Raw genomic sequence first — 56,913 nt, 5'->3', positions numbered from 1 at the left:
GCCCCGCCCACCACCATGACCAGGGAGCTTCCGATCAGCACCGTGACCCCGCCTCCGCGCCTCTACCGCGCCCCCGAGCATCGGATGGCCGCCGGTGTCGCCGCCGGCATCGCCGACCATCTCGGCATCTCGGTGCTGCGCGTGCGGGTCGCGTTCATGGTGCTGCTCGGGCTGAGTGGGCTCGGGCTGCTGCTCTACGCGGCCTTCTGGGCGGTGGTGCCGCTGCGCCCCGGTGACACCGCCGTGCCACCCCGGCGCGACGTGGCCCAGCTCCTCCCGTTCGTCGGGATCGGGCTGGGTGTCCTGCTCATCCAGGTGATGGTCTTCGACTCGGTCGGCGCGGCGGGCACCGCCGGCTGGCTGGTGGCGATCATCGCCGTCGGCGCCGGGGTCATCTGGCACCAGTCCGCGCCCGAGCGGCGGCGGCGCTGGGGCGACACGATGCCGGTCCCGTGGCTCGGGGCGGTAGTGGAGGAGAGCGACAGGCGGGCCTTCGTCCTCCGGTTCATCGGCGGCGGGGTGCTTGTCGCGGTCGGCATCATCGGCGTCGCGGCGGTCTACTCGCCGGCACAGAACTTCGACGCGGTGATCAACGGGGTGATCTTCGCGCTGGTCGGCTTGGCCGGGGTCGGCGTGGTCGCCGCGCCGGTGCTCTGGCGGACGTACAGTCAGCTCCGCTCGGAGCGCGAGGGGCGCATCCGCGAGCAGGAGCGGGCCGAACTGGCCGCGATGGTGCACGACCAGGTGCTGCACACCCTCGCTCTGATCCAGCGCAACGCCAGCGACGTCAAGACGGTGCAGCGGTTGGCCCGGGGGCAGGAGCGTTCGCTGCGAAACTGGCTCTACAAGCCCACCGCGTCACCGAGTGAGCGCTTCGCCGCCGCTCTGGAGCAGGCCGCCGCCGAGGTCGAGGACACCTTCGCGATCACGGTGGAGACCGTCGTGGTGGGTGACCGGGAGACCGACGAGAAGGTCGGGGCGCTTGTCGCCGCCGCGCGGGAGGCGCTGGTGAACGCGGCCCGGCACGCGGGCGTGCAGACCGTGTCGCTCTACGCCGAGGTGGAGCCCGATCAGGTCAGCGTCTTCGTCCGGGACCGGGGGAAGGGCTTCGATCCGGATACGGTGGAGGACCACCGGCACGGCGTACGCGGTTCGATCATCGGACGGATGAAGCGGCACGGCGGACGGGCCGAGATCCGGTCCGGCCCGGGGGAGGGGACCGAGGTCCGGCTGATCCTGCCGATCTCCCGGGACTCGTCCGCAGCGGAGAGGAACAAATGACCATGGCCGAGCAGCCGATGGAGCACCTCGACCCGGCGACCAGCCGCCCCGAACGCCTGCGGGTGTTCCTCGTCGACGACCACGCCATGTTCCGGGCCGGGGTGCGTGCCGAGCTGGGCGCCCACGTCGAGGTGGTGGGTGAGGCGAGCACGGTGGCCGAGGCGGTCACCCGGATCGCCGCCACCGGTCCGGACGTGGTGCTGCTCGACGTCCACATGCCTGATGGCGGTGGTCGCGCCGTGCTGGAGGCGATGCGCCGCACCCACCCGCAGGTCAAGTTCCTGGCGCTGAGCGTCTCCGACGCGGCGGAGGACGTGATCGGGTTGATCCGGGCCGGCGCGCGGGGTTATGTCACCAAGACCATCTCACCGGACGAGCTGGCCGCGGCGGTCCGTCGGGTCGCCGACGGTGACGCGGTGTTCAGCCCCCGGCTCGCCGGGTTCGTGCTGGACGCCTTCGCGGCCCGACCGGACGCCCCGGTTGCCGACCCGGAGCTGGACCAGCTCACCAACCGGGAGCGGGAGGTGCTGCGTCTCCTGGCCCGGGGATACGCGTACAAGGAGATCGCCAAGGAGCTGTTCATCTCCATCAAGACGGTGGAGACACACGTGTCGAACGTGCTGCGCAAACTCCAGATGTCCAACCGCTACGAGTTGTCCCGCTGGGCGGCGGACCGCCGGCTCGTGTGATCTATTCCTCCGCCCCGGCATTTCGGGCACATGCCACGGATGCCGCCGGGCGGGGCTGACAAACGATCATCCGTCGCCCCATACTGCCCCGGTCCCGTTTCCGCGCGTGGGTGTTGGCATCCCGCGGAAGCGGCGGCTCACGCGTGCCCGCGGTCGCGGGTCACCCCTGGGGGAGAGGTACACACTCTTGATGTTGGGACAACGAGGACGACACTGGGCGCGGGTCGCACTGGCGGCCGTCGCCGGCGGTGCGTTGGCGCTCGGCGTGGCGGGCGCCGCGGCCGCTGCTCCGGCTACCGGTGTGGCCAAGGTGGTCGAGGGCAGCCAGGTCACCCTGAAGCTCGACGGCAAGACGCGCACCACGTCCGCGCTCGCGCTGAAGATCGACGGCAAGCTGGTGCCGGCGTTCTGCATCGACTACCACACGAACGTGAAGCTCGACGGCAAGTACGACGAGGGCACCTGGGACAAGTCCGAGGTGCAGAACCTCGGGAAGGTGCAGTGGGTGCTCACCCACGGCTACCCGAACGCCGACTCCGCCGCGCTTCTCGCCGCCGCGCATGTCACGCCGCCAGCAAAGATCGGTAAGAAGCAGCTGGACACGCTGCTCTACTTCGGCACCCAGACCGCCGTCTGGCACTTCAGCGACGGCATCGAGCTGGGCGCCTGGGAAAAGGGCCTGCAACCCCGCGATCAGTACGCGGTGATCCAGGGCGTTCGTGACTACCTGGTCGCGAACGCCACCGACCAGCCCGAGCCGCGTGCCGAGCTGGCCGTCGACCCGGCCAGCGCCACCGCGACGGTCGGCGGCAAGGCCGGTCCGTTCACGGTGAAGGGCCCGGCGGGCGCCATCACCGTCGCGGTCACCGGCGGCACCGCCGTCGACGCCGAGGGCAAGCCTGTCACCACGACCACCAACGGCGGGCAGTTCTGGCTGGCCGCCGAGGCCGCCGGCACGGTCAACGTGACCCTGACGGCGCAGGACTCGGTCTCCTTCGGCCGGGTGTTCCTGTTCACCGGCGCCAAGGCGGCGCAGAAGCTGATCCTCGGTGGCAGCACCGGCGCCACCGTCACCGCCCGGGCGGGGGCCACCTTCACGGCCACCCCCGCGACGCCGCCGGCCACCTCGTCGCCGACCCCGAGCGCGTCGTCGGCCACTCCGTCGGCCTCGGCGCAGCCGGCCAGCCCGGCGCCGTCCACCTCGCCGGTCAGCAACGGTGGAGCCCTGCCGCTTACCGGTTCGCCGATCGCGATGGCGGCGACCGCCGGACTGCTGCTGCTCGCCGCGGGTGCGGTCGCCGTGCTTCTGGTGCGTCGCCGCAAGGTCCGCTTCACCGCCTGATCCATCCCCGCCACACCGCCGGCCCCGGCCCCGCCTCGTGCGGCGCCGGGGCCGGCGTCGTCGCGCCGGCCGGCGTCGACAGGCGCCGAGTCGACCCTTTGCTGGTCAGAGAACCGACTACGGCACCCTCGTCCACCCAGCCGGCGATGGTGCCCGTGCAGACGACGCCGACCTCGTCCGGACGGGCAAAGAAAATCGAGCCCGAGATGGACCTCGTTGCGTGTGCTCGTCAAGCGGAATAGCTCACAGAAGCCGAGCCTGAGCGCTGCGGGGAGCGTGCCAGCAGGCGGTGTCCTTCCAGGTCGGGGACGTTGATCACGACCGTTTTATGATCATTTTTCAAGTATCGGCAACGTGGCGGGCAACTAACGGCTTGATAACGGCACCTTCACGAAAGAGGCCAGTGGGTGTCACAGTGGCAGCACCTCACCCTTGGTGTGTGGCACTCCGCACGGCCCGACGACCACGACCTTCGCTGTTTCCCGGCGGGTTCGTGGCTGCGCCGCCTGCGTAGGGTCGTGCATCGTCGGGTGAGGGAGCCCGGCGGATCGGAACATCAGGGGTGTCCCCAAACTTCCCTGTGGTCCCGGCGACCCCCGCCCCGGGGTGGTCGGGCGGTGTCACCCCCCAAACGTGCGTGAAACCCACGACGGAACCAGGTTTAGAAAGAGGAGGCCCCTCGGAATGAGAGTCTCGAAGCGGGCGACGAGCGCTATCGCGCTCAGCGCGGCTGCCGCGCTTGTCGCGAGCGGTTGCTCGAGCGGTGACGGCGACGGCGACGCCGCCGCCAGCAAGGATGGCGCGATCGTCATCCACGGCGTCCAGCCGGAGAACCCGCTGGTTCCGTCGAACACCACGGAGACCGGCGGTGGCAAGATCATCGACTGGCTGTGGACCGGCCTGGTCGAGTACCCCAACGACGGTGGGGCCCCGCGCAACGCGCTGGCCGAGTCCATCGACACCAAGGACTCCAAGGTCTTCACGATCAAGATCAAGAAGGGTACCAAGTTCCACGACGGTACCGAGGTGAAGGCGAAGAACTTCGTCGACGCCTGGAACTGGGCCGCGTACTCGCCGAACGGCGCGCAGAACGGCTCCTTCTTCTCGGACATCGCGGGCTTCGACAAGACCTACACCGAGGACCCGGACGGCGCCGACGGCCCGCAGAAGGCCCCGGCCCCGACGGCCAAGGAGCTGTCCGGCCTGAAGGTCATCGACGAGCAGACCTTCGAGGTCACCCTCGCCGCCCCGACCGCGGTCTTCCCGACCAAGCTCGGCTACAGCGCGTTCATGCCGCTGCCGGACGCGTTCTTCACCATGAAGCCCGAGGAGTTCGGCAAGAAGCCGATCGGTAACGGCCCGGTGAAGTTCGTCTCGTGGCAGGACAACGTCCTCATCAAGCTGACTCGTTTCGACGACTACAGCCTGCGCGACAAGATGAAGATCAAGGACGTCGACGTCAAGCTGTACCAGGACGAGACGGCGGCCTACGCCGACCTGCTCGCCAACAACCTGGACTTCATGGAGGTCGTCCCCACCTCGGCGCTCGCCGGCGACAAGTGGAAGACCGACCTCGGTGAGCGTGGCCTGAACACCGTCACGCCGTCGACCGCTCTGATCGCGTTCCCGATCTACGACAAGCGCTTCCAGAACCCGAAGCTGCGTCGTGCGGTCTCGCTGTCGATCAACCGGCAGGAGATCTCGGACAAGATCTTCTTCGGCACCCGTAAGCCGGCCGACAGCTGGGCGAACCCGCTGACCCCGGGCGCCAAGCCGGGTAACTGCACCGCCTGCAAGTTCGACCCGACCACGGCCAGGCAGCTGCTGACCGAGGCCGGCGGCTTCACCGGTGAGATGGTCTTCTACTACAACTCGGACTCCAGCCACAAGGACTGGATGGACGCGGTTGCGCAGCAGGTCAAGACCAACCTCGGTATCGACGCTCGCGCCGAGGGCATCCCGACCTTCGCGGTGTTCCGTCAGAACATCAACGCCCACAAGATGACCGGCCCGTACCGTGCCGCCTGGCAGCAGGACTACCCGGACGTGGAGAACTGGGTCAACCCGCTCTACGTCAAGGGTGGCTCGTCCAACGACGGCCTGTACACCAACCCCGAGGTCGACACCCTGGCCAAGCAGGCCAGCTCCGCGCCGAGCCTCGAGGCTTCGCACGAGGCCTTCGCCAAGGCCATCGAGAAGGTCGACCAGGACGTCCCGAGCATCCCGATCTACTTCTACGGCCAGCAGTCCGGCCACTCGGAGAAGATCAAGAAGCTCGAGCTGAACAACGTCGGCGAACTCGACATCACCTCGGTCGAGCTCTGATCCGAACGGTCTGACCCCGGGTCGGGCTCGCCACATCCGGTGAGCCCGACCCGGGGCCGTTCCGCGAGTGGGTGCTACAACACTCCACTCGCCACGTTGTCACCACCGTGTCGGCCGTCCGACGCGCCCCCTGTCTGGAGGACCACCCCATGGGCCGTTATCTGTTGAGACGGCTGCTCCAACTCGTGCCGGTCTTCATCGGCTCGACCTTCCTGATCTACTGGCTCGTCTGGTCCGTCCCCGGCGATCCGTTCGCCGGCAAGTGTGGCGAGCGCCGCTGCCCCGATCAGTACGTCGCGTACATGACCGAGAAGTACCACCTGGACCAGAACGTCTTCGTGCAGTACGGCAACTACATGAAGAACCTGCTCCAGGGCGACTTCGGCCAGACGTTCTCGCAGCGCGACATCGGCGACATCATCGCCACGGCGTACCCGAACACCCTGAAGCTGGCTCTGGTCGCGCTCGCCATCGAGGCCGTGATCGGCCTCGGCGCCGGCATCCTGACCGGTCTGCGCCGCAACGGCTTCCTGGACAACCTCGTCCTCGTCTCGACCCTCTTCCTGCTCGCGCTGCCGGTGTTCGTCGTCGGCTTCGTGCTGCAGTGGCTGCTGGGTGTGCAGTGGGGCATCGTCAAGCCGACCGTCTCCTCCGAGATGCGGTTCTCCGAGCTGATCGTGCCGGGCTTCGTGCTCGGTAGCGCGTCGGTGGCGTACATCGCCCGGGTGGCCCGAACGAGCATCGCGGAGAACCGCCGTGCCGACTACGTGCGCACCGCCATCGCCAAGGGCCTGCCGATGCGCCGGGTCGTGGGTGTGCACCTGCTGCGCAACTCGCTCATTCCGGTCGTCACCCTGCTCGGCACCGACCTCGGCGCCCTGATGGGCGGCGCGATCGTCACCGAGGGCATCTTCGGCATCAACGGGATCGGCCGCGAGGTCTACCGCGCGATCGTCACCAAGGAGAGCGCTACCGTGGTTGGCATCGTGGTGGTGTTGGTGGTCGTCTATCTGTTGATGAACCTGCTGGTCGACCTGCTCTACGCCGCCCTGGACCCGAGGATCCGTTATGAGTGACCCGAGTACCGCATCGATCGTCAGCACCCCTGCCGCGCAGCCGACCGACACCCCCGCCACCCCCGGGCCGCAGGGCAACGAGAAGCCTCGTGGTCTGCTCGGTGACGCCTGGCGGGACCTGCGCCGCAAGCCGCTGTTCTGGATCTCGGCGACGATCATCGTCATCTTCCTGTTGATGGCGGCCTTCCCGTCGCTGTTCGCCCCGGGCGACCCGGTCAACGGAGCGCTCTCGCGCAGCCTCAACAAGGCGTCCGGCGACGCGTGGTTCGGGTACGACCTGCAGGGCCGGGACGTCTACGCCCGGGTCATCTACGGCGCCCGTGCCTCCATCGTGGTCGCCGTGCTCTCCGTGGTCGGCACCCTGCTGGTCGGCGGCTTCATGGGCATCATCTCCGGCTACCTGGGTGGCTGGGTCGACACGATTCTCAGCCGGGTCGCGGATGTGTTCTTCGGAGTGCCGTTCGTGCTCGGCGCGATCGTCATCCTGACCACGTTCAACGGTTCGGGCAGCAGCAACAGCAAGGCCGAGATCATGGGCCTGGTGATCATCTCGCTGATCGTGCTGAGCTGGCCGGTCGTGATGCGGTTGATGCGCTCCTCGGTGCTCTCCACCAAGGAGGCCGACTACATCGTTGCGGCGCGCGCGTTGGGTGCCGGCAGCGGCCGGATCATCCTCAAGCACCTGCTGCCGAACTGCCTGGCCCCACTGCTGGTCTACGGCACGATCATGGTCGGCTCGTTCATCGGCGCCGAGGCAACCCTGTCGTTCCTGGGTGTCGGCCTGAAGTCGCCGGTGGTGTCCTGGGGCATCATGATCAGCGAGGGCAAGGATTTCATCCGGGTCGCGCCGGGGCTCGTGTTCTTCCCGGCCGCATTCCTCGTCGCCGCGGTGCTGAGCTTCGTGATGCTCGGTGAAGCGGTCCGCGAGGCCCTCGATCCGAAACTCCGCTAGGGGAGATCCAGTGTCCGACATTCTCGTGTCTGAGCAGTCCGCGCCGGGATCCGGCGGGTCCGGGCGCCCCTCCGGCCGGCTGCTCGAGGTCGACGACCTGCGGGTGGAGTTCCGTACCCGGGACGGCGTCGCAAAGGTCATCAACGGGGTCACGTATCACGTCGACGCGGGGGAGACCCTCGCCGTGCTCGGCGAATCCGGCTCCGGTAAGAGCGTCACGGCGCAGACGATCATGGGCATCCTCGACACGCCCCCCGGCTTCGTCACCGGTGGGCAGGTCCGCTTCCACGGTAAGGACATGCTCCGCATGTCCGCCGAGGAGCGCCGCCGCATCCGCGGTGAGGGCATCGCGATGATCTTCCAGGACGCGCTGTCCGCCCTGAACCCGGTCTTCACCGTCGGGTTCCAGATCGCCGAGCAGTTCCGGGTTCGGCGGGGTCTGGGTCGCGCGGAGGCCAAGAAGCGCGCGATCGAGATGCTCGACCAGGTCAAGATCCCGAACGCCAAGGGCCGGTACAACAACTATCCGCACCAGTTCTCCGGCGGTATGCGGCAGCGCGCGATGATCGCGATGTCGCTGGCGCTCGACCCCGAGGTGCTGATCGCGGACGAGCCGACCACCGCGCTCGACGTGACCGTGCAGGCCCAGATCATGGACCTGCTCGCGGAACTCCAGCGTGAGCGGCAGATGGGCATGATCCTGATCACCCACGACCTCGGTGTGGTTGCCGACGTCGCGGACCGGATCGCCGTCATGTACGCGGGCCGGATCGTCGAGGAAGCCGACGTGTACGACCTGTACGCCAAGCCGGCGCACCCGTACACGCTGGGTCTGATCGACTCGATCCCGCGTCTTGACGAGAAGGGGCAGCAGCTCCGGACGATCAAGGGCCTCCCGCCGAACCTGATGAACATTCCGCCGGGCTGCCCGTTCAACCCGCGCTGCCCCATGGCTCAGCCGGTGTGCCGGGAGAAGGTGCCCCCGCTGCTTCAGGTGGGCCCCGCCCGGGCCAGCGCCTGCCACTTCGCCGAGGAGCTGGTGAACCGTGTCTGAGAACATCCTCGAGGTCAGTGACCTGGTCAAGCACTACCCCGTCACCCAGGGTGTGGTGTTCAAGAAGACCGTCGGTCAGGTCAAGGCCGTCGACGGGGTCTCGTTCGGTCTGCGGTCCGGAGAGACGCTCGGCGTCGTCGGCGAGTCCGGCTGCGGCAAGTCGACCCTCGCCCGGGTTCTGATGAACCTGGAGAAGCCGACCGCCGGCAGCGTGGTCTACAAGGGCCAGGACATCTCCAAGCTCTCCGGTGGAGCGCTGCGTCGACTGCGTCGGCAGATCCAGCTGGTCATGCAGGACCCGTACACCTCGCTCAACCCGCGGATGACTGTCGGTGACCTCATCGGGGAGCCGTTCGAGATCCACCCGGAGGTGGCGCCCCGGGGCAGTCGTCGGGCCAAGGTCCGCGAGCTGCTCGACCTGGTCGGGCTCAACCCTGAGCACATCAACAGGTACCCGCACCAGTTCTCCGGCGGTCAGCGTCAGCGCATCGGCATCGCCCGCGCGCTCGCGCTGCGGCCCGAGGTGATCGTCTGCGACGAGCCGGTCTCGGCCCTGGACGTCTCCATCCAGGCGCAGGTCATGAACCTGCTGGAGAAGCTGCAGACCGAGCTGGGGCTCTCGTACATCTTCATCGCCCACGACCTGTCGGTGGTCCGCCACCTCTCAGACCGGGTGGCGGTGATGTACCTCGGCAAGATCGTCGAGATCGGCACCGAGGACGAGATCTACGAGCGGCCGACCCACCCGTACACCCAGGCGCTGCTCTCGGCGGTGCCGGTGCCGGACCCGACCCAGCGGAACAACAAGACGATCATCCGGCTCACGGGTGACGTGCCGTCGCCGATCAGCCCGCCCTCGGGCTGCCGGTTCCGGACCCGCTGCTGGAAGGCGCAGGAAGTCTGCGCCGAGCAGGTCCCGCTGTTGGAGATCCGGCGCGACTCGGACCACCCGAGCGCCTGCCACTTCGCGGAGCGGCGCGAGATCGTCGCCACCCACGAGGCGTGAGTCACCGGAACCGCCTGCCGACGTCACCACGACGACGGCAGGCGGTTTCGTCTGTCCGGGGTGCCTGAGCCGGCCGCCACGCTCCCGCGCCGCTTCGGCCCGGCCCGAGACACCGGCGGCCCACCGACGGGGCCTCAGAGCGGCCCGCGGCCCGCGCGCAGCAGCAGCAGCGCCAGTTGGGTGCCGTCGGCGCCCAGGGCAACCCGGAAGCGCTCCAGGATGTCCCGTTCCCGCGAGAGCACCAGGCGGGTTCCGCCGGATGCCATCCGCGTCGCCCCGACCTCCTGCGACAACGCGGCCCGCTCCTGCCAGAGCGCGATCAACGCGTGGTCGATCTCGTCGATCCGTTCCCTGATCTGCACGATCCGCGCGGCGGCGGTCGGCTCCACGGTGCCGGTCCGTGCCTCGGCCGGGTCGTCGCTTCGCGCCGAAGGGACCTCCGGTGTGCCACCGCTCACCGAGGGCTGGCCCGCCTCCGGGCCGGCCGGACCGCCGTTCTGCTCCACCACGTCTGTCATCATCGGGTACCTCTCGCGCTGTGGTGCCCGGTGCCCGGAACCCGGGACGAAAAAGCCCCGGGCTCCAGGAGCCCGGGGCTTTTCGTAGGTCTGTCGATCAGGCGCGACCTACGGCTGCCGGACTCCCGGTGCCGTAGTAAAAGTAGTAGCGCGCAGCGATCACGCCGTCGAGTATGCCCACGCCGGTGGCCGACGCGCAAGGATTCACGCCCAAAAGGGCGGCCCGGCCCCGTACCCGCAGGCGCCGGCGAGACGGCCCGCCCTGGCGTACGGCGCGCTCGGGAAGTGTCCGGCCGGCGGCATAGACTTGTCGCGCGATGCATCCTCTCTTCGACATTCCCGCGTCCCCGCCCGCGCCGGAGTCCGCGCCGGCCCGTCCGCACCGGCCCGGGTCGGCCTCCGCCCGCCTCGATCCGCAGCAGCTCCTGGCCGGCCTGAACGGGCCGCAGCGCGACGCCGTCAGCCACGCCGGTTCCCCGTTGCTGATCGTTGCCGGTGCGGGGTCCGGCAAGACGCGGGTGCTCACCCACCGGATCGCCTACCTGCTGGCCGCACGGGACGTGCATCCCGGTGAGATCATCGCCATCACCTTCACCAACAAGGCGGCCGGCGAGATGAAGGAGCGGGTCGCCGCGCTGGTCGGGCCACGGGCCCGACTGATGTGGGTGTCGACGTTCCACTCTGCGTGCGTCCGCATCCTGCGGGCCGAGCACGAGCACGCCGGCCTCAAGTCGACGTTCTCGATCTACGACGCGGACGACTCCCGGCGACTGATGCAGCTGGTCACCCGCGAGCTGGATCTCGACCCGAAGCGCTACCCGGCGCGTGGCCTGGCCGCCCAGGTCTCCAACCTCAAGAACGAGTTGGTCGACCCGGAGCAGTTCGCCGCGCGGGCCAGCGGGCCCAATGAGCGGGCGCTCTCCGAGGCGTACACGCTCTACCAGCGCCGGCTGCGCGAGGCCCACGCACTGGACTTCGACGACCTGATCATGACGACGGTGCACCTGCTCCAGTCCCACCCGCACGTCGCGGAGAGCTACCGGCGGCGGTTCCGGCACGTGCTGGTGGACGAATATCAGGACACCAACCACGCCCAGTACGTCCTGATCAAGGAGCTGGTCTCCGGCACCGACGGGCTGGAGCCGGCCGAGCTGTGCGTGGTCGGAGACGCCGACCAGTCGATCTACGCGTTCCGGGGCGCGACGATCCGCAACATCCTGGAGTTCGAGCGGGACTTCACCGACGCGCGGACGATCCTGCTGGAGCAGAACTACCGCTCCACCCAGACCATCCTCAACGCCGCCAACGCGGTGATCGACCGGAACACCTCCCGCAAGCCGAAACGGCTGTGGAGCGAGGCCGGCGACGGCGAGCGGATCGTCGGCTACGTGGCCGACACCGAGCACGCCGAGGCGGACTGGGTGGGCCGGGAGATCGACCGGCTGGTCGACGCCGACGAGACCCGCCCCGGCGACGTCGCGGTCTTCTACCGCACCAACGCCCAGTCCCGTGTCTTCGAGGAGGTGTTCATCCGCGCCGGCCTGCCGTACAAGGTGGTCGGCGGGGTGCGCTTCTACGAGCGCAAGGAGGTCCGCGACGCTCTGGCGTACCTGCGCTCGGTGGTCAACGACGACGACACGGTGAGCCTGCGGCGGGTGCTGAACACCCCCCGCCGGGGCATCGGCGACCGCGCGGAGGCGTGCGTCGAGGCGCTGTCCAGCCGCGATCGGATCTCCTTCGGCGCGGCGCTGCGCCGGGCCCGGGAGGCGCCCGGCATCTCCACGCGGGCGGCCAACGGCATCGGCGACTTCGTGGCGCTGCTCGACGGCGCGCGGGAGCTGGCCGAGACCGGCACCCCGGAGGAGGTGCTGGAGGCATTGCTGACCCGCTCGGGCTACCTCACCGAGCTGGAGGAGAGCCTGGATCCGCAGGACGCGGGCCGGGTGGACAACCTCCAGGAGCTGGTCAGTGTCGCCCGGGAGTACACCGAGCGGATCGAGGCGACCGGCGCGGACGGCGAGCGGGCCACCGTGGCGGGTTTCCTGGAGCAGGTCGCGCTTGTGGCAGACGCCGACCAGATCCCCTCCGACGACCCCGACCACCAGGGTGTCGTCACGCTCATGACGTTGCACACCGCCAAGGGCCTGGAGTTCCCGGTGGTCTTCCTGACCGGGCTGGAGGACGGCGTCTTCCCGCACCTGCGCTCGCTGGGCGACACTCGTGAGCTGGAGGAGGAGCGCCGACTGGCGTACGTCGGCATCACCCGCGCCCGGCAGCGGCTCTACCTCTCCCGGGCGGTCACCCGCTCGGCATGGGGACAGCCCTCCTACAACCCGCCGTCGCGATTCCTGGAGGAGCTGCCACCGGAGCTGGTGCGCTGGGAGCGCACCGAGGGGTCGTACACCTCGTGGGCCGGCGGGGGCGGCGGCGTCGGCGGGCGCGCGGACCGCGTGCCCGGCGGGCGCGGCACCTTCACCGGGGGTACGCCGAAGGCGGCGCAACTGGCCCAGCGGCTCGGCGTGGACGCCAGTCGCCTCACCACGGCCAGCGAGTTGCCGCAGGGGCCGAAGGTGGCCGCCGGCGACCGGGTCAACCATCAGCGCTACGGGCTGGGGCGCGTGCTCGCCGTGGAGGGGCACGGGCCGGGTGCTCGCGCGCAGATCGACTTCGGCGACCAGACCATGTGGCTGGTGCTGCGCCACGCCCCGGTCGACAAGCTCTGACACCCGAGGCGGCACCGCAAGATCGCGCTAGAACATGGAAAGAGTGGCCTCCGCGCCGGCGGAGGCCACTCTTTCAGGATCGTGTGCCGGCCGCCAGGCTCAGCAGCCCAGGTCGACGCCGTGCGCGCGCATGAACGGCGCCGGGTCGATCTGGTTCCACATGCCCTGGTGCACCTCGAAGTGCAGGTGCGGGCCCGTGGCATCGCCGGTGGCGCCCTCGTAACCGATCACCTGGCCGGCCTTGACCGCCTGCCCGACGCTGACCGCGATGCGGCTCTGGTGGGCGTAGTGGGTCAGGTAGCCGTTGCCGTGGTCGATGAAGACCGAGTTGCCGTACCCGTCGGCGGCGTCACCGGCCTGGGTGACGGTGCCTGCGGCCGCGGCGCGGATGGGGGTGCCCGAGGGCAGCGCCAGGTCGATCCCGGCGTGCAGGGTGCCCCACCGCTCTCCGAAGCAGGAGGTGACCGAGGCGCCCGGCAGCGGGTCGACCCAGGCGGCAGTCGGCCTGGTGGTCTTCTTCGGCTTGGGCTTCGGCTTCGCGGTGGCCGTCTTCGTCGGCGTCGGGCTCGCGCTGGCCGTTGACGGGCTCACGGTCGGGCTGGCGGACGGGGAGGCCGGCGCGCTGGACTCGCGGGCCGAGCGGTCGGCCCGACTGGCGGCATCGGCCCGGGACTGGGCGTCGAGCGAGACGGCGGTGGGTGCCGGCCGGTCGGGCCCGGAGGTGGCGACGGTGACTCCGCCCAGACCGAGGGCGACCAGCGCGGCCGCGCCGAGCACGATGAGGCGGTTCCGTCGGCGGCCACGTCGCGGCTGCTCGACGGTGGTGTCGGGGGTGTTCTCGTTCTGGACGGGGCTGTCTTCCTGCACGGCGGACCTTCACAGTCGAGGGGCACTTGACCTCGAAATACTGGTGTCGGGCCGAGCCGGACGACCGCCCGGGACCGGGCGTCGGGATCGTGGGTGGCAGACCGGCTGACCGGGTATGCGCCGGTCTGAAGCGGTCCGTCCGGAAAAGTGATCATGCGCCGTCGTGCCGTCGGTCACAGTCCGTCCTGTGATCCAGCAGACATGCGTCGGACCGGGGCAACGAAAAACCGCCCAGATCGATAGATCCGGGCGGTCAACGAGCAGTACGCAGCGTCAGGAACCCGCTACGTCGTTGTAGATTGCCTCGATTTGCGTCTTGATGTCCACTCCGCGGTCCTGCAAATACGGCACGGGGTCGATCGGCGCGCCCTTGACATGCAGCTCAAGGTGCAGGTGGGTGCCGTAGGCGTGGCCGGTCTGGCCCACCAGGCCCAGCTGGTCGCCCGCCTTGACCTGCTGGCCCTCCTTGACGCTGAGCGCGGAGGAGTGGCCGTAGATGGCCTCGCTGCCGTCGCTGTGCTGGACGATGACCGCGTAGCCGTAGCCGCCGAACCAGCCGGCCTTGGTGACCAGCCCGTCGTGGACCGCCACGTACGGCGTGCCCTCGGGGACGACCAGGTCAACGCCGGTGTGCAGCTTGCCCCACCGCAACCCGTACGGGGAGTTGAAGTCGTAGCCCTGCAGCGGCAGCATCCAGACCTCGGACTCGGCCGCTTTCTTGGTGCGGCTGTCCCGGGAGGCGCGATCGGCGTTGTCCGCACGGGCCGCGACGTCCTGACTGGTGATCGACGCCTGCTTGAGCTCGTCGAGCACCGTCGGGCTGACGTCCTTGGCGTCCGGCAGGGCCGACGCACCCAGCGCGACGATGCCCGCGCCGACGAAGGCGGTGGTGACGACGGCCGCGTAACGACTACGCGGTGGGGTGGGTACGCGGCGGCGACCGCGATATCGATCGGGCTCAGACGACAGGCGCTGGCGCACGCACACCCTCCGTTGTCGGGGTTCCGAGGCGGCCGGTGGACGTCCGTGAAGCTCTGGTGAACGTCTGCCAACCGCGTCGTCACCCGTCCATGGACCTGATGACAACCGTGGACACGTTAGCCAACCACCAGGCGAGTCACAAGCCAGAGCGCCGAATTGGCGTGTCGATCTGTCCGTTTGCGTCCAAGATTGTCATGCATCGCGCCGTCAAACGGTGCCCCCGTAACCACCCGTTCGTCGCCGAGCGTGACCGATCCGGCGGAGTCGTCCGGCTTGACGCCGGGGCCCGGGTGAGGAGGTGCCGCAGGCGACGCCCCGACGTCGGCGGAATGTCGGACGTGTTTCCGGCCCGGATTTCCCGGTGCCGGTCGGGCGGGTTACCGTTCGTTCAGGTGAAGGCCGTGGAGCCGGTGAAAGGTGTGCGCTGATGAGCTCTCGTATTCGGGTCGTCGTCGCGAAGCCCGGTCTGGACGGCCACGACCGTGGCGCGAAGGTCGTCGCACGTGCCCTGCGCGACGCGGGGATGGAGGTCGTCTACACCGGCCTGCACCAGACGCCCGAGCAGATCGTGGAGACGGCCATCCAGGAGGACGCCGACGCCGTCGGTCTCTCCGTACTCTCCGGCGCGCACATGACGCTCTTCCGTCGCGTGCTCGAGCTGCTGGGTGAGCGGGACGCCCGCGACATCGTCGTGTTCGGTGGCGGCATCATCCCCAACGGCGACATCCCCGAGCTGGAGAAGCTGGGCGTCGCGAAGATCTTCACGCCGGGCGCCACCACGCAGGCGATCGTCGAGTGGGTTCGGCAGAACGTGGCGCAGCCGGTCGCCTGAGGCGTCGGCCGGTCGCCCGAGGCGCCGGTCGGCCGCTCTGACCCGATTTTGGGCACGGGGGAGGGGCCGGACGCACCCCTCACACGTCCGGCCCCTCTATGCACGATGCCCCGCCGCCACCCCTCGACCGACAGGGCATCGGCCGTATCCCGTCTTTGCGCTGCTCAGCGCGCCGACACCTGACTCAACGACGCCCCGACGGGCGGGTTACGGACCCCCGGCAACATCGCCCGGACGATTGATGCCGACCGCGACGCGGCCGAAATCAGCCGCAGTCGGCACCCGGTTGTGCATTACCGCACACCGTGCACCCGCTCGGTTGCCGGCGGTGCCCACCTCGCTAGGCTGCCGCCAATGGCCTGTTTCAACTGATGACAGGCGTCAAACTGTTTTCTGAACGCTGGTGGCGGCGCGACGGCGCGCCGCGGAGACGGGACGGGACGCGCAATCGTGGACCTGTACGAGTACCAGGGGCGGGACCTGTTCGAGCGGCACGGCTTGCCCGTGCTGGCCGGCGGCGTCGCCACTACCCCGGAAGAGGCCCGTGCGATCGCCGAACGCCTCGGCGGTCGCGTGGTCGTCAAGGCGCAGGTGAAGGTCGGCGGCCGAGGTAAGGCCGGCGGCGTGAAGCTGGCCGAGGGCGCCGAGGAGACGGTGGCCCGTGCCACCGACATCCTCGGCATGGACATCAAGGGCCACACCGTCCACAAGGTCATGATCACCGTGACCGCCGACGTGGCCGAGGAGTACTACTTCTCGTACCTGCTCGACCGAGCGAACCGCACCTTCCTCTGCATCGCCAGCGTGGCCGGCGGTATGGACATCGAGCAGGTCGCCGCCGACACCCCGGACCGGGTGGTGAAGGCGCCGATCGACGCCAACACCGGCGTCGACGAGGCCAAGGCGCGGGAGATCGTCACCGCCGCCGGTTTCCCGGCCGAGGTCGCCGACCAGGTCGTCGAGGTGGCCGTCGGCCTGTGGCAGGCGTTCGTCGCCGAGGACGCCACCCTGGTCGAGGTCAACCCCCTCGCGAAGAACGGTGACGGGCGGCTGCTGCTGCTCGACGCCAAGATCACCCTGGACGAGAACGCCGCGTTCCGGCACCCGGACCACGAGGCCCTGGTCGACCAGGCCGCCGTGGACCCGCTGGAGCAGGCCGCGAAGGCCAAGGACCTCAACTACGTCAAGCTCGACGGCGAGGTCGGCATCATCGGCAACGGCGCGGGTCTGGTCATGTCGACCCTCGACGTCGTCGCGTACGCCGGTGAGCGGCACGGCAACGTCAAGCCGGCCAACTTCCTCGACATCGGCGGCGGCGCGAGCGCCGCGGTGATGGCGAACGGGCTGGAGATCGTGCTCTCCGACCCGGCAGTGAAGAGCGTCTTCGTCAACGTCTTCGGCGGCATCACCGCCTGCGACGAGGTCGCCAACGGCATCATCCAGGCGCTCGCCCTGCTGGAGCAGCGCGGCGAGAAGGTCACCAAGCCTCTCGTCGTCCGGCTCGACGGCAACAACGCCGAAGCCGGCCGGGCGATCCTGGACGGCGCGAACAACCCGCTCGTACAGCGGGTGGACACCATGGACGGCGCGGCCGAGCGGGCCGCCGAGCTGGCAGCTGCGGGGGTCTGATCATGGCTATCTGGCTGACCAAGGACTCGAAGGTCATCGTTCAGGGGATGACCGGCTCCGAGGGCTCCAAGCACACCCGGCGGATGCTCGCCGCCGGCACCAACGTCGTCGGCGGCGTCAACCCGCGCAAGGCGGGCCAGAAGGTCGACTTCGACGGCACCGAGCTGCCGGTCTTCGCGTCCGTGGCGGACGCCATGGCCGAGACCGGGGCTGACGTCTCGGTCATCTTCGTACCCCCGCAGTTCACCAAGGCCGCCGTGGTCGAGGCGATCGACGCCGCGATTCCGCTGGCCGTGGTGATCACCGAGGGCGTGCCGGTGCACGACACCGCCGCGTTCTGGGCGTACAACCTCGCGCAGGGCGAGCGGACCCGGATCATCGGGCCGAACTGCCCCGGCATCGCCTCGCCGGGCGCCTCCAACGCCGGCATCATCCCGGCCGACATCACCGGCGCCGGCCGGATCGGCCTGGTCAGCAAGAGCGGCACGCTGACCTACCAGATGATGTACGAGCTGCGCGACATCGGCTTCTCTACCTGCGTCGGCATCGGCGGCGACCCGATCATCGGGACCACGCACATCGACGCCCTCAAGGCGTTCGAGGCCGACCCGGAGACCGACGCCATCGTGATGATCGGTGAGATCGGTGGCGACGCCGAGGAGCGGGCCGCCGAGTTCATCAAGGGCAACGTCACCAAGCCGGTGGTCGGCTACATCGCCGGCTTCACCGCGCCTCCCGGCAAGACCATGGGTCACGCCGGGGCGATCATCTCCGGCTCGGCCGGCACCGCCGAGGCGAAGCAGGCGGCGCTCGAAGCCGTCGGCGTCAAGGTCGGCAAGACGCCGACCGAGACCGCGAAGCTGATGCGGGAGATCATGTCCGGCAGCTGAGCCGGCACGACAACAGCGAAGGGGTCGACCAGAACTGGTCGGCCCCTTCGTCGTACCGCCGGGTCAGTCGTTGTTCCAGAACGGGTAGTTGCCGGTGAGACGCAGGATCGAGCCGCCGATGATGTTGATCACGCCGAACACGATGGCGAGGTACCCGAGGACCGGCGACTGGCCGTTGCGCCGCGCGTCGCGCAGCGACAGGTAGCCGAAGATGATGCCCAGGATGCCGCAACAGATCAGGCCGAGGACGATGCCCAGCACGCCCCAGAGCGTGGTGCGGTCGCGTCCCCTGGCCGGCGGGGGTGGCGGGTATGCGGACGTCACGGCTACCTCCGGGCGGTCGTGGGCGGGCGGGCCGACCCGGGCCGCGATCGGCGGATGAGCCCCGGTTGCCGGCGACGGCCACCCTCTCTGGCCCGACGCTAGACCCGACGAGGCCACCCCGACCCCGGTTCGCCCAACTCGCCGCCGTCGGAGGCGGGTTAACGGACTGCCACCGCCCGCGCGACGTGCCAGAGTAGAGCGGATGTCCCCCGTCACCCCTGACCCACCCCGCCGTGCCGGCGGCGTACGCGCCGACGACCGGCCGGTCGACCGCGCCGCGCCGCGTCGGCGGGTGCCCGCGCCGCGCGCCGGTGGGTCGCCGCGTGGGCGCGCACCACTGCCCGTCGCCGCCGGGGTGGCAGCCGTCGGGGCGGCCCTCACGTCGTACCTGCCGGTAGCCATCGTCCTCGGCCTGGTTCAGCTCGGCGCGGATTCCACCACGCTGGAAGGCACTCTGCGCACCGCGCTGGCCGGTTGGCTGGTGGGGCACGGCGTGCCGCTGCACACCGAGGCGGGCCCGTTCGGGCTCGCCCCGCTGGCGCTCACCGTCCTCGCGATCTGGCGACTGACCCGGGCCGGCGTGCACGCGAGCCGCGCGATCGGCGCCCGCGACACCCGCTCACCGCGCCGCGCGCTGCTCGCCGCCGGAGCGGTCGGCCTGGCGTACGCGCTGCTCGGCGCGCTCGCCGCGGTGCTGATCGGTGCGGGCGGGCCGCAGGTGTCCCCGGTGCGGACGGCGGCCACGTTCGCGGTGGTCGGCACGCTCGGCGCACTGGTCGGCGCGATCCGGGTCACCGCCGTGACCCGGCTGCTCGTCACCCGGATACCCGGCCCGCTGCGCGACGGCGTACGCACCGGGCTGGTGGCCGCGCTCCTCCTGCTCGGGGCGGGCGCCGGAGCGGCCGGCCTGGCCGTGGCCACCGGTGGCGGTGACGCGGCGGACATGATCGGCGCGTACCGGACCGGGGTGGCCGGGCAGGCCGGGATCACCCTGGTCAGCACGGCGTACGCGCCGAACGCCGCGGTGTGGTCGACAAGCTACCTGCTCGGGCCGGGCTTCGCGGTCGGCGTCGACACGGCCGTGCGTACCAGTGAGGTGTCGGTCGGCGCGCTGCCGGCCGTACCGTTGCTCGCCGGCCTGCCGCGCGGCCCGGTGGACGGCCTCGGCGCGCTGCTGCTCGCGGTGCCGGTGCTGGCCGGAATGGTCGCCGGCTGGTTGCTCGCTCGCCGGCTGGCCCGGTCCGACGGGCCGGAGCGCCCGCCGCGGCGCTGGGCGGAGCTGCTGGCGCCGGCGGCGCTGGCCGGGCCGGTGGCCGGCGTGCTGCTCGGCGCCGCCGCCGCGGCCTCCGGTGGGCCGCTCGGCGGGGGGCGGCTGGCGCAGCTCGGGCCGGTGGCCTGGCAGGTCGGCGCCGTGGCGGCCGGTGTCGTCGCGGCCGGCGCGCTGCTCGGCGCCGCCGCCACCCGGGTGCTCGCCCGGAGCCCGCGCGCCGCCCCGACCCCGCCGCCGCGGCCCGGGCTCTGACCGCCCGCCGGCGCGGGCGGGTTCTGACTGCCCGCTGGCGCGGCCGGGGCGTTGGCCGTCGCTGGCGCGGCTGCGGCGGACGGTGGCCTGGTCGGCGGTGGTGCGGATATGGCGCGGGGCGCCCCGGACGGATCCGGAGCGCCCCGTCGGGAGCAGGGTCTGTCAGGGCTCGGTCGGCAGGCTGAAGGCCCCGACGATGTTCAGGACGAGCAGCAGGATGCCCAGGCCGACACCGACCGCGCCGCAGATCAGGCCGGCCTTGGCCTGGCCGGCGTTGCTGGCCTGGCCCTGGGCGACCTTCTGCTTGGCGAGGTAACCGGTCACCACGCCCGCGATGCCCACCGGGATGCCCAGGAATACGCAGCAGACCAGCGGGATCGACGCGATGCCGAGGATCATCGACACGAGGCCCAGGGTGTTGTTCTGGCCCTGCTGCTGCGGGTAGCCGGCGTTCGGGTACGTCGGGGCGCCGTAGGGCTGCTGCTGGCCGTACGGGGCCTGCGGGGTGCCGTACGGGTCCTGCGGCTGCTGGCCGTACGGGGCGCCGGGCTGCTGGCCGTACGGCGCGGCCGGCGGCTGACCGTAGGGCTGACCCGAGGTGGGCTGGCCGTACGGCTGACCCGAGGTGGGCTGCTGGCCGTACGGGGCGGCCGGCGGCGGGGCGTACGGGTCGTGCGGCGGCTGGGGTGCGGTCGGGTCCTGGTTGGGCTGCTGGCCGTACGGGTCCTGACCGGGGTTGCCGGGCTGCATTCGAAAAGCTCCTTGGACTGGTTCCGTCAGTTGCTGCTGTTGTTCCCATCCATGATCGCGGTCAGACCTCCCCAGGCACAGCACAGCAGCGCGACGACATGCCACGCATATGCCTGATAACCGTTCACTTCGCCCGTCGGTCACTGTCACAGATCGGCGAACCGCCCAACCGAGGGGCGTCCTGACCTGCCCGATAGGGTGGCCCGGTGACCGAGCCCGCGTCTGTCGCCCGCATCGTCGTCCTCATCTCCGGCTCCGGGAGCAACCTGCAGGCCCTGCTGGACGCCGCAGTCGACCCCGCGTACGGCGCGCAGGTCGTCGCGGTGGGCGCGGACCGCGACGGCATCGCGGGCCTGGACCGGGCCGACGCGGCGGGGGTGCCGACGTTCGTGGAGCGGGTCCGCGACCACGACACGCGGGAGGACTGGGACGTCGCGCTCACCGCGCACGTGGCCAAGCACCAGCCCGACCTGGTCATCTCCGCCGGCTTCCTCAAACTGGTCGGTCCGCACTTCCTCGCCGCCTTCGGCGACCGCTACCTGAACACCCACAACACCCTGCTGCCGGCGTTCCCCGGCATCCACGGCCCGCGTGACGCCCTCGCCTACGGCGTGAAGCTCACCGGGGCCACGCTCTTCTTCGTCGACGCCGGCATGGACACCGGGCCGATCGTGGCGCAGGTCGCGGTGCCGGTGCTCGACGACGACGACGTCGACGCGCTCACCGAGCGCATCAAGGAAGCCGAGCGCCGCCAGCTCGTCGAGCAGGTCGGCCGCCTGGTCCGCGAAGGCTGGACCATCACCGGAAGGAAGGTCACGGTTCCGTGAGTCCCACTCAGGACGGGCGCCGCCCGATTCGGCGGGCGCTGGTCAGCGTCTACGACAAGACCGGGCTGGTCGAGCTGGCCCAGGCCCTGCACGCGGCCGGTGTGGAGATCGTGTCCACCGGTAGCACGGCGGGCACCATCGCCGCCGCCGGGGTTCCGGTGACGCCTGTGGAGACGGTGACCGGCTTCCCCGAGGTGCTCGACGGCCGGGTGAAGACCCTGCACCCGAAGGTGCACGCCGGTCTCCTCGCGGACCTGCGCAAGGACACCCACGTGGCCCAGCTCGACGAGCTGGGCGTGGCCGCGTTCGACCTGCTGGTCTCCAACCTCTACCCGTTCCAGGCGACAGTCGCCTCCGGCGCCGGCGTCGAGGAGTGCGTGGAGCAGATCGACATCGGTGGCCCGGCCATGGTGCGGGCCGCAGCCAAGAACCACGCCTCGGTCGCGGTCCTCACCGACCCGGCCGCCTACCCGGCGCTTTTCGGCGCGCTCGACGAGGGTGGCTTCACGCTGGCCCAGCGTCGCGCGCTGGCCGCCCGCGCGTTCGCCGACATCGCCGAGTACGACGTCGCGGTGGCCCAGTGGTGCGCCCGGGAGCTGGCGCCGGCCGACGACTCCTGGCCGACGTTCGTCGGGTCCGCCCTGCGCAAGTCGACTGTGCTGCGCTACGGGGAGAACCCGCACCAGCCCGCAGCGCTCTACACCGACCCGGACGCCCCGGCGGGGCTGGCCCAGGCCGAGCAGCTGCACGGCAAGGAGATGTCGTACAACAACTACGTCGACGCCGACGCCGCCTGGCGGGCCGCGAACGACTTCGCCGATCAGCCGGCCGTGGCGATCATCAAGCACGCGAACCCGTGCGGGATCGCGGTGGGCGCGGACGTCGCCGAGGCGCACCGCAAGGCGCACGCCTGCGACCCGGTGTCGGCGTACGGGGGTGTCATCGCGGTCAACCGGTCGGTCTCGGTCGAGCTGGCCCGGCAGGTCGCCGACATCTTCACCGAGGTGGTGGTCGCCCCCGGCTTCGACGAGGGCGCGGTCGAGGTGTTGCAGGGCAAGAAGAACGTCCGGCTGCTGCGGGCGCCGGCCTGGACACCGGCGCTTGTGGAGCTGCGGTCGGTGACCGGTGGGGTGCTGGCCCAGGTCGCCGACCGCGTGGACGCCCCCGGCGATGACCCGGCGAACTGGCAGTTGGCGACCGGTGAGGCCGCCGACGAGGAGCTGCTACGCGACCTCGCGTTCGCCTGGCGGGCCGTCCGCGCGGTGAAGAGCAACGCGATCCTGCTCGCCAAGGACGGCGCCACCGTCGGGGTCGGCATGGGTCAGGTCAACCGGGTGGACTCGGCGCAGCTCGCGGTCACCCGCGCCGGCGCCGACCGTGCGCGGGGCTCGGTCGCGGCCTCCGACGCGTTCTTCCCGTTCGCCGACGGGCCGCAGATCCTCATCGACGCCGGCGTCCGCGCCATCGTCCAGCCCGGTGGCTCGATCCGTGACGAAGAGGTGATCGAGGCGGCCCGAAAGGCAAACGTAACGATGTACCTAACGGGAACCCGCCACTTCTTCCACTAACCCACAGACCCGTCGATCATGAAGTTATTGCCCCGACACGCCGATGTGCGGGGCAATAACTTCATGATCAGCGACCTGAGGCGGGCCGGGCCGGGGCGGTCAGGGTGTGGGGGTTGGGGTGGGGCGGAGTTCGGCGAAGTGGCAGGCGGACGGGTGCGGGTCCGCTGCCCGGGGAACCGTCTGGGGATCTTCCTTGGCGCAGATGTCCTGGGCCTTCCAGCAGCGGGTCCGGAAGTGGCAGCCGCTCGGCGGGTCGGCCGGGCTCGGCACGTCGCCGACCAGCCGGATCATGTTGCGCTGGTCGCGTACCTCCGGGTCCGGCACCGGCACGGCCGACAGCAGCGCCTGGGTGTACGGGTGGGTGGCACGCTCGTAGATCTCGTCCTCGGTGCCGATCTCGACGATCCGACCGAGGTACATGACCGCCACCCGGTCGGCGATGTGCCGGACCACGGACAGGTCGTGCGCGATGAAGATGTACGACAGCCCGAACTCGTCCTGAAGTTGCTCCAGCAGGTTGATCACCTGGGCCTGGATGGAGACGTCCAGCGCCGAGACGGGCTCGTCGCAGACGATCACCTCGGGCCGCAGCGCGAGCGCGCGGGCGATGCCGATGCGCTGACGCTGACCGCCGGAGAACTGGTGCGGGTACCTGTTGATGTGCTCAGGGTTGAGCCCGACCACGTCCAGCAACTCCTGGACCCGCCTGGCCTTGCTGCCCTTCGGCGCGGCGTCCGGGTGGATCTCGAACGGCTCGCCGATGATGTCGCCGACAGTCATCCGCGGGTTGAGCGAGGTGTACGGGTCCTGCATGACCATCTGCATGTTGCGGCGCAGCCGGCGTAGCTCCGACCCGGAGGCCTTGAACAGGTCTTTGCCCTCCAGGGTGGCCCGCCCGGAGGTCGGCGTCTCCAACCGCATCAGCAGCCGGGCGAGTGTCGACTTGCCGCAGCCGGACTCGCCGACCACGCCCAGCGTCTCGCCCCGGCGCAGCTCGAAACTCACGCCGTCGACGGCCTTGACCGCACCGGTCTGCCGCCGGAACAGCACACCCTGACTGATCGGGAAGTGCTTCACCAGGTTGTCGACGGAGAGGATGGTCTCGCCCCGGACCTTGGTGGAGCTAGCGGGCGCTGTCATCACGAACCTCCTGCGCGAAGTGGCAAGCGCTGGTCCGGCCGTCGCCGAGGACCAGGTCGTGCGGCACCACGTCCACGCAGACCTGCTGGACGTACGGGCACCGGGGGTGGAAGGGGCAGCCGGAGGGGATGCGCATCAGGTTCGGCGGCAAACCCTTGATCGTCGACAGTTCCTGGCCGCGGACGTCCATCCGCGGGATCGACTCCAACAACCCCTTGGTGTACGGGTGGGCAGGCGCCCTGTAGAGCGAGCGGACGTCGGCGTGCTCGACGATCCGGCCCGCGTACATGACGGCGATCCGGTCCGCGACACCGGCGACGACACCCAGGTCGTGGGTGATCAGGATCATCGCCATGTTGAGGTCTCGGCGCAGGTCGGCCAGCAGGTCCATGATCTGGGCCTGCACGGTGACGTCGAGCGCGGTGGTGGGCTCGTCGGCGATCAGCACCTTCGGGTCCAGCGCCAGGGCCATGGCGATCATGACGCGCTGCCGCATACCGCCGGAGAACTGGTGCGGGTAGTCGCCGATCCGCTTGGCGGCCCCCGGAATCTTGACCAGGTCCATCAGCTCGACGGCCCGCCGACGGGCGTCACCCCGGGACATGCCGGAGCGCTGGCGCAGCGTCTCGCCGATCTGCCAACCGACCGGGAAGACCGGGTTCAGCGCGGAGAGCGCGTCCTGGAAGATCATCGCGATCTCCTTGCCGCGGACCTGCCGGCGCTGCTCCTCGGACGCCGTGAGCAGGTCCTGGCCCCGGTAGAGGATCTGGCCGGAGCGGACGAACGCGGGCGGCGTGTCCAGGATGCCCATGATCGCCTGCGCGGTGACCGACTTGCCGGAGCCGGACTCGCCGAGCACCGCGAGGGTCTCACCGGCGTCCAGGTGGTACGACACGCCGTTGATGACCCGGGCCACGCCCTCGTTGGTCCGGAACTCGACGTGCAGGTCCCGCAGTTCCAGCAGGTGGCCGCCCTCGGGCGTGGCGGAGGCGGGCGTCGGATCAACGGTCATGGCTGTGCCTGCCTTTCGCTCGCGACTGCGGGGCTCGCTTCGCTCACTCCTCGCGCTCGCATGAGGGATCACCGCAGCTTCGGGTCGAAGGCGTCACGGATCGCGTCGCCGAGCATGATGAATGCCAGCACGGTCAGCGCGAGGAAGGCCGACGGGACGATCAGCGGCGTGGCCGCCTCCCGCATGTGGATGCGGCCGGTGTCGATGTCCTGGCCCCACGAGATGGTCGGCGCCTTGAGGCCGATGCCCAGGAACGAGAGCGTCGCCTCGGCGGCGATGAACGAGCCGAGCGCGATGGTCAGCACGACGATGGCCGGGGCGAGCGAGTTCGGCAGGATGTGCCGCCACATGATCCGGCCGTTGCCGGCGCCGAGCATCCGGGCCGCCGCCACGTAGTCCTGTTCCTTGGCGGTGATCACCGAGGAGCGCACCACCCGGGCGGCGGTGGTCCAGCCCAGGATGGCCAGCACGAAGATCACCGCGGCGATGCGTGCGTTGTCGCTGTCGCTGGACACGCGCTTGAGCAGCACGATCGCGGCCAGCAGCAGCGGGATGCCGAGCACCACGTCGATCACCCGGGAGAGCACGGCGTCGACCCAGTGGCCGAAGTACCCGGCCAGCATGCCGACGACAAGCGCGATGATGCCGGTGCCGAGCGCGGCGAGCGCGCCGACCAGCAGCGAGGCCCGCGTGCCGTAGACCGCCCGGGAGTACGTGTCGCAGCCCTGGAAGTCGTACCCGAAGATGGCCCCGCCGGACGGCCCGGCGTGCTGCCGGGACAGCAGGCAGTCGTTCGGGCTGTTGGCGGTGAACACACCGGGGGCCAGCGCCATCGCGGTGAAGATGACGACGAGCGCCAGCGAGATCCAGAAGATCGGGTTGCGGCGCAGGTCACGCCAGGCGTCGCCGGCCAGGCTGCGCGGCTTGTTCGCGGCGCCTACCTGGTTGGGCGTGCCCGGCTCGCCCGAGGGGCCACGCCGGGCGGCCTGGTTCTCGCTGGCCGCCACCGTTTCAAAATCACTCATAGCGGATCCTCGGGTCGAGTACGGCGTACAGGACGTCCACCACCAGGTTCGAGACCAGGTAGACCACGACGAGCACGCTGACGATGCCCACCACCAGGGGTCCGTCCTCGGTGCGGATGCCGCGGAAGAGGTTGAAGCCCACGCCGGGGATGTTGAAGACGCCCTCGGTGATGATCGCGCCGCTCATCAGGTTGCCCAGCTCCACACCGAGGAAGGTGACCACCGGGATGAGCGAGTTGCGCAGCACGTGGACGGTGACGATGCGGCGCTTGACCAGGCCCTTGGACCGCGCGGTCCGGACGTAGTCGGCGCGCAGGTTCTCGGCCACCGAGGTACGGGTCAGCCGCAGCGCAGTCGCCAGCGACAGCGAGCCGAGCACGATGCCCGGCAGCAGCAGCGCGTAGAACGTCGGCTGGGATCCGGCGGTGGGCGGGAAGAGCTGCCACTTGACGCCCAGGAAGTACTGGGCGAGCGGCGCCAGCACGATGGTCGGGATGCCCAGCACCAGCAGGGTCAGCACCAGCGTCGAGTTGTCGAAGATGCTGGCTCGGCGGATGCCGGCGACCACGCCGGCGCTGACTCCGAAGATGATCGCCACGGCGAGCGCGATGAGCGCGAGCTTGAGGGTGACCGGCCAGGCCGCCTGCAGGATGTCACCGATCTGGCGGCCGGTCAGGGACTGGCCGAGGTCGCCTTGGAGCAGGCTCTTGACGTAGTCGAAGTAGCGGTAGAAGAAGCCGCCGACGCCTGTCGCGTCGAGGTGGTACTTCTCCGTCAGGTAGGCCCGCTGGGCCGCGGTCACCGGTCGTTCGCCCGCGAGGGCCTGGATGGGGTCGCCCTGGCCGGCGAACATCAGCGCGTAGACGATCAGGGTGGTCCCGAAGAACGCCAGGACCATCTGCAGTAGGCGCCGCAAGATGTAGCGGAACATGCTTAGCAGTCTCTCCGGAAATATGCGAAAGGGTCGCAGGACGGCATCTCTGGTCGTACCCGAAATATCCGAGACGTGCCGTCCGGCCCGGGGGAGGCCGGCGCTACCGGCGGTCCGGCCCACGTGCGGGCCCGCGCCGGATAGCGCGGTCCGGGCCACCCGGGCGTCGTAGCCCGGGTGACCCGCAACCGTTGGTCAGCTCAGCTGGCCGCTTCGATCTTGACGAGGTTGACCCGCTGGAACAGGTCCATCTGCACGTTCTTGACCTTGGACGAGTGGCCGAACACGTTCTCGCCGAAGCGGAGCGGGATCACCGGCATCTCCTTGGCCAGGATGTCCTCCGCCTGCTGGTACTTGGCGATCGCCTCGTCCTGCGTCTTGGCGGCGGAACCCTCCTTGACGAGCTTGTCGAACTCCGGGTTGCTGTAGCCGTAGTAGTTCGACGAGCCGTTGGTGCTGTACAGCGGGCCGAGGTAGTCCTCCATGGTCGGGTAGTCCATGACCCAACCCATCCGGAACGCACCCACAGGGGTCTTCTTCTCGACCTTGGTCAGCAGGTCGGCGAACTTCGGCTCGGCGACACCGACGGCGTCGACACCCAGGTTGGCCTTGAGCTGGTTGACCGTGGCGTCGACCCAGTCCTTGTGACCGCCGTCGCCGTTGTAGGAGATGACGATCTTCTTCGGGCCGCCGGCGGCCTGGTAGAGCTTCTTGGCCTCGGTCGGGTTGAACTCGCCCGCCTTACCCGCGGTGTTCTCCCGGTAGCCCGGCAGGACCGGCGAGACGAAGGAGCGCGCCGACTGCTGCGAGCCCTTGAAGACCGACTTGGTGATCTCGTCACGGTCGATCGCCATCGAGATGGCCTTGCGCACGTCCGGGTTGGCGTAGTCCTTGTCGAACGTCGGGAACGCCAGGAACTGGAACGACGACATCGGGCTGGTCTGGTACCGGTCGCCCAGGTCGGTCGGCGCGGTGCTCAGGCTCTCGCTCGGGATCGTCGGCAGCACGTCCAGGTTGTCGGCCAGGACGTCCGCGTAGGCCGCGGTGAGCTGCTGGTAGATCCGGAACTCGATGTTCTGCACCTTGGCCTTCTCGCCCGGGTACGCGTCGTAGCGCTCGACATCGATCTTGCTGTCGTGCTGCCAGGTGCCCTTCATCTTGAAGGGGCCCTGCCCGATCGGCGCCTGCTCGTAGGAGTCCTTGAGCACGCCCGGGGCCGAGAACGCGGCCTCCGGCATCGGGTAGAAGGCGGTGTAGCCGAGCATCGTCCGGAAGTCGATGTACGGCTCGGCCAGCGTCACGGTGAAGGTGAGGTCGTCGACCTTCTTCAGGCCGGTCATCTCCTTGGCCTTCGGCTGCTTGCCCTGCAGGTCCGGGTAGCCAGCGATCTTCTCGAAGAAGTAGTTGCTGTCCTGACCGTTGGGGGCGTACGCGCCGTAGTTCCAGGCGTTGATGTAGTCCTCGGATGTCACCTTCTGGCCGTTGTGGAAGGTGAAGCCGTCCTTGAGCTTGATCGTCCAGACCTTGTTGTCGGACGAGGTGACCGACTGCGCGGCGACCTCGTACGGCTTGTTCTGGGCGTCGTAGTCGACGAGCGGGCTGAACAGGCCGGTGAGCACCTGCGCGCCGGCCGTCTCGGTGGTGTTGGTGGGAACCAGGTGCTTCGGCTCGCCGATCTGGATGCTGACCGCCGAATTGCCGCTGCCGCCGGATCCGCCATCTCCGCCGCTGCCGCAGGCCGCGAGGCCCAGCGTCACCGCGAGCGGGAGGGCGGTCCAGGCGGCGAGTCTACGAACTCGCATTGAGCCTCCTCATCTCCTCACGCTGCGCAGTCAGGCCCGACGCTGGGTTTACGCTGCGCAACAAGCGGTAACGGTAGGTCGCCTTACCGGCCGTCGACAACGACCCGGTTGCGGGTGCGTAACGGTCCGAGGACGCGTTCCTTGCCGGGTGCCGCCGCGCGTGCTACCCCAAACGGGACGGTCGGCGCTGAGCTGCACATTCGCCGACGGCGAGGGGGTGGCGTGTGGCTGCCTGGGATGGATTCGGCCGCCTCGGACCAGTGGTCCGGTCCCGACCGACCTTGGCGGGTCTGGCCGTTTTCCCGGTGATGGGTTGCACAGAATGTCACGCATAGTGATGAGAGACACGTAACTCATCGTTAGGGTCGACGGCGTGGCGGGGGCCTCGGTGGCCCGCCGGAGCGAGGTCGCCGGATCGGCAGGTGCCGGACATGAGACGATCTGATGGTGACGGCGACGGTTCTGGACGGCAAGGCGACCGCGGCGGAGATCAAGGACGAGCTGCGGATACGGGTGAAGGCTCTCGCGGAGCGCGGCATCACCCCCGGGCTCGGCACGGTCCTGGTCGGGGCCGATCCGGGCAGCCAGGCGTACGTCAACGGCAAGCACCGTGACTGCGCCGAGGTGGGCATCGCCTCGATCCGCCGGGAACTGCCGGCCGACGCCACGCAGCAGCAGGTGGACGACGTCCTGGCCGAGCTGAACGCCGACCCGGCCTGCCACGGCTACATCGTCCAACTGCCGTTGCCCGCCCACCTGGACACCCAGCGGGTGCTGGAGCTGATCGACCCGGCCAAGGACGCCGACGGCCTGCACCCGGTCAACCTGGGTCGTCTCGTCCTCGGCTACGACGGTCCGCTGCCCTGCACCCCGCGCGGCATCGTCGAGCTGCTCCGTCGCCACGACGTGGCGCTGCGCGGTGCCACCGTGGCGGTCGTCGGCCGGGGCAACACGGTCGGCCGCCCCCTCGGCCTGCTGCTCACCCGCCGCAGCGAGAACGCGACAGTCACCCTGTGCCACACCGGCACGCTCGACCTCGCCTCGCACACGCGGGCCGCCGACATCGTGATCGTCGCGGCCGGCGTACCGGGGCTGTTGACCGCCGACATGATCAATCCGGGCGCGGTGGTCGTGGACGTCGGCATCACCCGGGTCGTCGGCCCGGACGGCAAGGGCCGCTACACCGGCGACGTCGACCCCGAGGTGGCCGAGACGGCCGGCGCGCTGGTGCCGATGCCCGGCGGCGTCGGCCCGATGACCCGCGCCATGCTCCTCACCAACGTCGTGGAGCGCGCCGAGCGGGGCTGACGCGTCGACGCCGTCCCACGAGTGCCGTTCGCGTCCGTCCCGTCATAACTGTCCGCCCCTGGCCGGATCGGTGCCAGGATGGCTGATACGGTCCGGAAAACCGACTGGTATCAGGGAGTGGGACGACCATGGGTAAGAAGGTCACTGTCGTCGGGGCTGGCTTCTACGGCTCCACCACCGCACAGCGCCTGGCCGAGTACGACGTCTTCGACACCGTTGTGATCACCGACATCGTGGAGGGCAAGCCCGCGGGCCTCGCACTCGACCTCAACCAGTCGCGGGCCATCGAGGGCTTCGAGACCACTGTCGTCGGCGTGACCACCGGCCCGAACGGCGAGGGCTACGAGGCCATCGAGGGCTCCGACGTCGTCGTGATCACCGCTGGCCTGGCGCGTAAGCCGGGCATGAGCCGGATGGACCTGCTGGAGACCAACGCCAAGATCGTGCGGCAGGTCGCCGAGAACGTCGCCAAGTACGCCCCGAGCGCCGTCGTCATCGTCGTCTCCAACCCGCTCGACGAGATGACCGCCCTGGCGCAGATCGCCACCCAGTTCCCCAAGAACCGGGTGCTCGGCCAGGCCGGCATGCTCGACACCGCCCGGTTCAGCAACTTCGTCGCCGAGGCGCTCAACGTGCCGGTGGCGTCGGTCCGCACGCTGACCCTGGGCTCGCACGGCGACACGATGGTCCCGGTGCCGTCCAAGAGCACCGTCAACGGCAAGCCGTTGCGCGACGCGATGCCGGCCGAGCAGATCGAGGAACTGGTCGTCAAGACCCGCAACGGTGGCGCCGAGGTGGTCGCGCTGCTCAAGACCGGTTCGGCGTACTACGCCCCGTCCGCCGCGGCCGCCCGGATGGCGAAGGCTGTCGCCGAGGACTCCGGCGACGTCATGCCGGTCTGTGCCTGGGTCGACGGCGAGTACGGCATCTCCGGCGTCTACCTGGGTGTCGAGGCCGAGATCGGCGCCGAGGGCGTTCGTCGGGTCATCGAGACCGACCTGGACGCCGACGAGCGGGCCAGCCTCCTGGCCGCCGCCGAGGCCGTCCGCGCCAAGCAGGGCGACGTCGCCAGCATGTAGTCCCCCGAACCACCGCTGTGGGAGGGCGCGCCGGCTTCGCCGGCGCGCCCTCCCACGCGCCACGTCCCACCCCACCCACCCCATCCCACCCCACGCCGCGCCGCCCCACCCCGCGCCGCGCCGTTGATCATGAAGTTATTGCCCTTCCGTCCGGCGTGTCGTGGCAATAACTTCATGATCAACGCGATCGAAGGGGGGTGAACGGGGTGGAGAGGTGGGGGGTCGCCAGGACGGTGGGGTTGTGAGTCTGTAGGGCGGACTGGCGGGAGGCGCTCGCTTCGTCCGGGTCCTCCTCGTGGGCGTACGCCAGGGTGGGGTCGATCAGTTGCACCAGGTGCACCAGGAGGTCGCCGGTGAGCAGCATCCGCTCGTCGGCCGCGCTCAGCAGCACCGACTGGTGGCCGGGGGTGTGCCCGGGAGTGGGCAGCAGTCGTACCGCGGGGGTCAGGGTTGTCTCGCCGTCGACCACCCGGAGCTGGCCGGCGGCGCGCAACGGCGCGATCAGCCCGGCCGGCAGTCCCGGGTTGATCGCCTCGGCCGCCTCCAGCTCGGTGCGCTGGAGCAGGTAGCTCGCGTTCGGGAAGTGCGGCCGGCCCGGCGTGCCGGTGACCGCCCAGCCGATGTGGTCGCTGTGCAGGTGGGTCAGCACGACCGTGTCGACGTCGGCCGGGTCGATGCCGGCGGCGGCCAGCTCGGCGGGCAGCCGGCCGGGCACCGGCGCCCAGCTCGCGGCCAGGGAGTCGGCCGGCCCGACCCCGGCGTCGACCAGGATGACCGGCCCGTCGCCGGAGCGGATCGCGAAACTGCGAAACGGCAGCCACCACCGCCCGTCGGCGGTGACCGAGGCGGGGTCGCGGCGATCGGCCTCCTGCCACTGGGCCGCCGTGGCCTGCGGAAATGCCTCCGCGCGGGGCTGGAAGAAGGCACCCTCGGCGTCCGTGAGGGCGGTCACCGTGATAGACCCGAGGGTGCGGCTCAGTGGCATCGGGCCATGATTCCAGGGCATTCCTGTTCCGCGCAGCCCGGATTTCGCCGGTCGGTCGAGGCCGGCTGGGGGCTGCCGGCCCAATTGCAGTACGCTCGTACTGCTTGAGCACGTGTCCCCCGAGAGGAGCGCCGGCCGATGGCGAAGATCAAGGTAAACAACCCGGTCGTGGAGCTCGACGGCGACGAGATGACCCGGATCATCTGGAAGCAGATCCGGGAGCAGCTGATCCTGCCCTACCTCGACGTCGACCTGCACTACTACGACCTGTCGATCCAGTACCGCGACGAGACCGACGACCAGGTCACCATTGACGCCGCCAACGCCATCAAGGAGCACGGCGTCGGCGTCAAGTGCGCCACCATCACCCCGGACGAGGCCCGGGTGGAGGAGTTCGGCCTGAAGAAGATGTGGCGGTCGCCCAACGGCACCATCCGCAACATCCTCGGCGGCGTCGTCTTCCGCGAGCCGATCATCATGTCCAACGTGCCGCGGCTGGTCCCCGGCTGGACCAAGCCGATCATCATCGGCCGGCACGCCCACGGTGACCAGTACAAGGCCACCGACTTCGTCGTCCCCGGTCCGGGCACGGTGACCATCACCTACACCCCGGCCGACGGCGGCGCGCCGATGGAGATGGAGGTCGCCAACTTCTCCGGCGGCGGCATCGCCATGGGCATGTACAACTTCGACGACTCGATCCGCGACTTCGCCCGGGCGTCGTTCCGGTACGGGCTGGACCGCAACTACCCGGTCTACCTGTCCACCAAGAACACCATCCTCAAGGCGTACGACGGCCGGTTCAAGGACATCTTCGCCGAGGTGTTCGAGACCGAGTTCAAGGCCGAGTTCGACGCCGCCGGCATCACCTACGAGCACCGGCTCATCGACGACATGGTCGCCGCCGCGCTCAAGTGGGAGGGCGGCTACGTCTGGGCCTGCAAGAACTACGACGGTGACGTGCAGTCCGACACCGTCGCGCAGGGCTTCGGCTCGCTGGGTCTGATGACCTCGGTCCTGCTCTCCCCGGACGGCCGTACCGTCGAGGCCGAGGCCGCGCACGGCACTGTCACCCGGCACTACCGGCAGTACCAGAAGGGCGAGAAGACCTCGACCAACCCGATCGCGTCGATCTACGCCTGGACCCGTGGCCTGGCCCACCGGGGCAAGCTGGACGGCACGCCGGCGGTGACCGAGTTCGCCAACACCCTGGAGCAGGTCATCGTCGACACCGTCGAGGGCGGCCAGATGACCAAGGACCTCGCGCTGCTCATCTCGCGCGACGCCCCGTGGCTGACCACCGACGAGTTCATGAACGCGCTCGACGAGAACCTGGCCCGCAGGCTCGCCGCCTGATTCGACCGCACCAGCACCTGAGCCCGTCGGCACTCGCCGGCGGGCTCCGGCGTGTCCGCCGGGTGACACGTCTGCGGCGTCACCGGGCCTGGCGCGCCTCGTTGACCAGGGTGGACGAGATGCCAGTCGCGTCCACGGAAGGTTGACCGCGGTCGACCGCGGTGTGCGTGCCGATCAGGCAGCCTTCCCGGCTGTGTCCAGCACAGCCAGCCGTCCCTTCCCTGCGGGGGGCCCTGTCCCGGGCCCCCCGCGCCCTGTTCCCGCCCGGCCCGCGCCCACGTTGAGGACGCGCGGCGAAGAGCCGTTCAGGCGGCGCGGAGCAGTTCGGCGGCGCGCTCGGGGGAGATGTCGTTGATGAAGACGCCCATCCCCGACTCGGAGCCGGCCAGGTACTTCAACTTGTCCTTGGCCCGCCGGATGCTGAACAGCTGAAGGTGCAGGTGGCCCAGCTCGCGGTCGATCCGCACCGGCGCCTGGTGCCACGCCGCGATGTAGGGCATCGGCATGTCGAACAGTCCGTCGAATCGGCGCAGCAGGTCCAGGTAGAGCGGTCCGAAGGCGTCCCGCTCGCTGTCGGTCAGCGCCGGGATGTCCGGCACCACGCGGCGCGGCGCGACATGCACCTCGAACGGCCAGCGGGCCGCCGCCGGCACGAACGCCGTCCAGTGGTCGTTCTCGGTGACCACCCGGTCGCCGGTCGCGCGCTCGGCGGCCAGCACGTCCGCGTACAGGTTGCCCCCGCCGGTCCGCTCCGCGTGCCGGCGTGCCGCGGCCAGCAGCGCCCGGGTGCGCGGCGTCACGAAGGGGTACGCGTAGATCTGCCCGTGCGGGTGGTGCAGCGTGACACCGATCTCGACGCCCCGGTTCTCGAAGCAGAACACCTGCTCGACGCCGGGCAGTTCGCCGAGCACCTCGGTCCGGTCGGCGAGCGCGTCCAACACCGTGCGGACGCGACGCGGCGGGAGGCTGGCGAAGGAGGCGTTGTGGTCGGAGGTGAAGCAGACCACCTCGCACCGGCCCACGCCCGGCCGGACCGGCGTGAACGGGGTGATCTCCCCGGGCTCGTCGGCGACGCGGCCGCTCAGCGACGGGAACCGGTTCTCGAAGACCACCACGTCGTAGTCCGGAGCGGGGATCTCGGTCAGCCGGTCGCCCTGCGAGGGGTCGAGCGGGCACTCGTTCGCGGGCGGAAGGAAGGTGCGGGTCTGCCGGTGCACCGCCACGGCCACCCACTCGTCGGTCAGCGGGTCGTAGCGCAGTTGCGAGGCGGGCGGCGGTGGCGGCAGGTCCCTGCGGTCCGGCTGGTCGCGGACGGCGTCGTCGCTCTCGTCGAAGTAGATCAGCTCCCGGCCGTCGGCCAGGTCGATCGCGGTGCGCTTCACTTCGCCGTCTCCTCACTCGTCGGCGTGCGCGTCGCGCGGCCCGCCCCTGTCGCCTTTGCCATGATCAATTCGCCCACCTGTTCGCCGAGTACCCGTCGTGCGGGCGGAGGCAACGCCTCGTCGCTGACCAGTACGTGTGCCGCCGCCAGCTCGACTATCGAGGAGATGCCCACCGTGCCCCACTTCGTGTGGTCGGCGAGCACCACCAGTCGGTCCGCCGCGGCCACCAGCGCCCGGTCGATCTCCGCCTCCATGAGGTTCGGGGTGGTGAAGCCCGCCCGCTCGGTGATGCCGTGGACGCCGAGGAAGAGCAGGTCCAGGTGCAGCCGCCGGACGGCGCCGACCGCGAGCGGGCCGACCAGCGCGTCGGACGGCGTCCGCACGCCGCCGGTGAGCACCACAGTCTGGTCCGGCCGGCCTCCGCCGTGCAGAATCTCGGCCACCGGCAGCGAGTTGGTCACCACTGTCAGGCCGGGGACGTCCACCAGCCGTCGGGCCAGTTCGGCGGTGGTGGTGCCGGCGGAGAGGGCGACCGCCGAACCGGGCCGGACGAGCTGCGCCGCCCGGTCCGCGATGGCCGCCTTCTCCGGCAGTTGGCGGACCGACTTGGCGTGGAAGCCCGGCTCGTCGGTCGAGCTGGGGCCGGCCGCGGTGGCGCCGCCGTGCACCTTGGCCAGCAGGCCGCGCTCGTGCAGGGCCTCCAGGTCGCGCCGGATGGTCATGTCGGAGACGCCGAACTCGGTCGCGAGGTCGGTCACCCGAACGCCACCGGAGGCCCGGACCCGATCCAGGATGGCCGACTGCCGCTGTTGAGCGAGCATCCGCCGTGCCTCCCCGGGTTCCACGTACTCTCACGCGGTCGAACGTGTTCCAACAAAGATGAACACTAGCGCGTGCCCGGAACCGGCGGAAGGAAAGGGGTGCAGCGACGCCTCAGGCCGACTGGATCTTCAACTCCACCCAGCCGCTGTCCGACAGGTGGTGCAGCACGGCCTGTACCGCGTCGGCGACGCTCAGATGGGTGGTGTCGAGCACCAGGTCCGCGTCTGTCGGCTCCTCGTACGGGTCGTCGATCCCGGTCATGCCGGTGAGCAGGCCGGCGCGGGCCCGCGCGTACAGGCCCTTGCGGTCCCGCTGTTCGCACACCTCCAGCGGGGTCGCGACGTGCACCAGCACGAAGCCCGCCCCGGCGGCCAGGGCCATCTCCCGCGCCGTCGCGCGGGCCGCCGCGTACGGGGCGATCGGGCAGCAGATGCCCACCCCGTGGTGCCGGGCGATCTCGGCCGCCACCCAGCCGATCCGCCGGACGTTGAGATCACGGTCGGCCTTGCTGAAGCCCAGCCCGGCGGAGAGTTCCCGGCGCACCACGTCCCCGTCGAGCAGGGTCACCGTCCGGTCGCCGCTCTCCCGCAGCGCGTCGGCCAGCCCGCGGGCGATGGTGGACTTGCCGGAGCCGGAGAGGCCGGTCAGGAAGACCACCAGCCCCCGGTGCCGGCGTGGCGGCCGGGCCCGGGCCAACTCCTTCGCCACAGCCGGAGGCGTGTGCCATTCCGGCAGCGGGAAACCCCTGTCGAGCAGGTCGTCGATCTCGGCCTGGGTGAGGGCGAGGCGGCGGTTACGCGGCGGAATGTCCTCGCGCCAGCGCCACTGCCCGTCCCGGTTGTCGTACGCCAGCTCGCGCGGCACCAGCACCCGCAACCCGGCGCCGGAGAGCATCTCCCCGGTGGAGAGCAGGTGGGTGACCCCGTACGCGGCGGAGACGCGCGCACGCAGCAGGGCGTCGCTGATCTCCTCCCGGCGATGCGACAGCGGCACGGCCACCAGGGTGGCCGGAGGCATCCGGTCCCGGGCGGCGAAGATCGTCCGCACCAGCGCCTCCGGGGCGAGCCCGCCGACACCGCCCTCGCCGACCGGGATCATGACCAGCAGGTGCGCGGCCAGGGTGCGGGCGGCGTGCGCGATCTGGGCGAGCTGCGGCCGGTGCAGCGGACGGTCGGCGATGACCCCGAGCACCCGACCCGGGGGCAGCAGCGCGCGGACCTCCTCCGGGCTGCGACGCAACCGCTGGAACAGGCCGTGACCGCCGTCGCCGAGCCGATGGAGCTGACCGCCCAGACCCGCCACGCCCTCGTGCACAGGCCAGACGTCCGCGACGTCCAGGGCGGCGGCCGGGGCGCCCTCGCCGTCTGTCAGCACCAGGGCCCGGCGGGCCGGGTCGCGCGGGTCGAGGTTCTGCGCCAGCGCGGCCGGCACCTGCAGGGTCACCGCAACCTGCCACGGCGTGCCGTCGGCCAGCCGGCCACGTCGGCTCACCGACACCAGGTCGGCGCGGGTCATGAAGCCGGTCAGGGGGGCGTACGCGCCGGTCAGCAGCAGCTCCAGATCCGCGAGCTCACCGGGACGCGGCGTGTACGCCGGCGCGTCCCGGAGCACCTCGTCGGGCAGCACCCAGCCGTTGCTCATCCACACCCCCCACTCGCTGACCGGCACACAGTTTCGCAGCCGACCGCCGATCGGTCGAGGCCGCCACTCCACGACCCGCGTGGCCGGATCATGCCGGACCCGGCGACCCACCGCCGACCGCGACCTGGCCGAGCGCGCGACCGGCGCAAACGTTCGTCGTTGCCGTCGGTGGACCTTAGGGGTGGGTCGCCACGAGGATCAGGGGAGCGCCGGGGGCGCGCCGGTGTCGCCACTGGGCATCGACTCCCTACGCTGGCGTCGTGACACTGATCGCGACCCAGTCGCTCACCAAGACGTACGGAGGTCGAGTCACCGCGCTCACCGACCTCACCGTCGCCGTCGAGCCCGGGATCATCGGCCTGGTGGGCGCGAACGGCGCCGGCAAATCCACCTTGATCAAGATCCTGCTCGGCCTGATCCCCCCGACAAGTGGCCAGGTCTCGGTGCTCGGCATCGACCCGACCGCCGAACCGGCAGCGGTCCGTGCCCGCGTCGGCTACATGCCCGAGCACGACTGCCTCCCACCGGACCTGTCCGCCGCCGAGCTGGTCACCCACCTCGGTCGGATGAGCGGTCTGCCGCGCACGGCGGCCCGTGAGCGCGCCTCGGAGGCGCTGCGCCACGTCGGGCTCTACGAGGAGCGCTACCGCCCGGTCGGCGGCTACTCCACGGGCATGAAGCAGCGGGTCAAGCTGGCCCAGGCGCTTGTGCACGACCCCGACCTGCTGCTGCTCGACGAGCCGACCAACGGGCTGGACCCGGCCGGCCGGGACGCCATGCTGGCGCTGGTGCACCGGATCGGCACCGAGTTCGGCATCTCCGTGCTGGTGTGCTCACACCTGCTGGGCGAGGTCGAGCGGATCTGCGACACGCTGATCGCCATCGACGGCGGCAAACTGCTGCGCGCCGACCACATCTCCGCGATGACCACGGCCACCGACGTGCTGGCCGTCGAGGTCAGCGAGGGCACCGAGGAGCTGGCCGCCCGGCTCGCAGAGCTGAAGCTGCCGGTGGCGCGGGACGGGCGGCTGCTGCTCGTACCGCTCGCCGACGACAGCACCTACGACCTGATCCTCGGCGCGGTCGCCGAACTGGACCTGCCTCTGCATCGGCTGGACCAGCGCCGGCACCGGGTGGCCGAACTCTTCGCCGCGAGGGAACTCACCCATGTCTGAGCTGTCATCCGCCGCCGTGCGGCCCGCGCCGACAGGCGTCATCCACGACATCGGCTACCAGCGCTACGAGGGCCCACGGTTGGGCCGCCGGCACGTCTTCGGCGCGCTCTACCTGCACGGGCTGCGTACGATCTTCGGGTTCGGACGCAGCGCCAAGGCCAAGATCTTCCCGTGGCTGGTGGTCGGCATCGTGACAGTGGTCGCGGCGGCCCTGGCGGCAGTACGCAGCCAGCTCGGCGAGCCGGTCGCCACGTACGCCCAGTTCGCCGACGCGATGAGCTGGCTGGTGCTGTTCTTCGTCGCGGTGGCCGCGCCGGAGTTGGTCTCCCGGGACCTGCGCAGCGGTGTGCTGCCGCTGTACTTCTCCCGACCGCTGCCCCGCGCCGACTACGCGCTCGCCAAGTTGCTGGCGCTTGTCACCGGCCTCTGGCTGCTGCTCGGTGGGCCGCAGTTGGTGATGTTCCTGGGTGCCGCGTTCACCACCAAGGACGGGCTGCACGGGGTCTGGAACGAGCTGCTCGACCTGCTTCCCGGTCTGCTCTACGCCGGGCTGTGGGCGGTGGTCTTCGCCTCGGTGGGGCTGCTCGTCGCGTCGCTTACCGGCAAGCGCGCTTTCGCCGCAGGCGGCGTGGTCGCGGTCTTCCTGATGACCACCCCGATCGTCGGGGTGCTGAGCATCCTGCCGTCGCATACGGCCAACCAGCTGGCCGGGCTGGCCTCACCCAGCACGCTGGTGCAGGGAGTGGGCATCTGGTCGCTCGGTGACCTGCTGGTCGAGGGCGATCCGGGCGAGATGATGATCGGCGGCTTCGGCCCGGTCTACGCCCTGGTCGCGGTGCTGCTGGTCGCCGGCGCGACCGCCCTCCTGCTGGCCCGCTACCGGAAGGTCGCCTCCTGATGAGCACGCTGAGCCTGACCGGGGTGTCCCGGTGGTACGGCAACGTGGTCGCCGTCAACGACATCAGCATGGCCCTCGGGCCGGGCGTGACAGGTCTGCTCGGCCCGAACGGCGCCGGCAAGACCACGCTGCTGCACATGATGGCCGGGTTCCTCGCCCCGTCGCGCGGCACGGTGACCCTCGACGACGAGCCGACCTGGCGCAACCCCGACGTCTACCGCCGGCTGGGGCTGGTCAGCGAGCGGGAGGCGGTGCAGAGCTTCCTCACCGCGTACGAGTTCGTGCTCGCCAGCGCGAAGCTGCACCGGTTGGCCGACCCGGCGGCGGCGGCCCGACGGGCCATCGACCTGGTGGAGTTGGAGTCGGCGCAGGACCGCCGGATCGGCACGTACTCCAAGGGCATGCGTCAGCGCGCCCGGGTCGCGGCCGCGCTCGTGCACGACCCGCAGGTGCTGCTGCTCGACGAGCCGTTCAACGGCATGGACCCACGTCAGCGGCTGCACATGATGGATCTGCTGCACTCCCTCGGCGACGACGGCCGGACGATCCTGTTCAGCTCGCACATCCTGGAGGAGGTCGAGCAGGTCTCCGGCACGGTGCAGGTGATGGTGGCCGGTCGACTGGCGGCCTCCGGTGACTTCCGGACCATCCGCCGGCTGATGACCAACCGTCCGCACGTCTTCGCGGTGCGCTCCACCGACGACCGGGCGCTGGCCGTCGCCCTGATCGCCGAGGCGTCGGTGAGCGGCGTCGAGCTGGACCGCACCGGCCTGACCGTGCGCGCCGGCGACTACGGCGCCTTCACCCGGGCGCTGCCCCGGATCGCCCTGAGCCAGGGCATCCGGGTGCGCCAGCTGGTGCCGTCCGACGAGTCCCTGGAGAGCGTCTTCTCCTACCTGGTGGAGGCCTGAGATGTCGACCATTACCTGGATCACCGCGCGCGGGCTGTTCGGCCGGCGCCGGTTCCTGCTGCTGCTCCCGCTGCCGTTGGTGCTGCTCGGGCTGGCCATCCTCTGCCGGTCGCTGAACGTGGACCCGGGCCAGTGGGGGCCGCCGGTGCTTGTCGGCCTCGGCCTGGCGGTGGTGCTGCCGGTGGTGGCGTTGATCATCGGCACCGGCGTGCTGGGCGCGGAGATCGACGACGGCACGGTGGTGCACATCCTGACCAAGCCGCTGCCGCGCTGGCAGATCATCCTGCCCAAGCTCGCGGTCTCCGCCGGGGTCACCGCGGCCACCGTGGCGGTGCCGCTCTACGTCGCGGGCGTGCTTGCCGATTCGGTACGCCTCGGTCTGGCGCTGGCGTTCGCGGCGGCGCTCGGCGCGCTTGCGTACTCGGCGCTGTTCCTCGCGCTCAGCCTGGTCACCAGGCGGCCGGTACTGCTCGGCCTGGTCTACGTGCTGATCTGGGAGGGGCTGCTGGGCAACTTCGTCAGCGGAACGAAGGTGCTCTCCATCCAGCAGTACGTGATCGCCCTCGCCGACCGGCTCGCCCCCAGCGGGCTGCTGGAGACCACCGTCTCGGTGCCTGTGGCGTCCGTGATGACCGTGCTGATCAGTGTCGGCTTCACCGTGCTGGCGATCGACCGCCTGCGCTCGTTCAGCGTGGCCGGCGAGACGAGCTGACGCCGGTGCGGAGTAGGGGTCCGGCCAGCCTCCGGCGACGGGTAGGGCTGGCCGGATGGACCGGACGGGGGGCCAGGGCACACGCTCGTGGGTGTGAGTGTCGAAGCGGAGTGGACGTCGTTGGCTGAGCCGTACTCCCGGAGTAGCCGGCCGTGGCTCACGAGCCTGGCGGTCGCCGGGCTGGCGTGCGCGACGGTCGCGACGGCCGCCCAGGGCAGCGGCCGGTTCCACTGGTGGGCCGGCTTCATCCTGATCCCGGCCGCGTTGATCGCGGCAAGCGGCGGGCCGTTACTGGCCCGCGGCGGCGGTCGGGCCTTCGCCGGGTACGTCATCGCCTGCGTCGGCACGCTGGTGTTCGTGGTGGGTGCCCTGCTGATGTTCGGGGCGATGGGCAAGGGCTGGCCGCTGCTCGTGGGTCTGCCGTGCCTGGCGGTCGCCGGCACGTACGGCTGGCGGGCCGCCCACCCGCTGGCTCGTGGCCTGCACCGGGCGGTGGCGCTGCTCGCGCTCACCGGCGCGCTGCTCGGCGCGACCCTGCAACTGATCCACATCCGTCTGATCCACCTGGAGACGGGCTGGTGGGGCGTGTTCCTGATGCTGGCCGGCGCGATCGTGCTGGGCAACGCGGGCGAGCTGACCCGGCACCGGATGCCGTACCGGCTTCAGGCGATCACCCTGCTGGTCGGCCCGGCCGTGGCGGCCATCCTGCTCGGCCTGCGCTTCCTGCGCGGCTGGTGAGCGACGGGTCCGCCGCCGCCCCCGGGGGGGTGGGCGGCGGCGGACAGTCGTCCGGACGGGTGCCGGGCGGCGGTGGACGCCGGTCAGAAGGCGCAGGCGATGACGAGTTCCGGGGTGCGGTCCGGGAGCAGGTCGAGCTTGCCGATCCGGCCGGCCGCGCGCAGGTCGTCAGCGACCAGGGTGAGCTGCTCCAGCAGCGCCGCCGGGCCCAGCGCCTCGGCGAGCGGCACCTCCGCCTTCATGGACAGCTTCCGCTCCGACTTGGCCCGCCGCACCTGGCCCAACGCGTCACCCGCGAGTCGCAGCAGCGCCGGCTCGCCCGTCCCCTCGATCGTCCGGGCCACCTCGTAGGTGGTGGGCCAGGGCGCGCTGTGCACCGACCCGTACCGCCACCACGACCAGATCTCCTCCGTGACGTACGGCAGCACCGGGGCGAACAGCCGCAGCTGCACCGACAGCGCGCTGGCCAGCGCGGCCCGCGCCGAGTCGGCCGCCGCTCCGGTGCCGTACGCCCGTTCCTTGACCAACTCGATGTAGTCGTCGCAGAAGCGCCAGAAGAACGCCTCGGTGGCCTGCAACGCGGCGGTGTGGTCGTAGGAGTCGAAGGCGGTGCTCGCGGCGCTGACCACGGTGCCCAGCTCGGCTAGCATGGCCCGGTCCAGAGGGGCGGTCGCCACCGCGCGCAACGCGTCCCCGGCGCCCAGGCCGAGGGCGAACTTCGTCGCGTTGAGCAGCTTGGTGGCCAGCCGCCGGCCGACCTTGATCTGCGCCGGGTCGAAGGCCAGGTCCATGCCGGGCTTGCCGCTGGCCGCCCAGTAGCGCACCGCGTCCGAGCCGTGCTGCTCCAGCAGCGCCAACGGGGTGACCACGTTGCCCTTGGACTTGGCCATCTTCTTGTGGTCCGGGTCGAGGATCCAACCCGAGAGCACGGTGTCCCGCCAGGGCAGCACCCCGTGCTCGAAGTGCGACCGGACCACGGTGTCGAACAGCCAGGTCCGGATGATCTCCTGCCCCTGCGGGCGCAGGTCCATCGGGAAGACCCGCGCGAACAGGTCCGGGTCGGTCTCCCAGCCGCCGACGATCTGCGGAGTCAACGACGAGGTCGCCCAGGTGTCCAGCACGTCCGGGTCGCCGAGGAAACCGCCCGGCCGGCCGCGCTGCGACTCGTCGAAACCGGGCGCCGGATCACTCGATGGATCGACTGGCAGCGCGGACTCGTCGGGCGTGAGAGGGTGGGTCCAGTCCGGCTCGCCAGCGTCGTCGAGCCGGTACCACACAGGCACCGGCACCCCGAAGAAGCGCTGCCGACTGACCAGCCAGTCGCCGGTCAGGCCGCCCACCCAGTTGTCGTAGCGGTGCTTCATGTGCGCCGGCACCCAGTGCAGCTCCGCGCCCCGGGCCAGCAGCGTCGCCCGCAGGTCGGCGTCCCGCCCGCCGTTGCGCAGATACCACTGTCGGGTCGAGACGATCTCCAGTGGGCGATCGCCGCGTTCGTAGAACTTCACCGGATGGGTGATCGGGCGTGGCTCACCGATCAGGTCACCCGCGTCGGCGAGCATGCCGACGACCTCCCGGCGTGCGCCGTTGACGCTCTGCCCGGCCAGTGCCGCGTACGGCGCGGCCGGCACCCCGGCCGGCGGCTCGGGCAGCAGCCGGCCGTCGCGGCCGACGACCACCCGCGTGTCGAGGTCGAGATCCCGCCACCAGGTCACGTCGCTCAGGTCGCCGAACGTGCAGACCATGGCGACGCCGGTGCCCTTCGCGGGATCGGCGAGCGGATGGGCGCGCACCGGCACCTCGACGCCGAACAGCGGGCTGCGCACCGTCGTGCCCACCAGGTCGGCGTACCGCTCGTCGTCGGGGTGGCAGACCAGCGCCACACAGGCCGGCAACAGCTCCGGCCGGGTGGTGTCGATCAGCACCTCGCGCCCGCCCGGCCCGGTGAACCGCAGCCGGTGGTAGGCGCCGGGGCGTTCCCGGTCCTCCAGCTCGGCCTGGGCGACGGCGGTGGCGAAGCCGACGTCCCACAGCGTCGGCGCCTCCGCCTGGTACGCCTCACCGCGGCGCAGGTTGCGCAGGAACGCCCGCTGGCTGGTGGCGCGGGCCACCCGACCGATGGTCGTGTACGTCAGGGACCAGTCCACCGAGAGCCCGAGCCGCCGCCAGAGGGCCTCGAAGACCTGCTCGTCGGCGACCGTCAGCAGCTCGCACAGCTCGATGAAGTTGCGCCGCGAGATCGGCGTGGGGTCGCGGCGCGCGGCCTCGTCGACAGGGGTGGTCGGGGGCCGCCACACCGGGTCGTACGCCAGCGCCGGATCGCAGCGCACCCCGTACACGTTCTGCACCCGACGCTCGGTGGGCAGGCCGTTGTCGTCCCAGCCGATCGGGTAGAAGACGGCCTTGCCGCGCGTCCGCTGATAGCGGGCGATGGTGTCGGTGTGCGTGTACGAGAAGACGTGCCCCATGTGCAGCTCGCCCGATACGGTCGGCGGCGGGGTGTCGATGGAGTACACGTCGCCCCGCTGTCTCGCGCGGTCGAACGCGTACGTGCCGTCCTCCTGCCAGCGGCGCGCCCAGCGCTCCTCGAGCCCGTCCAGACTCGGACGCTCGGGAACGCCGGCGCGGGCCGTCCTCGCCGTATCGGTCATCTGCCGATCGTAGGCACCACCAGGGGGTCGAGCCACGGAGTTGCGTATCGCCGGCTTACACGAGCGAGTCGCGCCACTGCCGGTGCAGGGCCGCGTAGCGACCGTCGGTGGCGGCCAGGACGGCGGGTGGCCCGTCCTCGACGACCTGCCCGCCGTCGAGGACGAGCACCCGGTCGGCGGTCTCCACGGTGGACAGCCGGTGTGCGATCACCAGCGCGGTACGGTCCCGCAGGATGGTGCCGAGCGCCCGCTGCACCAGCCGTTCCGTCGGGACGTCCAGTGACGACGTCGCCTCGTCGAGGATCAGCACTGTCGGGTCGGCCAGGAACGCCCGGGCGAACGCGACCAGTTGCCGCTGCCCGGCGGAGAGCCGGCCGCCGCGCCTGTGCACCTGCGTCGCGTACCCGTCGGGCAGCGCGGCGATGAACTCGTGCGCGCCGATCGCCTGGGCGGCGGCCCGCACCTCGGCGTCGTCGGCGTCCGGCCGGCCGAACCTGATGTTCTCCGCCACCGTGCCGCTGAACAGGTGGTTCTCCTGGGTCACCAGCACCACCGCACGGCGCAGGTCGGCGTCGGCCACCTCGCGTAGGTCGATTCCGTCCAGCAGGACGCTGCCGGCGTCCGGGTCGTGGAACCGGGCGACCAGCTTGGCGATCGTCGACTTGCCCGCGCCGGTCGGCCCGATCAGCGCCACCGTCTGCCCGGCCGGCACCTCAAGGTCCAGCTCGGCGAGGATGGGCGTGTCGGCGCGATAGCCGAAGGAGACGCCCCGGAAGGTCAGCTCACCGTGACCGGGGCCGGTCGGCAGCGGCGCCGGCCGGGCGGGCTCGGCCACTGCGGGCCGCTCGTCGAGCACCCCGGCTAGCTTCTCCAGCGCCGCCGTAGCCGACTGCAACGAGTTGTAGAACTGGCTCAGCTCCTGCATCGGTTCGAAGAAGCGGCGCAGGTAGAGGAGGAACGCGGCGAGCACCCCGATCTCGGTCCGCCCGCCGAGCACCCGCCAGCCGCCGTAACAGAGCACGACCGCGACCGTGACGTTGCCGATCAGTTTGATCGCCGGCGAGTACGTGGCGATCAGCCGGAACGCGTGCAGGCTGCTCTGCCGGTAGTCGTCCCCGAGCGCCACGAAGATCCGCTGGTTGCGGGGTTCCCGGCGGAACGTCTGCACGGCCCGGATGCCGCGCATCGACTCGACGAAGTGCACGATGACAAGCGCGACGGCCTCCCGGGTCAGCCGGTACGCGCTCGCCGACGCTCGAGCGAACCAGCGGGAGAGCCAGAACAGGAACGGGAACGCGAACAGCGTCACCGCGGCCAGCGGCAGGTCCAGCCAGAGCAGGATGCCGGCCACCGACAGGATCGACAGCGCGGCCAGAACCAGGCTGTCGATCCCACCGTCGGCCAGCTCGGCGATCGAGTCCAGGTCGCTGGTGAGCCGGGACACCATCCGACCGGACGTGTACCGCTCGTGGAAGCCGACCGACAGCCGCAGGAAGTGCCCGAACACCCGCTGCCGCAGGTCCAGGAGGACGGCCTGGCCGATCCGGGCGGAGAGGGCGAGGAAACCGCGGCGGGCCGCGTACTCGGTCAGGGCGGCCACGCCGAACGCCCCGGCGACGGCGACCAGCGGGGTGGCGTTCCCGGCGCGTAGCGGCGCGATGGCGCGGTCGATGCCGACCATGACCAGGTACGGGCCGGCCATCGCGGCGGCGTTCTGCGCCAGCAGCAGACCGACGGCCGCGGCGAGCCGACGCCGGTGCGGGCGCAGCAGATCGGCCAGCAGGGCCCGGCTGTGCCGGCGTAGCCGGGCCACCGCCTCCGGCGTGGTCTCCTCGGCTCGACTCCGGTCGGCCTCCGGGTCGGTGGCCGTTCCCCGCCAGCGGGTCAGCTCCTGTTCTTCTTCGCCAGGAGGGTCGACCTGCTCTGCGGGGCTCACGAGCGCACCAGCCCCCAGTCGTCCGGGGTGGACGCGCCGGGCTTCGCCGTCCCGGTGCGCCCCGGTTCCGTGTCGGCGGCTCCGGAGGGCGGCGGCTCGGCGGCTCCGGCTGAATACGCGGGCGGCTCGGCGGCGAGTAACGCCCGGTAGGCGGGCACGCTGGCCAGCAGTTCCGAGTGCCGGCCGATCGCGGCGATCCGTCCACCGTCGAGCAGGGCGACGCGGTCGGCCAGCGCGATCGTCGACGGCCGGTGCACCACCAGCAACGCGGTGCTGGCCCGCAGGACCTGCCGCAGCGCCGCCTCGACCAGCGCCTCGGTGTGCACGTCGAGGGCGGACAGCGGATCGTCGAGCACCAGCAGCGCCGGGCGGCCGAGCACCGCCCGCGCCAGCGCCAACCGCTGCCGCTGACCACCGGAGAGGGACAACCCCTGCTCACCCACGCGGGTCGCCAGACCCCACGGCAGGTCGTACGCGAAGTCGGCCTGGGCCAGCGCGAGGGCCGCGTGGACCTCGTCGTCGTCGGCGTCCGGGCGACCGAGGGTGAGGTTCTCCCGTACCGACATGGAGAAGAGCGTGGGCTCCTCGAACGCCATCCCGACCAGCCGGCGCAGCGAGGCCAGCCGCAGTTCGCGCAGGTCGTGCCCATCCAGGGTGATCCGGCCGCCGGTCACCTCGTGCAGCCGGGGCACCAGGGAGAGCAGCGTGCTCTTGCCGCAGCCGGTGGCCCCGACCAGGGCCAGGGTCTCGCCCGGCTCGATGGTCAGGTCGATCCCGTGCAGGACGGCGGCTGTGGCGCCCGGGTAACGGAAGTCGACCAGTTCGAAGCGGAGCCGGCCGTGGACCGCGTCGCGGGCCAGCGTTCGCGCGTCGGGAGCGTCCACGATCTGCGGCGGAGTGTCCAGCACCTCCTGGATGCGGTCCGCGGCGGTGGCCGCCTCCTGACCGTTGGCGATGATCCAGCCCAGCGACTGCACCGGCCAGATGAGCATCAGTTGGAGGCTGGCGAACGCCACCAGTTCGCCGATGGTGAGCACGCCCTGCGCGGCGGCGGCCGCCCCGGCCACCAGCACCACACCCAGGGTCACGTTGGGCACCAGGTCGAGCAGCGCCGAGCTGTTGGCCAGCAGTCGGCCCTTGCCCACAGCGGTGTCGTGCAGCGTCCGCGCCCCAGCGGCGAAGCGGGCCGCCAACTCGGGCCCCCGGCCGTACGCCTTCATGGTGCGCAGGCCCTGCGCGGTCTCCTCGACCAGGGTCGCCACGTCGCCCTGCTGGTCCTGCATCCGGCGGGACGCGGTGTGGTAGTGCCGGCCGAAGCGGCGGGTGATCAGCAGCAGGGGCACGGCGCTGGCCGCGACCAGCAGCCCGAGCACCGCGTGCAGATGGACCAGCAGCACTACCACCACCACGTAGGTGGTCAGGTTGAGCACCAGGAAGAAGACGCCGAACGAGAGAAACCGACGGAGCACCGACAGGTCACTGGTGATCCGGGAGAGCAGTTGGCCGGACTGCCAGCGGTCGTGGAAGCTGGCCGGCAGCCGTTGCAGGTGCGCGTAGACGTCGGCGCGCAGCGCCGCCTCCATGCCCACCGACGAGGAGGACTGCACCCATCGGCGGATGAAGATGAGCACCGCCTCGGCCACGCCGAGCAGCAGCGCCAGGCCACCGAGCTGGAGCAGGCCGGCGGGCTCGTGGCGGGCCACCGGCCCGTCCACCACCCGCTGCACCACAAGCGGTACGGCGATCCCCGCGGCCGTGCCGGCGAGCCCCGCGACCAGCAACCAGGCGAACTCGACGGCGTACGGGCGCAGGTAGCGTCGCAGCCGCCAGAGGTTGTGCACGGGGTGGCGGCCCGCGGCGACCGGGGCGGCCCGGTCGCCGTCGCTCTCCACAGGCACTACCCGACGGTAGCGTCAATAGGTGTCGATGCTGCTGTCAGCTTGCTGTCAACCGCCGCTCATGACCGAGAAGCCACTTCTTCACGTCCAGCCCCCAGCGGTAGCCGCCGAGCGTGCCGTCGGTGCGCAGCACCCGGTGGCAGGGCACGAAGAGCGCCGCCGCGTTGCGGGCGCAGGCCGCCGCCGCGGCGCGCACCGCCGGTGGCCGGCCAGCCAGCGCCGCGTACCCGGTGTAGGTGACCGGGGTGCCCGCCGGAACGTCCCGCAGCACCTGCCAGGCGTGCGCCATGAACTCGCCGCTGGTGTGCTGCCGTACCGGCACCGCGTCGATGGCGGTGAGGTCGCCGTCCAGATAGGACCGGGCGGCAGTGCTGGCCGGCCCGAGGTCGGCGCGTTGCCGCAGCGGCGCCCGCAGGGTCGGGTGGATCAGGGGCAGCAGCGCCGCCGGGTCGGGTGTGAAACCGGCCGCCAGGACCTCGCCGTCCGGGCCGGCGAGGATGCTCAGCGGGCCGGTCGGGGTGGTCAGCACGGTGCTGTCGATGCTCATGCCGCTCTCCAGAGTCTGATCGTGGCGTAGGACCGCCAGGGGCGCCACCGTTCGGCGTGCGCGGTGAGGGTCGTGTCGGGCAGGCCGAGCGCGGCTGCGCCACGGCGGATCGCGAGGTCGGTGTCGAGGAGCACGTCCGGGTCGCCGAGAGCGCGCATGGCGAGGTAGTTGGCGGTCCACGGACCGATGCCGGGCAGCGCGAGCAGCCGCCGGACGGTCTCCTCCCGGTCACCCCCCGGCGCCAGGTCGACTGTCCCGTCCGCCACGGCGAGGGCAAGCCCCCGAATGGTCTCCCGCCGCCGAACCGGCATCCCGAACGCGGAGTCCGGCAACCCCAGAACCTCCTCCGGGCTGAGAAACCCCCGCAGACCATCGCGTTGATCATGAGGTTGACCTGGGGCTCGATCTCCGTCGACCTCGTCAACCTCATGATCAACGGGGTGGGTCAGGAGGCGGGTGAGGGTGGTTCTCGCGGACGTTGCCGAGACCTGTTGGCCTATGACGGCTCGTACCGCCATTTCGAAGCCGTCTACCGCGCGGGGAACCCGGATGCCGGGCTCGGCGGCCACCACCGGGGCCAGCGCCGGGTCCGCCGCGAGCGTGGCGTCGACCGCTACCGGGTCCGCGTCCAGATCGAGCAGGCGTCGGCAGCGGGCCACCGCCGGCGCGAGGTCGCGCAGGTCGGCCAGGCGCAGCGTCGCAACCACGTGCCCGTCCGCCGGGGTCAGCGCCACCTGGCCGACACCGTGTGGCAACCGCAACCCCCGGTGGTACGTCCCGTCGCGCACCTCCTCCACCCCGGGCAGCGCGCGCAGCGCGAGGAAGTCCAGGAGCGCCCGGGCGTGCAGCGGCGGACGGTACGCCAGCCGGAGCGTGATCGTTCCCGCCCCGACCGCCGCCAGGTGCCGACCACGGGCCGTACGCAGCTCCGACGGTGCGCTCGCGTACACCTCCCGGACCGTGTCGTTGAACTGCCGCACGCTGCCGAAGCCGGCGGCGAACGCGATCTCGGCCATGCCGAGGCCTGTCGTCTCGATCAGGATCCGGGCGGTCTGCGCCCGCTGGGCCCGGGCCAGCGCGAGCGGCCCGGCACCCATCTCGGCGCGCAGCATCCGGTGCAGGTGCCGTTCGGTGTAGCCGAGGCGGGCGGCCAGCCCCGGTACGCCGTCCCGGTCGACCACCCCGTCGGCGATCAGTCGCATCGCTCGGCCGACCACGTCGGCGCGGACGTCCCACTGCGGCGAGCCGGGTGCGGCGTCCGGCCGGCAGCGGCGGCAGGCACGCAACCCGGCGCCCTGTGCGGCGGCGGCCGACGGGAAGAACCGGACGTTGCGCCGCTTGGGCGTGGTCGCCGGGCAGGACGGCCGGCAGTAGATCCCCGTCGACGTCACGCCGGTGTAGAACCAGCCGTCGAACCGCTGGTCACGGCTGTCCACCGCTCGGTAGCACCGTTCGAAGTCCATCTCCACGTCACCTATGGTGCCCCGCTGGTCGGGCCCTCGGCTGGCGGGAATCGGACCTGGGCGTGCGCGGCCTACCGCCTGACGGTTCGCGAGGTCGGCGCTGTTCAGCGGCGGCGGCGCCGGTGCGGCTGACCGGACCGCTGCCCGGACGCGGACTGCCTGGACTGGGCGGGTCGACCCACCTGGGCGGGCTGACCGACCTGGGCCGACTGGCCGGACCGCTGGCCGGCCTGCGCGGGCTGACCCGCCTGGACGGACTGGCCGGACCGCTGGCCGACCTGCGTGGGCTGACCCGCCTGGGCGGACTGGCCGGACCGCTGGCCGGCCTGGGTGGACTGGCCGGACCGAGCGGACTGGCTGAACCGCGTCGTCTGCTTCGACCGGCCCGTCTGGCCGGACCGGTTGGTCTGGCCGTCGAGCAGGGGCGAGCGGAACACGCCGTCCGGGTCGTACCGCTTCCACAGCCGGCGCACCCGGGCGCCGGTCTCGCCCGGGTAGATCCGCGCGAACGCGGCAGGGTCCGGTCGGCTCTCGAAGTTGACGTACTCGCCGTCGGCCCGCGCGCCGACGGCCCGCCAGGCGGCGTCCAACGCGCCGTGGCCGTGCGGTGGGAACGTCGAGGCGATGACCAGGGTGTTCTGATGCCGGTGTCGGTAGGCCGTCGCGTCCGCGGCGACGTCGTTCACCGCTCCGCCGACCGAGCGCAGTTGGATCACCGCCCGCCCCGGCCCGGTGGTCGCCCGCATGACCGCCCGGGCGACGGCCGGGTCCAGGTCGGCGAACAGCCCGTTGGTGGTCGTACCCCGTTGCTGCCCGACGTTCGGTTGCAGGTGCGCCGTCGGCACCAGCGTCGGGTAGGGCAGCAGGTCACTGCGGTGTTCGAGCACCTTCCCGATGGCCAGCAGCGGCTCCACGACGGGCCGGACGCGCCGCAGGCTCTCCGCGGCCACCACTGCGGTGACGGACATGAGCGTCGAGCGGCCCTCGGCGAACAGCACGGCGGCGGCGGACAGCTCCCGGGGGGCCCGTGCCAGGTAACTCGCCCACTCGTGGACGGTACGGCCGTCCGGGTGGGCCTCCACCACCAGCTGCGCCACGCCGACGTTGCGCTGCTCGGCGGCCTCGATCTCGAACGCCACCACCACACCGGCCCCCGCGCCGGCACCCCGGACCAGCCAGAACAGCTCGGGTTCGTGCGCCGCGTCCGCGCGTACCAACGTTCCGTCGGCGAGCACGACCTCCACCGCGCGGACGCGGTCGATGGTGAGGCCGTGGGCGCGTACCAGCCAGCCGACGCCGCCGCCGGTGGCCAACCCGCCGACGCCGACACCGCCGTAATCGCCCGAGCTGACCACCAGGCCGTACGGGGCCAGCGTCTTCGCGACGTTCGCCCAGCGGGCGCCGGCCTCGACCCGGACCAGCCCGGCCCGCTCGTCGAGCACTCGCACCCGGTTGAGCATCGACAGGTCGATGACGATCCCGCCGTTGTTCGAGGAGGCTCCGGAGAAGCCGTGCCCACCACTGCGTACGGCGATCGGCAGCCGCTGCTCCCGCGCGTACCGGATCGCGTCGGTCACCTGAGCGGTGGTCTTGGGCAGCAGGACGGCGGCCGGCGAGGCCATCGTCGTGTACGTGGAGCGCAGCTGCGCGTACCGACGATCGCCGGGCGTGACGATCTGCCCGGTCAGCGACTGAGGCACCCGGCCCAAACCCATACCCCACCCTCCCACCCCACCCCCTCGCTCCCCGCACGGTGATCAAGAGGTCTGCGTCACCACACCCCGTGTCCGGTGACGTAGACCTCTTGATCACCAGGGGGAAGGGGGCCGGCTGGGGGGTTTCCGCCCGGAAGTGTCGGTCGTGGCGGGTAACGTCCGGCCACCAACTCAAGAAGGGGTGCGGCGATGGCGAGCGTGGCGGGTCGGGCGACGGCATCGACACCTGGCGCGTTCCCGCCGCTGCCCCGCGCCGTGGTGCAGTCCTTCTACCGCCGGATGCGGGCCGTCGCGCCGGCTGCCGTCGGTGCCATCGAGCGGGACCGCGCGGGTGACCCCGAGCGGACGTTCGCCGACACCGCCTGCGGCCGGCTCGCCCGCTCGCTCGACGACGCCGGTCTGCGGGCGCTCGGCATGTGGACACACCACTGGTGCATGCGCTTCTACGACGACGACACCCGGGCCGCCAGGCGGTTGGTCTGCGAGATCGCCGCCCGGCCAGGGCTGGGCTGGACGGCCGACGAGGTCCGCTGGATGCTGCGCGAGTCGGTCTGGGCCGGGCCGGGCGCCGCCGAACGGTTCACCCTGCCTCGTGCCGCCGCGGCGCAACTGCCCGCGACCGACCGTCCGTTCGACGAGCTGCCCCCGGAGGCCCGGGTGCCCCACCAGCGCCGGCCCGACCGATCGTGTTGATCATGAGGTTGGCAGGTTCGTTGATCCCCACGAGCGTCGCCAACCTCATGATCGTCGCGCGGAGGGCGACGGGATCGTGTCCGGGTCGTTGCGGCAGGATGGGTGCCGGCCCCACCGAGGAGGAACCCGATGCCCGCCAGCGAACCGACCATCCTCGCCACCAGCATGGGCTTCTTTCGCGGCGGTCGAGGGCCGCTCGACCTGCGCCCCAGCCCGATCTTCGAGCTGGCGGCCGAGCTGGCCGAGGCCGGTCCGCAACCGCGGATCTGCTACCTCGGGCAGGCCATTGGTGACCAGCCCACCTCGTTGGCCGCCGTCTACGGCGCGTTCGCCGACACCCGGTTCCGCCTGTCGCACCTCGCGCTGTTCCCGATGCCGAACGTCGACGACGTCCGCGCTCACCTGCTCGCCCAGGACGTGATCTGGGTCGACGGCGGCAGCGTCGCCAACCTCGTCGCGGTCTGGCGCGTACACGGGCTCGACGAGATCCTGCACGAGTGCTGGCAGGCAGGCGTGGTGCTGGCCGGCGTGTCGGCCGGCTCGATCTGCTGGCACGTGGGCGGCGCCACCGACAGCTTCGGCCGCCGCCTGCGCGGTTTCACCGAGGCGTTGGGCTGGCTGCCGTACGGCAACGGCGTGCACTACGACAGCGAGGCCCAGCGCCGACCGCTGATGCACGAGCTGGTCGGCGACGGGACGCTACCCACCAGCCACTGCACCGACGACGGCGTCGGCCTGATCTACCGGGGGACCCGGCTGGTCGAGGCGGTCGCCGACCGCGAGGGCGTCTCGGCGTACGAGGTCAGCCGCGCCGCCGACGGCACCGTCGCGGAGACGGTCATCACCCCGCGCCTGCTCGGCTGAGCACGGGTCACACCCGGTCCTCGAACGCGGCGCACACGGTCGCCCGCACCTCCGGTCCGTCGATCGCCCGCAGCAACTCCCGGGCGAGGGCGATCTGGTGCCCCTCGTCGACCGCCCTGTCCATCGGGGTCAGCTCCACCCGCCACCGGAAGTAGAGGTAGTCGTCCTCGTCGGTCGCGGCGAGCCGCGGGTCGGCGGCCTCGTTGGGGTTGATCTCCAGCAGGTTGCCGCGGACGTCCACCGAGTCCCGGCGGTAGGGCACCGCGTCGGGCAGCCGGGTGCGGATCAGGTCGAGCAGCTCCGCCGCTGTGAGCGGGCCGTCGACCATGATGAGGAACTGCAACGTCGTCTGCACGTCTGCCACCTTGCCAGATGCGGAACCGCTCAATCGAGCGGGAGGAACGGGCCGTTGTCGAACTTGCCGCCCCGGCGCAGCACCGAGAACTGCACCTTGTGCGGCACGTGCGAGTCCATCAGCTCGCGGCGCAGGTGGGTGAAGTCGGTGCCCAGGTCGAAGCTGGCGAGCTGACCGTTCTCGTTGATCCGGCGCAGCATCGTCTTGCGCAGCCGGGTGCCGTCCGGTGCCCTGGACAGGGACCGTTCGGCCAGGTCGAAGAACGTCTTGTCGTCGACGATGAGCGCCACGTCGATGTCGGAGTCCGGGCGTGCGGTGCCGCGTACCCGGCTGCCGTGGGCGACCAGGTCCCCGTCGGGCAGCCCGGCCTGCCGTTGCGTCTGCCGGGCGCCCCGGGCGAAGCGGGTCCACTGGCGTTCGGTGAAGCCCTGTGGGACCCGGCGGGCGGCCCGGGTGGTGGCAGCCTCGGCGGCCTCGCCGGCCACATCGTCGGCCCGCCGCATCATGCTGCGGGCGGCCTGCGCAACGATGCCCCGGGCAGCGCCGGTGGCGCCGTCCGGCAGGTCGCGCCGATGCCCTGTCATGTCGGCTCGCCGGACCGCCGGCGGCGCAGTACTGCGTCGAAGACCTGCGCCAGCTCGGCGGCGTCTTCGCCGGCGTGGTGGGTGTGCGGCACGTCGTGCAGACCCAGCTCGTGTTTGATCTTGCCTTTGCGGGTCTGGACCCACTCGCTGCCGGTCAACCCCATCCAGTAGCTGCGCAGGTCGACGCCGGAGCCGGTGGCACCGAACGGGCTGTGGCCGACGAAGCGTACGAAGTACCAGTGCACGAACATGCCGTCCCAGACCGCGGGCGCGGCGAGGAAGACCGGCCGACCGATCCGGCGCAGCCCATTGACCCAGGCCGCCGCCGCCGACATCGCCGCCTCGGCGGTGGGCGCCTCGCGGAGCAGGCGGTCCCGGTCCAGGCCCGACACGGCGAGCGCGGCCGGAACGAACTCGTCGGAGATGGGCCGCAGCTCGGTGTAGAACGCCAGATCCGGACGGCCGGCCACGGCCATACCCAGCGAGATCATGCTGTACGGGCCGGGAATCGGTCCGTCCGCCTCCACGTCGACGCCGATGTACAGCTCGGGCAGGGGAGCGGTCATCCCAGCACCACGCCGATGGCCTGGTCGATCAGCATGTTGAGGACGATGTCGGTGAGCTTCTTGAAGACGGGGATCTCCAGCAGCGAGGCACCGAACGTCGGCGCGGCCGTCGCCAGCGCCTGGATGATCTGCACCAACAGGATGACCAGCTGGACAATCACGTTGATCTTCAGGGCGAGGACGATCAGCGCGCACACGAAGAGCGTCGCGGCGACCATCTGCGCACCGGTGCCACCGTCGCGGAGCACCGACATCGCCGAGCCGTCCGCCTCCCAGCGCTCCTGGAACGCGGCCAGCGCGTCGCCCTGGTTGCCGGTCAGCACGCGCTGAGCGGCGGCCGTGCCCTCCGCCGCCGCATTGTTCAACGAGTCGGCCATCTCCATCCACATCTGGCCGAGCTCGAACATCTTCGTCTCGTCCGACTTGGGCCACGTGTATCCCAGCTCGTTGAGCAGGCCGGCGAGTTCGCCGGGCAGCATGATGCCCATCGACCCGCCTACCAGCTCATCGTCGTGAACTGGGCGTCGTTGTCCTGCTCGACCAGGTCGTACTGGTCGGCCATCAGGCTCAACCCGTCACCGAAGCCGCGCAGGCCGTCGACCACCGACCCGAGGCACTCCGCCGCGATTTCCTCCGCCACCTGGTACGACATGCCGATCAGACCACCCACGTCGTCGTCGCCGAAGATGTCACCCATCGCGGCCGTCCGCGCGCGCAGCGCCTCCCACTGCGCGGCCAGCTGCTCGGCCACCGTCGTCAGGTGGCTGCCGCCCTGGCGCAACGCGGGCGGATGCACCTGAAGGTCCTCGCGCACGCCATCACCTCGCTGCCTGCTGGATGCGCCGTACCGCGTCGGTGAGCGCATCGCTCATTGCCGCCATGCTGCGCACCGACTCGTTCTGCAACTCGTCGAGCTGCCGGCCCAGGGCCACCGGGTCCACATCAGGCGCGTCCGTGGCCTCGCCGGCCTGGAGCCGCAGGTCGTCCAGCGCGGCGTTGACCGCCAGGGTGATCTGCTCGCCGAGCATGTCGGCGCCCATCCGCAGGGCTCGCGGGTCCACCGTCACCGACTCGACGCGTTGGCCCACCGCAACGGCCTCGACCTGACCGCCCGCCGCCGACCCGGTGCCCCGCGCCGGCCGGACGTCCGGGTCGTCGGGCACCCCACCTGTCGACCGCATCGACGCCAGTGCCTGTCGGGTCTGTTGGAACAGTCGGTCGAAATCCGTCACCTGGTCCACATCGCCCCCTAACGTCGTATGCGACATCGAGAGGGTAGCAACGGCGAACCACTGTCGGGACCCGCCGAGGCGCGACCACGGCCGGCGCCGGGGCCGGCCGAATCGGAGCCGCGTGGACCGGCCCGGCCGGCACCGGCGTAAGCTGGCCCGTCGTGAGTCTCACCATCGGCATCGTCGGCCTGCCCAACGTCGGCAAGAGCACGCTTTTCAACGCGTTGACCAAGAACGACGTGCTGGCGGCGAACTACCCGTTCGCCACCATCGAGCCCAACGTCGGCGTGGTCGGGCTGCCCGACGACCGGCTCGGCAAGCTGGCCGAGATCTTCTCCT

52 protein-coding genes (1 of these 52 running past the window's edge) are annotated in these 56,913 nt (G+C 71.0%); 26 read left to right on the top strand and 26 right to left on the bottom strand.

Features of this window, described 5'->3' with window-relative positions; all coding sequences use genetic code 11:
• Positions 1-15 precede the first annotated feature (15 nt).
• The 8 genes from AB0K10_RS05735 to AB0K10_RS05700 all read left to right on the top strand — a co-directional run bounded on the left by AB0K10_RS05735 (position 16) and on the right by AB0K10_RS05700 (position 9,725).
• Positions 16-1,281, top strand: coding sequence for a PspC domain-containing protein (locus AB0K10_RS05735; protein WP_363680527.1), 1,266 nt, complete (start codon positions 16-18; stop codon positions 1,279-1,281).
• Positions 1,282-1,283: 2 nt separating this feature from the next.
• A complete protein-coding gene (locus AB0K10_RS05730; protein ID WP_363680525.1) occupies positions 1,284-1,970 on the top strand; it encodes a response regulator transcription factor in 687 nt (228 codons plus the stop codon).
• 190 nt (positions 1,971-2,160) lie between these two features.
• The gene (locus AB0K10_RS05725; protein ID WP_363680307.1) at positions 2,161-3,312 is read left to right on the top strand and encodes a thioester domain-containing protein; all 1,152 of its coding nucleotides are present in this window, start codon (positions 2,161-2,163) and stop codon (positions 3,310-3,312) included.
• A 684-nt stretch (positions 3,313-3,996) separates the two neighbouring features.
• Entirely contained in the window at positions 3,997-5,637 is a 1,641-nt protein-coding gene (locus AB0K10_RS05720; RefSeq protein ID WP_363680305.1) for an ABC transporter substrate-binding protein, read from the top strand.
• A 149-nt stretch (positions 5,638-5,786) separates the two neighbouring features.
• Positions 5,787-6,713 (top strand): ABC transporter permease, encoded by a 927-nt coding sequence (locus AB0K10_RS05715; protein ID WP_007465043.1) that lies wholly within the window; start codon positions 5,787-5,789, stop codon positions 6,711-6,713.
• Positions 6,706-7,665, top strand: coding sequence for an ABC transporter permease (locus AB0K10_RS05710; RefSeq protein ID WP_007465041.1), 960 nt, complete (start codon positions 6,706-6,708; stop codon positions 7,663-7,665). Before AB0K10_RS05715 ends, AB0K10_RS05710 begins: the two co-directional genes overlap by 8 nt.
• Before the next feature lie 25 nt (positions 7,666-7,690).
• Positions 7,691-8,719, top strand: a complete 1,029-nt coding sequence (locus AB0K10_RS05705) for an ABC transporter ATP-binding protein (protein WP_039909015.1) — start codon at positions 7,691-7,693, stop codon at positions 8,717-8,719.
• On the top strand, positions 8,712-9,725 hold the full coding sequence (locus tag AB0K10_RS05700; RefSeq protein WP_363680302.1) for a dipeptide ABC transporter ATP-binding protein: 1,014 nt from the start codon (positions 8,712-8,714) through the stop codon (positions 9,723-9,725). Before AB0K10_RS05705 ends, AB0K10_RS05700 begins: the two co-directional genes overlap by 8 nt.
• 134 nt (positions 9,726-9,859) lie before the next feature.
• Here AB0K10_RS05700 and AB0K10_RS05695 read toward each other — a convergent pair whose 3' ends face one another.
• Complete coding sequence (locus tag AB0K10_RS05695; protein WP_363680300.1) at positions 9,860-10,246, bottom strand: chorismate mutase; 387 nt, start codon at positions 10,244-10,246, stop codon at positions 9,860-9,862.
• Positions 10,247-10,560: 314 nt separating this feature from the next.
• Between AB0K10_RS05695 and pcrA the strand changes: the two genes are divergently transcribed.
• Positions 10,561-12,966, top strand: a complete 2,406-nt coding sequence (gene pcrA / locus AB0K10_RS05690; protein WP_363680298.1) for a DNA helicase PcrA — start codon at positions 10,561-10,563, stop codon at positions 12,964-12,966.
• Between the two features lie 99 nt (positions 12,967-13,065).
• Here pcrA and AB0K10_RS05685 read toward each other — a convergent pair whose 3' ends face one another.
• Both AB0K10_RS05685 and AB0K10_RS05680 read right to left on the bottom strand, forming a co-directional pair.
• On the bottom strand, positions 13,066-13,833 hold the full coding sequence (locus AB0K10_RS05685; protein WP_363680296.1) for a M23 family metallopeptidase: 768 nt from the start codon (positions 13,831-13,833) through the stop codon (positions 13,066-13,068).
• Between the two features lie 273 nt (positions 13,834-14,106).
• On the bottom strand, positions 14,107-14,814 hold the full coding sequence (locus tag AB0K10_RS05680; protein WP_363680295.1) for a M23 family metallopeptidase: 708 nt from the start codon (positions 14,812-14,814) through the stop codon (positions 14,107-14,109).
• A 427-nt stretch (positions 14,815-15,241) separates the two neighbouring features.
• Here AB0K10_RS05680 and AB0K10_RS05675 point away from each other — a divergent pair, with 427 nt between their 5' ends.
• The 3 genes from AB0K10_RS05675 (at position 15,242) to sucD (ending at position 18,165) form a co-directional block, all read left to right on the top strand.
• A complete protein-coding gene (locus tag AB0K10_RS05675) occupies positions 15,242-15,646 on the top strand; it encodes a cobalamin B12-binding domain-containing protein (protein ID WP_203178796.1) in 405 nt (134 codons plus the stop codon).
• 450 nt (positions 15,647-16,096) lie between these two features.
• Positions 16,097-17,275, top strand: a complete 1,179-nt coding sequence (gene sucC / locus AB0K10_RS05670) for an ADP-forming succinate--CoA ligase subunit beta (RefSeq protein ID WP_007465023.1) — start codon at positions 16,097-16,099, stop codon at positions 17,273-17,275.
• Positions 17,276-17,277: 2 nt separating this feature from the next.
• Complete coding sequence (gene sucD / locus AB0K10_RS05665; RefSeq protein ID WP_363680292.1) at positions 17,278-18,165, top strand: succinate--CoA ligase subunit alpha; 888 nt, start codon at positions 17,278-17,280, stop codon at positions 18,163-18,165.
• A 63-nt stretch (positions 18,166-18,228) separates the two neighbouring features.
• Here the strand turns inward: sucD and AB0K10_RS05660 are convergent, their stop codons facing one another.
• Positions 18,229-18,489 carry a DUF4190 domain-containing protein gene (locus tag AB0K10_RS05660; protein ID WP_363680290.1) on the bottom strand — a complete coding sequence of 87 codons (261 nt, stop codon included), beginning with the start codon at positions 18,487-18,489 and terminating at the stop codon, positions 18,229-18,231.
• 202 nt (positions 18,490-18,691) lie between these two features.
• On the opposite strand from AB0K10_RS05660, the gene AB0K10_RS05655 reads away from it, so the two are divergent.
• Positions 18,692-20,011 carry a DUF6350 family protein gene (locus AB0K10_RS05655; protein ID WP_363680288.1) on the top strand — a complete coding sequence of 440 codons (1,320 nt, stop codon included), beginning with the start codon at positions 18,692-18,694 and terminating at the stop codon, positions 20,009-20,011.
• Positions 20,012-20,173: 162 nt separating this feature from the next.
• On the opposite strand, the gene AB0K10_RS05650 is transcribed toward AB0K10_RS05655, so the two are convergent.
• On the bottom strand, positions 20,174-20,761 hold the full coding sequence (locus AB0K10_RS05650; RefSeq protein WP_363680286.1) for a DUF4190 domain-containing protein: 588 nt from the start codon (positions 20,759-20,761) through the stop codon (positions 20,174-20,176).
• A gap of 206 nt (positions 20,762-20,967) precedes the next feature.
• On the opposite strand from AB0K10_RS05650, the gene purN reads away from it, so the two are divergent.
• Complete coding sequence (gene purN / locus AB0K10_RS05645; protein WP_266246093.1) at positions 20,968-21,588, top strand: phosphoribosylglycinamide formyltransferase; 621 nt, start codon at positions 20,968-20,970, stop codon at positions 21,586-21,588.
• Positions 21,585-23,156 carry a bifunctional phosphoribosylaminoimidazolecarboxamide formyltransferase/IMP cyclohydrolase gene (gene purH, locus AB0K10_RS05640; protein ID WP_363680284.1) on the top strand — a complete coding sequence of 524 codons (1,572 nt, stop codon included), beginning with the start codon at positions 21,585-21,587 and terminating at the stop codon, positions 23,154-23,156. The genes purN and purH overlap by 4 nt, the downstream gene beginning before the upstream one ends.
• A 99-nt stretch (positions 23,157-23,255) precedes the next feature.
• Here purH and AB0K10_RS05635 read toward each other — a convergent pair whose 3' ends face one another.
• The 5 genes from AB0K10_RS05635 to AB0K10_RS05615 form a co-directional block, all read right to left on the bottom strand.
• Complete coding sequence (locus tag AB0K10_RS05635) at positions 23,256-24,296, bottom strand: dipeptide ABC transporter ATP-binding protein (RefSeq protein WP_363680282.1); 1,041 nt, start codon at positions 24,294-24,296, stop codon at positions 23,256-23,258.
• Positions 24,280-25,308, bottom strand: a complete 1,029-nt coding sequence (locus AB0K10_RS05630) for an ABC transporter ATP-binding protein (RefSeq protein WP_363680280.1) — start codon at positions 25,306-25,308, stop codon at positions 24,280-24,282. The genes AB0K10_RS05635 and AB0K10_RS05630 overlap by 17 nt, the downstream gene beginning before the upstream one ends.
• 68 nt (positions 25,309-25,376) lie before the next feature.
• Positions 25,377-26,333 (bottom strand): ABC transporter permease, encoded by a 957-nt coding sequence (locus AB0K10_RS05625; protein ID WP_363680278.1) that lies wholly within the window; start codon positions 26,331-26,333, stop codon positions 25,377-25,379.
• Positions 26,326-27,264, bottom strand: coding sequence for an ABC transporter permease (locus tag AB0K10_RS05620; protein ID WP_007465003.1), 939 nt, complete (start codon positions 27,262-27,264; stop codon positions 26,326-26,328). Before AB0K10_RS05620 ends, AB0K10_RS05625 begins: the two co-directional genes overlap by 8 nt.
• A 200-nt stretch (positions 27,265-27,464) precedes the next feature.
• On the bottom strand, positions 27,465-29,066 hold the full coding sequence (locus AB0K10_RS05615) for an ABC transporter substrate-binding protein (RefSeq protein ID WP_363680275.1): 1,602 nt from the start codon (positions 29,064-29,066) through the stop codon (positions 27,465-27,467).
• Between the two features lie 447 nt (positions 29,067-29,513).
• On the opposite strand from AB0K10_RS05615, the gene AB0K10_RS05610 reads away from it, so the two are divergent.
• Together AB0K10_RS05610 and AB0K10_RS05605 are read left to right on the top strand one after the other, a co-directional pair.
• A complete protein-coding gene (locus tag AB0K10_RS05610; protein ID WP_363680273.1) occupies positions 29,514-30,374 on the top strand; it encodes a bifunctional methylenetetrahydrofolate dehydrogenase/methenyltetrahydrofolate cyclohydrolase in 861 nt (286 codons plus the stop codon).
• A gap of 128 nt (positions 30,375-30,502) precedes the next feature.
• The gene (locus AB0K10_RS05605; RefSeq protein ID WP_363680271.1) at positions 30,503-31,453 is read left to right on the top strand and encodes a malate dehydrogenase; all 951 of its coding nucleotides are present in this window, start codon (positions 30,503-30,505) and stop codon (positions 31,451-31,453) included.
• Between the two features lie 178 nt (positions 31,454-31,631).
• Here the strand turns inward: AB0K10_RS05605 and AB0K10_RS05600 are convergent, their stop codons facing one another.
• Complete coding sequence (locus AB0K10_RS05600) at positions 31,632-32,438, bottom strand: MBL fold metallo-hydrolase (RefSeq protein ID WP_363680269.1); 807 nt, start codon at positions 32,436-32,438, stop codon at positions 31,632-31,634.
• 138 nt (positions 32,439-32,576) lie between these two features.
• On the opposite strand from AB0K10_RS05600, the gene AB0K10_RS05595 reads away from it, so the two are divergent.
• Entirely contained in the window at positions 32,577-33,794 is a 1,218-nt protein-coding gene (locus AB0K10_RS05595; RefSeq protein WP_363680267.1) for an NADP-dependent isocitrate dehydrogenase, read from the top strand.
• 305 nt (positions 33,795-34,099) lie between these two features.
• Here AB0K10_RS05595 and galT read toward each other — a convergent pair whose 3' ends face one another.
• The 3 genes from galT to cysC all read right to left on the bottom strand — a co-directional run bounded on the left by galT (position 34,100) and on the right by cysC (position 37,639).
• Positions 34,100-35,176: a galactose-1-phosphate uridylyltransferase gene (galT, locus tag AB0K10_RS05590; protein ID WP_363680265.1), complete on the bottom strand. Its 1,077-nt coding sequence runs from the start codon at positions 35,174-35,176 to the stop codon at positions 34,100-34,102.
• Positions 35,173-35,997: a DeoR/GlpR family DNA-binding transcription regulator gene (locus AB0K10_RS05585; RefSeq protein ID WP_363680263.1), complete on the bottom strand. Its 825-nt coding sequence runs from the start codon at positions 35,995-35,997 to the stop codon at positions 35,173-35,175. Before AB0K10_RS05585 ends, galT begins: the two co-directional genes overlap by 4 nt.
• Before the next feature lie 112 nt (positions 35,998-36,109).
• Positions 36,110-37,639 (bottom strand): adenylyl-sulfate kinase, encoded by a 1,530-nt coding sequence (gene cysC / locus AB0K10_RS05580; protein ID WP_363680261.1) that lies wholly within the window; start codon positions 37,637-37,639, stop codon positions 36,110-36,112.
• A gap of 260 nt (positions 37,640-37,899) precedes the next feature.
• On the opposite strand from cysC, the gene AB0K10_RS05575 reads away from it, so the two are divergent.
• The 5 genes from AB0K10_RS05575 (at position 37,900) to AB0K10_RS05555 (ending at position 42,073) form a co-directional block, all read left to right on the top strand.
• A complete protein-coding gene (locus AB0K10_RS05575; protein WP_363680259.1) occupies positions 37,900-38,814 on the top strand; it encodes an ABC transporter ATP-binding protein in 915 nt (304 codons plus the stop codon).
• Positions 38,807-39,712 carry an ABC transporter permease gene (locus AB0K10_RS05570; RefSeq protein ID WP_363680257.1) on the top strand — a complete coding sequence of 302 codons (906 nt, stop codon included), beginning with the start codon at positions 38,807-38,809 and terminating at the stop codon, positions 39,710-39,712. Before AB0K10_RS05575 ends, AB0K10_RS05570 begins: the two co-directional genes overlap by 8 nt.
• Entirely contained in the window at positions 39,712-40,623 is a 912-nt protein-coding gene (locus AB0K10_RS05565) for an ABC transporter ATP-binding protein (protein WP_363680255.1), read from the top strand. The genes AB0K10_RS05570 and AB0K10_RS05565 overlap by 1 nt, the downstream gene beginning before the upstream one ends.
• 1 nt (position 40,624) lies before the next feature.
• The gene (locus AB0K10_RS05560) at positions 40,625-41,335 is read left to right on the top strand and encodes an ABC transporter permease subunit (RefSeq protein ID WP_363680253.1); all 711 of its coding nucleotides are present in this window, start codon (positions 40,625-40,627) and stop codon (positions 41,333-41,335) included.
• Positions 41,336-41,428: 93 nt separating this feature from the next.
• Entirely contained in the window at positions 41,429-42,073 is a 645-nt protein-coding gene (locus tag AB0K10_RS05555; protein WP_363680251.1) for a hypothetical protein, read from the top strand.
• A gap of 83 nt (positions 42,074-42,156) precedes the next feature.
• Here AB0K10_RS05555 and valS read toward each other — a convergent pair whose 3' ends face one another.
• From valS to AB0K10_RS05525, 6 genes are all read right to left on the bottom strand, one after another.
• Positions 42,157-44,721: a valine--tRNA ligase gene (gene valS / locus AB0K10_RS05550; RefSeq protein WP_363680249.1), complete on the bottom strand. Its 2,565-nt coding sequence runs from the start codon at positions 44,719-44,721 to the stop codon at positions 42,157-42,159.
• A gap of 55 nt (positions 44,722-44,776) precedes the next feature.
• A complete protein-coding gene (locus tag AB0K10_RS05545) occupies positions 44,777-46,657 on the bottom strand; it encodes an ABC transporter ATP-binding protein (RefSeq protein WP_363680247.1) in 1,881 nt (626 codons plus the stop codon).
• A complete protein-coding gene (locus tag AB0K10_RS05540; RefSeq protein WP_363680245.1) occupies positions 46,654-48,555 on the bottom strand; it encodes an ABC transporter ATP-binding protein in 1,902 nt (633 codons plus the stop codon). Before AB0K10_RS05540 ends, AB0K10_RS05545 begins: the two co-directional genes overlap by 4 nt.
• A gap of 37 nt (positions 48,556-48,592) precedes the next feature.
• Entirely contained in the window at positions 48,593-49,102 is a 510-nt protein-coding gene (locus AB0K10_RS05535; protein WP_363680243.1) for a methylated-DNA--[protein]-cysteine S-methyltransferase, read from the bottom strand.
• Positions 49,099-50,571, bottom strand: a complete 1,473-nt coding sequence (locus AB0K10_RS05530) for an AlkA N-terminal domain-containing protein (protein ID WP_363680241.1) — start codon at positions 50,569-50,571, stop codon at positions 49,099-49,101. Before AB0K10_RS05530 ends, AB0K10_RS05535 begins: the two co-directional genes overlap by 4 nt.
• Before the next feature lie 98 nt (positions 50,572-50,669).
• A complete protein-coding gene (locus tag AB0K10_RS05525) occupies positions 50,670-52,265 on the bottom strand; it encodes an FAD-binding protein (RefSeq protein WP_363680239.1) in 1,596 nt (531 codons plus the stop codon).
• A 204-nt stretch (positions 52,266-52,469) separates the two neighbouring features.
• Here AB0K10_RS05525 and AB0K10_RS05520 point away from each other — a divergent pair, with 204 nt between their 5' ends.
• Positions 52,470-52,973: a hypothetical protein gene (locus AB0K10_RS05520; RefSeq protein ID WP_363680237.1), complete on the top strand. Its 504-nt coding sequence runs from the start codon at positions 52,470-52,472 to the stop codon at positions 52,971-52,973.
• A 129-nt stretch (positions 52,974-53,102) separates the two neighbouring features.
• Positions 53,103-53,837, top strand: coding sequence for a peptidase E (locus tag AB0K10_RS05515; RefSeq protein WP_363680235.1), 735 nt, complete (start codon positions 53,103-53,105; stop codon positions 53,835-53,837).
• Positions 53,838-53,844: 7 nt separating this feature from the next.
• Here the strand turns inward: AB0K10_RS05515 and AB0K10_RS05510 are convergent, their stop codons facing one another.
• The 6 genes from AB0K10_RS05510 to AB0K10_RS05485 are packed head-to-tail and all read right to left on the bottom strand — an operon-like array spanning position 53,845 to position 56,574.
• Positions 53,845-54,192 (bottom strand): hypothetical protein, encoded by a 348-nt coding sequence (locus AB0K10_RS05510; protein ID WP_363680233.1) that lies wholly within the window; start codon positions 54,190-54,192, stop codon positions 53,845-53,847.
• Positions 54,193-54,221: 29 nt separating this feature from the next.
• Positions 54,222-54,776, bottom strand: a complete 555-nt coding sequence (locus AB0K10_RS05505; protein WP_363680231.1) for a nucleotidyltransferase domain-containing protein — start codon at positions 54,774-54,776, stop codon at positions 54,222-54,224.
• Complete coding sequence (locus AB0K10_RS05500) at positions 54,773-55,342, bottom strand: exonuclease (protein ID WP_363680229.1); 570 nt, start codon at positions 55,340-55,342, stop codon at positions 54,773-54,775. The genes AB0K10_RS05505 and AB0K10_RS05500 overlap by 4 nt, the downstream gene beginning before the upstream one ends.
• On the bottom strand, positions 55,339-55,830 hold the full coding sequence (locus AB0K10_RS05495) for a hypothetical protein (protein ID WP_358103990.1): 492 nt from the start codon (positions 55,828-55,830) through the stop codon (positions 55,339-55,341). The genes AB0K10_RS05500 and AB0K10_RS05495 overlap by 4 nt, the downstream gene beginning before the upstream one ends.
• Positions 55,831-55,838: 8 nt before the next feature.
• Positions 55,839-56,156 carry a type VII secretion target gene (locus AB0K10_RS05490; protein ID WP_363680224.1) on the bottom strand — a complete coding sequence of 106 codons (318 nt, stop codon included), beginning with the start codon at positions 56,154-56,156 and terminating at the stop codon, positions 55,839-55,841.
• Positions 56,157-56,160: 4 nt separating this feature from the next.
• Positions 56,161-56,574, bottom strand: a complete 414-nt coding sequence (locus AB0K10_RS05485) for a YbaB/EbfC family nucleoid-associated protein (RefSeq protein WP_363680222.1) — start codon at positions 56,572-56,574, stop codon at positions 56,161-56,163.
• A 161-nt stretch (positions 56,575-56,735) separates the two neighbouring features.
• Here AB0K10_RS05485 and ychF point away from each other — a divergent pair, with 161 nt between their 5' ends.
• On the top strand, positions 56,736-56,913 hold the beginning of the coding sequence (ychF, locus tag AB0K10_RS05480; protein WP_363680220.1) for a redox-regulated ATPase YchF. 908 nt of this gene lie beyond the right edge of the window; 178 of the gene's 1,086 nt are visible here — the first part of the coding sequence; its start codon is at positions 56,736-56,738; its stop codon lies off the right edge, out of view.

Origin of the sequence: Micromonospora sp. NPDC049274, from assembly GCF_040678875.1 — a bacterium.
In the GTDB taxonomy this organism is placed as follows: Bacteria; Actinomycetota; Actinomycetes; order Mycobacteriales; family Micromonosporaceae; genus Micromonospora.
Note: the sequence above shows the minus strand (reverse complement) of the source record. Positions and strands in the feature narration are given on the sequence as shown.

What these genes read in the sequence shown, in the direction of transcription:
- AB0K10_RS05725 (WP_363680307.1), top strand. Translation starts at nt 2,161, where the DNA reads ATGTTGGGACAACGAGGACGACACTGGGCGCGGGTCGCACTGGCGGCC.
- AB0K10_RS05650 (WP_363680286.1), bottom strand. Translation starts at nt 20,761, where the DNA reads ATGCAGCCCGGCAACCCCGGTCAGGACCCGTACGGCCAGCAGCCCAAC.
- AB0K10_RS05515 (WP_363680235.1), top strand. Translation starts at nt 53,103, where the DNA reads ATGCCCGCCAGCGAACCGACCATCCTCGCCACCAGCATGGGCTTCTTT.
- AB0K10_RS05600 (WP_363680269.1), bottom strand. Translation starts at nt 32,438, where the DNA reads ATGCCACTGAGCCGCACCCTCGGGTCTATCACGGTGACCGCCCTCACG.
- AB0K10_RS05625 (WP_363680278.1), bottom strand. Translation starts at nt 26,333, where the DNA reads ATGAGTGATTTTGAAACGGTGGCGGCCAGCGAGAACCAGGCCGCCCGG.
- AB0K10_RS05560 (WP_363680253.1), top strand. Translation starts at nt 40,625, where the DNA reads ATGTCGACCATTACCTGGATCACCGCGCGCGGGCTGTTCGGCCGGCGC.
- AB0K10_RS05495 (WP_358103990.1), bottom strand. Translation starts at nt 55,830, where the DNA reads ATGGGCATCATGCTGCCCGGCGAACTCGCCGGCCTGCTCAACGAGCTG.
- AB0K10_RS05535 (WP_363680243.1), bottom strand. Translation starts at nt 49,102, where the DNA reads ATGAGCATCGACAGCACCGTGCTGACCACCCCGACCGGCCCGCTGAGC.
- cysC (WP_363680261.1), bottom strand. Translation starts at nt 37,639, where the DNA reads ATGAGCAACGGCTGGGTGCTGCCCGACGAGGTGCTCCGGGACGCGCCG.
- AB0K10_RS05620 (WP_007465003.1), bottom strand. Translation starts at nt 27,264, where the DNA reads ATGTTCCGCTACATCTTGCGGCGCCTACTGCAGATGGTCCTGGCGTTC.
- AB0K10_RS05675 (WP_203178796.1), top strand. Translation starts at nt 15,242, where the DNA reads ATGAGCTCTCGTATTCGGGTCGTCGTCGCGAAGCCCGGTCTGGACGGC.
- AB0K10_RS05710 (WP_007465041.1), top strand. Translation starts at nt 6,706, where the DNA reads ATGAGTGACCCGAGTACCGCATCGATCGTCAGCACCCCTGCCGCGCAG.
- AB0K10_RS05595 (WP_363680267.1), top strand. Translation starts at nt 32,577, where the DNA reads ATGGCGAAGATCAAGGTAAACAACCCGGTCGTGGAGCTCGACGGCGAC.
- AB0K10_RS05735 (WP_363680527.1), top strand. Translation starts at nt 16, where the DNA reads ATGACCAGGGAGCTTCCGATCAGCACCGTGACCCCGCCTCCGCGCCTC.
- AB0K10_RS05585 (WP_363680263.1), bottom strand. Translation starts at nt 35,997, where the DNA reads ATGCTCGCTCAACAGCGGCAGTCGGCCATCCTGGATCGGGTCCGGGCC.
- AB0K10_RS05635 (WP_363680282.1), bottom strand. Translation starts at nt 24,296, where the DNA reads ATGACAGCGCCCGCTAGCTCCACCAAGGTCCGGGGCGAGACCATCCTC.
- AB0K10_RS05505 (WP_363680231.1), bottom strand. Translation starts at nt 54,776, where the DNA reads ATGACAGGGCATCGGCGCGACCTGCCGGACGGCGCCACCGGCGCTGCC.
- AB0K10_RS05565 (WP_363680255.1), top strand. Translation starts at nt 39,712, where the DNA reads ATGAGCACGCTGAGCCTGACCGGGGTGTCCCGGTGGTACGGCAACGTG.
- AB0K10_RS05520 (WP_363680237.1), top strand. Translation starts at nt 52,470, where the DNA reads ATGGCGAGCGTGGCGGGTCGGGCGACGGCATCGACACCTGGCGCGTTC.
- AB0K10_RS05730 (WP_363680525.1), top strand. Translation starts at nt 1,284, where the DNA reads ATGGCCGAGCAGCCGATGGAGCACCTCGACCCGGCGACCAGCCGCCCC.
- AB0K10_RS05655 (WP_363680288.1), top strand. Translation starts at nt 18,692, where the DNA reads ATGTCCCCCGTCACCCCTGACCCACCCCGCCGTGCCGGCGGCGTACGC.
- AB0K10_RS05720 (WP_363680305.1), top strand. Translation starts at nt 3,997, where the DNA reads ATGAGAGTCTCGAAGCGGGCGACGAGCGCTATCGCGCTCAGCGCGGCT.
- AB0K10_RS05630 (WP_363680280.1), bottom strand. Translation starts at nt 25,308, where the DNA reads ATGACCGTTGATCCGACGCCCGCCTCCGCCACGCCCGAGGGCGGCCAC.
- valS (WP_363680249.1), bottom strand. Translation starts at nt 44,721, where the DNA reads ATGACCGATACGGCGAGGACGGCCCGCGCCGGCGTTCCCGAGCGTCCG.
- AB0K10_RS05570 (WP_363680257.1), top strand. Translation starts at nt 38,807, where the DNA reads ATGTCTGAGCTGTCATCCGCCGCCGTGCGGCCCGCGCCGACAGGCGTC.
- AB0K10_RS05695 (WP_363680300.1), bottom strand. Translation starts at nt 10,246, where the DNA reads ATGATGACAGACGTGGTGGAGCAGAACGGCGGTCCGGCCGGCCCGGAG.
- AB0K10_RS05615 (WP_363680275.1), bottom strand. Translation starts at nt 29,066, where the DNA reads ATGCGAGTTCGTAGACTCGCCGCCTGGACCGCCCTCCCGCTCGCGGTG.
- AB0K10_RS05715 (WP_007465043.1), top strand. Translation starts at nt 5,787, where the DNA reads ATGGGCCGTTATCTGTTGAGACGGCTGCTCCAACTCGTGCCGGTCTTC.
- sucD (WP_363680292.1), top strand. Translation starts at nt 17,278, where the DNA reads ATGGCTATCTGGCTGACCAAGGACTCGAAGGTCATCGTTCAGGGGATG.
- AB0K10_RS05605 (WP_363680271.1), top strand. Translation starts at nt 30,503, where the DNA reads ATGGGTAAGAAGGTCACTGTCGTCGGGGCTGGCTTCTACGGCTCCACC.
- pcrA (WP_363680298.1), top strand. Translation starts at nt 10,561, where the DNA reads ATGCATCCTCTCTTCGACATTCCCGCGTCCCCGCCCGCGCCGGAGTCC.
- AB0K10_RS05500 (WP_363680229.1), bottom strand. Translation starts at nt 55,342, where the DNA reads ATGACCGCTCCCCTGCCCGAGCTGTACATCGGCGTCGACGTGGAGGCG.